This is a genomic window from Butyrivibrio sp. AD3002 (assembly GCF_000420905.1).
In the GTDB taxonomy this organism is placed as follows: Bacteria; Bacillota; Clostridia; order Lachnospirales; family Lachnospiraceae; genus Butyrivibrio.
The window spans coordinates 519042-570399 of sequence record NZ_ATVV01000001.1; the positions used below are offsets into that span (position 1 = coordinate 519042).

At 41.4% G+C, this 51358-nt stretch carries 44 protein-coding genes and 1 rRNA gene; 6 read left to right on the forward strand and 39 right to left on the reverse strand.

Annotated features, from left to right (window positions below; genetic code table 11):
- Positions 1 to 42 precede the first annotated feature (42 nt).
- The 17 genes from rplS to rpmF all read right to left on the reverse strand — a co-directional run bounded on the left by rplS (position 43) and on the right by rpmF (position 15427).
- Complete coding sequence (gene rplS, locus G596_RS0102250; protein WP_022760209.1) at positions 43 to 390, reverse strand: 50S ribosomal protein L19; 348 nt, start codon at positions 388 to 390, stop codon at positions 43 to 45.
- A 112-nt stretch (positions 391 to 502) separates the two neighbouring features.
- Positions 503 to 1279 carry a uridine phosphorylase gene (gene udp, locus G596_RS0102255; RefSeq protein ID WP_022760210.1) on the reverse strand — a complete coding sequence of 259 codons (777 nt, stop codon included), beginning with the start codon at positions 1277 to 1279 and terminating at the stop codon, positions 503 to 505.
- Positions 1280 to 1367: 88 nt separating this feature from the next.
- Entirely contained in the window at positions 1368 to 1889 is a 522-nt protein-coding gene (gene rimM / locus G596_RS0102260; RefSeq protein WP_022760211.1) for a ribosome maturation factor RimM, read from the reverse strand.
- Positions 1886 to 2665 carry a tRNA (guanosine(37)-N1)-methyltransferase TrmD gene (gene trmD, locus G596_RS0102265; RefSeq protein ID WP_022760212.1) on the reverse strand — a complete coding sequence of 260 codons (780 nt, stop codon included), beginning with the start codon at positions 2663 to 2665 and terminating at the stop codon, positions 1886 to 1888. The genes rimM and trmD overlap by 4 nt, the downstream gene beginning before the upstream one ends.
- Positions 2666 to 2724: 59 nt before the next feature.
- Complete coding sequence (locus G596_RS0102270; RefSeq protein WP_022760213.1) at positions 2725 to 2955, reverse strand: KH domain-containing protein; 231 nt, start codon at positions 2953 to 2955, stop codon at positions 2725 to 2727.
- A 25-nt stretch (positions 2956 to 2980) separates the two neighbouring features.
- The gene (gene rpsP / locus G596_RS0102275) at positions 2981 to 3223 is read right to left on the reverse strand and encodes a 30S ribosomal protein S16 (RefSeq protein ID WP_022760214.1); all 243 of its coding nucleotides are present in this window, start codon (positions 3221 to 3223) and stop codon (positions 2981 to 2983) included.
- 110 nt (positions 3224 to 3333) lie between these two features.
- Entirely contained in the window at positions 3334 to 4710 is a 1377-nt protein-coding gene (gene ffh / locus G596_RS0102280; protein ID WP_022760215.1) for a signal recognition particle protein, read from the reverse strand.
- Positions 4711 to 4713: 3 nt separating this feature from the next.
- On the reverse strand, positions 4714 to 5058 hold the full coding sequence (ylxM, locus tag G596_RS0102285; RefSeq protein WP_022760216.1) for a YlxM family DNA-binding protein: 345 nt from the start codon (positions 5056 to 5058) through the stop codon (positions 4714 to 4716).
- A gap of 109 nt (positions 5059 to 5167) precedes the next feature.
- On the reverse strand, positions 5168 to 6256 hold the full coding sequence (locus tag G596_RS23380; protein WP_022760217.1) for a glycoside hydrolase family 25 protein: 1089 nt from the start codon (positions 6254 to 6256) through the stop codon (positions 5168 to 5170).
- Positions 6257 to 6261: 5 nt separating this feature from the next.
- Positions 6262 to 7137, reverse strand: a complete 876-nt coding sequence (locus G596_RS0102295) for a YitT family protein (protein ID WP_022760218.1) — start codon at positions 7135 to 7137, stop codon at positions 6262 to 6264.
- A gap of 3 nt (positions 7138 to 7140) precedes the next feature.
- Positions 7141 to 8370: a threonine ammonia-lyase gene (gene ilvA, locus G596_RS0102300; RefSeq protein ID WP_022760219.1), complete on the reverse strand. Its 1230-nt coding sequence runs from the start codon at positions 8368 to 8370 to the stop codon at positions 7141 to 7143.
- An 11-nt stretch (positions 8371 to 8381) separates the two neighbouring features.
- The gene (ftsY, locus tag G596_RS0102305) at positions 8382 to 9296 is read right to left on the reverse strand and encodes a signal recognition particle-docking protein FtsY (RefSeq protein WP_022760220.1); all 915 of its coding nucleotides are present in this window, start codon (positions 9294 to 9296) and stop codon (positions 8382 to 8384) included.
- Positions 9296 to 12853, reverse strand: coding sequence for a chromosome segregation protein SMC (gene smc / locus G596_RS0102310; RefSeq protein ID WP_022760221.1), 3558 nt, complete (start codon positions 12851 to 12853; stop codon positions 9296 to 9298). Before smc ends, ftsY begins: the two co-directional genes overlap by 1 nt.
- A 1-nt stretch (position 12854) precedes the next feature.
- Positions 12855 to 13547 (reverse strand): ribonuclease III, encoded by a 693-nt coding sequence (gene rnc, locus G596_RS0102315; RefSeq protein WP_022760222.1) that lies wholly within the window; start codon positions 13545 to 13547, stop codon positions 12855 to 12857.
- Positions 13548 to 13640: 93 nt separating this feature from the next.
- A complete protein-coding gene (acpP, locus tag G596_RS0102320; RefSeq protein WP_022760223.1) occupies positions 13641 to 13877 on the reverse strand; it encodes an acyl carrier protein in 237 nt (78 codons plus the stop codon).
- A gap of 109 nt (positions 13878 to 13986) precedes the next feature.
- On the reverse strand, positions 13987 to 14997 hold the full coding sequence (gene plsX, locus G596_RS0102325) for a phosphate acyltransferase PlsX (protein WP_022760224.1): 1011 nt from the start codon (positions 14995 to 14997) through the stop codon (positions 13987 to 13989).
- A 247-nt stretch (positions 14998 to 15244) separates the two neighbouring features.
- Complete coding sequence (rpmF, locus tag G596_RS0102330) at positions 15245 to 15427, reverse strand: 50S ribosomal protein L32 (protein WP_022760225.1); 183 nt, start codon at positions 15425 to 15427, stop codon at positions 15245 to 15247.
- Between the two features lie 296 nt (positions 15428 to 15723).
- On the opposite strand from rpmF, the gene G596_RS0102335 reads away from it, so the two are divergent.
- Positions 15724 to 16698 (forward strand): fibronectin type III domain-containing protein, encoded by a 975-nt coding sequence (locus G596_RS0102335; RefSeq protein WP_022760226.1) that lies wholly within the window; start codon positions 15724 to 15726, stop codon positions 16696 to 16698.
- A gap of 81 nt (positions 16699 to 16779) precedes the next feature.
- Here G596_RS0102335 and G596_RS0102340 read toward each other — a convergent pair whose 3' ends face one another.
- Positions 16780 to 22938 (reverse strand): non-ribosomal peptide synthetase, encoded by a 6159-nt coding sequence (locus tag G596_RS0102340; RefSeq protein ID WP_022760227.1) that lies wholly within the window; start codon positions 22936 to 22938, stop codon positions 16780 to 16782.
- A gap of 55 nt (positions 22939 to 22993) precedes the next feature.
- Positions 22994 to 24328, reverse strand: coding sequence for an MATE family efflux transporter (locus G596_RS0102345; RefSeq protein ID WP_022760228.1), 1335 nt, complete (start codon positions 24326 to 24328; stop codon positions 22994 to 22996).
- A gap of 207 nt (positions 24329 to 24535) precedes the next feature.
- On the opposite strand from G596_RS0102345, the gene G596_RS20590 reads away from it, so the two are divergent.
- A complete protein-coding gene (locus tag G596_RS20590; RefSeq protein WP_022760229.1) occupies positions 24536 to 25564 on the forward strand; it encodes a DUF3089 domain-containing protein in 1029 nt (342 codons plus the stop codon).
- Between the two features lie 4 nt (positions 25565 to 25568).
- Here the strand turns inward: G596_RS20590 and G596_RS0102355 are convergent, their stop codons facing one another.
- The 9 genes from G596_RS0102355 to G596_RS0102395 all read right to left on the reverse strand — a co-directional run bounded on the left by G596_RS0102355 (position 25569) and on the right by G596_RS0102395 (position 33615).
- Positions 25569 to 26579, reverse strand: coding sequence for an ABC transporter permease (locus G596_RS0102355; protein WP_044927601.1), 1011 nt, complete (start codon positions 26577 to 26579; stop codon positions 25569 to 25571).
- Between the two features lie 45 nt (positions 26580 to 26624).
- Positions 26625 to 27563 carry an ABC transporter permease gene (locus G596_RS0102360; protein ID WP_022760230.1) on the reverse strand — a complete coding sequence of 313 codons (939 nt, stop codon included), beginning with the start codon at positions 27561 to 27563 and terminating at the stop codon, positions 26625 to 26627.
- Positions 27564 to 27574: 11 nt separating this feature from the next.
- Entirely contained in the window at positions 27575 to 29215 is a 1641-nt protein-coding gene (locus tag G596_RS0102365) for a peptide ABC transporter substrate-binding protein (protein ID WP_022760231.1), read from the reverse strand.
- Positions 29212 to 30132 carry an ABC transporter ATP-binding protein gene (locus G596_RS0102370; protein ID WP_022760232.1) on the reverse strand — a complete coding sequence of 307 codons (921 nt, stop codon included), beginning with the start codon at positions 30130 to 30132 and terminating at the stop codon, positions 29212 to 29214. Before G596_RS0102370 ends, G596_RS0102365 begins: the two co-directional genes overlap by 4 nt.
- Complete coding sequence (locus G596_RS0102375) at positions 30119 to 31195, reverse strand: ABC transporter ATP-binding protein (RefSeq protein ID WP_022760233.1); 1077 nt, start codon at positions 31193 to 31195, stop codon at positions 30119 to 30121. The genes G596_RS0102370 and G596_RS0102375 overlap by 14 nt, the downstream gene beginning before the upstream one ends.
- A gap of 3 nt (positions 31196 to 31198) precedes the next feature.
- On the reverse strand, positions 31199 to 31699 hold the full coding sequence (locus G596_RS0102380) for a hypothetical protein (RefSeq protein WP_022760234.1): 501 nt from the start codon (positions 31697 to 31699) through the stop codon (positions 31199 to 31201).
- 45 nt (positions 31700 to 31744) lie between these two features.
- Positions 31745 to 31954 (reverse strand): ParB/RepB/Spo0J family partition protein, encoded by a 210-nt coding sequence (locus G596_RS0102385; RefSeq protein ID WP_022760235.1) that lies wholly within the window; start codon positions 31952 to 31954, stop codon positions 31745 to 31747.
- A complete protein-coding gene (locus tag G596_RS0102390) occupies positions 31954 to 32190 on the reverse strand; it encodes a hypothetical protein (protein WP_022760236.1) in 237 nt (78 codons plus the stop codon). The genes G596_RS0102385 and G596_RS0102390 overlap by 1 nt, the downstream gene beginning before the upstream one ends.
- A gap of 231 nt (positions 32191 to 32421) precedes the next feature.
- A complete protein-coding gene (locus G596_RS0102395) occupies positions 32422 to 33615 on the reverse strand; it encodes an acetate/propionate family kinase (protein WP_022760237.1) in 1194 nt (397 codons plus the stop codon).
- 29 nt (positions 33616 to 33644) lie between these two features.
- Between G596_RS0102395 and G596_RS0102400 the strand changes: the two genes are divergently transcribed.
- Positions 33645 to 34937 carry a tRNA(Met) cytidine acetate ligase gene (locus G596_RS0102400; protein ID WP_022760238.1) on the forward strand — a complete coding sequence of 431 codons (1293 nt, stop codon included), beginning with the start codon at positions 33645 to 33647 and terminating at the stop codon, positions 34935 to 34937.
- On the opposite strand, the gene G596_RS0102405 is transcribed toward G596_RS0102400, so the two are convergent.
- Both G596_RS0102405 and G596_RS0102410 read right to left on the reverse strand, forming a co-directional pair.
- Entirely contained in the window at positions 34900 to 36207 is a 1308-nt protein-coding gene (locus G596_RS0102405; RefSeq protein WP_022760239.1) for a hypothetical protein, read from the reverse strand. The two genes, G596_RS0102400 and G596_RS0102405, sit on opposite strands and share 38 nt — an antisense overlap.
- A gap of 148 nt (positions 36208 to 36355) precedes the next feature.
- On the reverse strand, positions 36356 to 38272 hold the full coding sequence (locus G596_RS0102410) for a GGDEF domain-containing protein (RefSeq protein WP_022760240.1): 1917 nt from the start codon (positions 38270 to 38272) through the stop codon (positions 36356 to 36358).
- A 252-nt stretch (positions 38273 to 38524) separates the two neighbouring features.
- On the opposite strand from G596_RS0102410, the gene G596_RS23385 reads away from it, so the two are divergent.
- Both G596_RS23385 and G596_RS25150 read left to right on the forward strand, forming a co-directional pair.
- Entirely contained in the window at positions 38525 to 40636 is a 2112-nt protein-coding gene (locus tag G596_RS23385; protein WP_022760241.1) for a hypothetical protein, read from the forward strand.
- Positions 40637 to 40659: 23 nt separating this feature from the next.
- A complete protein-coding gene (locus G596_RS25150) occupies positions 40660 to 40836 on the forward strand; it encodes a DUF6472 family protein (RefSeq protein ID WP_022760242.1) in 177 nt (58 codons plus the stop codon).
- Between the two features lie 5 nt (positions 40837 to 40841).
- Here G596_RS25150 and G596_RS0102425 read toward each other — a convergent pair whose 3' ends face one another.
- The 7 genes from G596_RS0102425 to G596_RS0102455 form a co-directional block, all read right to left on the reverse strand.
- On the reverse strand, positions 40842 to 41714 hold the full coding sequence (locus G596_RS0102425) for a tyrosine-type recombinase/integrase (RefSeq protein ID WP_026671160.1): 873 nt from the start codon (positions 41712 to 41714) through the stop codon (positions 40842 to 40844).
- Positions 41715 to 41747: 33 nt separating this feature from the next.
- Positions 41748 to 43040, reverse strand: coding sequence for a diaminopimelate decarboxylase (locus G596_RS0102430; RefSeq protein WP_026671161.1), 1293 nt, complete (start codon positions 43038 to 43040; stop codon positions 41748 to 41750).
- A gap of 74 nt (positions 43041 to 43114) precedes the next feature.
- Positions 43115 to 43789, reverse strand: coding sequence for a uracil-DNA glycosylase (locus G596_RS0102435; protein WP_022760243.1), 675 nt, complete (start codon positions 43787 to 43789; stop codon positions 43115 to 43117).
- Between the two features lie 18 nt (positions 43790 to 43807).
- A complete protein-coding gene (hisF, locus tag G596_RS0102440; protein WP_022760244.1) occupies positions 43808 to 44566 on the reverse strand; it encodes an imidazole glycerol phosphate synthase subunit HisF in 759 nt (252 codons plus the stop codon).
- 11 nt (positions 44567 to 44577) lie between these two features.
- Positions 44578 to 45183, reverse strand: coding sequence for an imidazole glycerol phosphate synthase subunit HisH (gene hisH / locus G596_RS0102445; RefSeq protein ID WP_022760245.1), 606 nt, complete (start codon positions 45181 to 45183; stop codon positions 44578 to 44580).
- Positions 45184 to 45217: 34 nt separating this feature from the next.
- Complete coding sequence (locus G596_RS0102450) at positions 45218 to 48469, reverse strand: hypothetical protein (RefSeq protein WP_022760246.1); 3252 nt, start codon at positions 48467 to 48469, stop codon at positions 45218 to 45220.
- Between the two features lie 145 nt (positions 48470 to 48614).
- Positions 48615 to 49523 carry a chemotaxis protein gene (locus G596_RS0102455; RefSeq protein ID WP_022760247.1) on the reverse strand — a complete coding sequence of 303 codons (909 nt, stop codon included), beginning with the start codon at positions 49521 to 49523 and terminating at the stop codon, positions 48615 to 48617.
- Between the two features lie 358 nt (positions 49524 to 49881).
- On the opposite strand from G596_RS0102455, the gene G596_RS20600 reads away from it, so the two are divergent.
- Positions 49882 to 50376 carry a GGDEF domain-containing protein gene (locus tag G596_RS20600; RefSeq protein ID WP_022760248.1) on the forward strand — a complete coding sequence of 165 codons (495 nt, stop codon included), beginning with the start codon at positions 49882 to 49884 and terminating at the stop codon, positions 50374 to 50376.
- A gap of 32 nt (positions 50377 to 50408) precedes the next feature.
- Here the strand turns inward: G596_RS20600 and G596_RS0102465 are convergent, their stop codons facing one another.
- Together G596_RS0102465 and G596_RS0102470 are read right to left on the reverse strand one after the other, a co-directional pair.
- A complete protein-coding gene (locus G596_RS0102465; protein ID WP_330361213.1) occupies positions 50409 to 50927 on the reverse strand; it encodes a GNAT family N-acetyltransferase in 519 nt (172 codons plus the stop codon).
- A gap of 173 nt (positions 50928 to 51100) precedes the next feature.
- A 23S ribosomal RNA gene (locus tag G596_RS0102470) occupies positions 51101 to 51358 on the reverse strand; the annotation flags it as partial.

The following is a 51358-nucleotide window of genomic DNA, read 5'->3' on the forward strand; positions in this document are numbered from 1 at the left end:
GCAATTACTAAAAAGTAACTGCCCTTACCAAAGAAATCATTCTTAGCGAACCTTTTCCTTGACCTTTGCCTTCTTACCTGTGAGGCCCTTAAGGTAGTTAAGCTTAGCTCTTCTAACCTTACCCATTCTCACAACTTCAACCTTCTCTACAAGAGGAGAGTGAAGAGGCCATGTCTTCTCAACACCTACGCCATTTGAGATCTTACGAACTGTGAATGTTGTGCGGTTTGAACCACCCTGAATCTTCTTAACAGTTCCTTCGAAAACCTGTACTCTCTCGCGGTTTCCTTCCTTGATCTTGTTGTAAACACGTACTGTGTCACCTGTGTTGAACTCAGGAGCGTTCTCGTTAAGCTGCTCCTTCTCGATCTCTGCAATGATTGTGTTCATTTGCTTTCTCCTATACTATATAAATGGACGTTCTTAAATACATGATAAAATGCGTACCAGAGGACCGTCATTTTCGCAACTATGAAATAATACCATAATTTTGCTCGCGAAGTCAAGCTTTATCTTTGGCAATCAGCTTCTTTAGTGCCTCTATAGCTACCCGGATAGCCGCATCCGTATCATGTGCCTGAGGATTATCAAGCCCGGCCTTAGCCCTCTCCTGGTTGGCAACTGTAAGCATTACAGCACCCGTTCTTGCGCGAAGCCATTGTCCAACAATAAAAAGTGCTGCGGACTCCATCTCAGAGCCAAGACATCCACATCTTTTCCATGCTTCCCACTTGTTCTCAAGCTCATAAAATACCGGCTTTGTCTCAGGTTCATGCTGTCCGTAAAAAGCGTCCTTACACTGAACAACACCGACATGATGTCTTATGCCAAGTTTCTCGGCAGACTCCTTCAGTGCCTGTGTTACATCAAATGTAGCAACCGCAGGATATTCAATCGGCGCATATTCTTTTGACGTTCCTTCCGCTCTTATAGCGCCGTTAACGACAATAAGATCTCCGCCCATAACATCAAGCTGCATTCCACCGCAGGTTCCAACTCTTATAAAAGTATCTGCACCTATCTTGTGAAGTTCCTCTACTGCAATAGATGCTGATGCTCCTCCTATTCCGGTCGAAACAACACTTACTTTCTCTCCGTCAAGATAACCGGTATAGGTGTTATATTCACGGTTATAAGCAACCTGCTTCGCATCATCAAAATAGGCCGCAATTTTCTCACATCTTCCCGGATCACCCGGCAAAATAACATACCGACCCACATCACCTTCTTTAAGATGAATATGATATTGATATCCGGCACCTTCAGTATAATCTACCATAACCGCTTCCTCCTTATGAATTTAGCTACAATAATTATACCACCTGCACAGCTTAACCGCTAATTTCATTTCAGCACTTGCCCGATCATCAATCAAACAAACCATCCATTACGTGTATGGTCATAATCCCGTTTTCTATATCAATATTCTTAACGCATTCTTTAATTCCCGGAATCATGACTGTTTCTGCATCAGGATCATCGGTGCGCTTCATTTCATAAACATCATTGGAACCGGTCTGAATAACCTGCTGCAAAATACCGAGCTCTTTTCCATCCTCATCAACAATCTTCATTCCTTCGAGATCCGCAAGATAGTACTCACCCTCTTCCAAGGGAATGGCGTCCTCTCTGCGAACAATAAGCGGTTTCTGCCTAAGGCGTTCGACCTCATTAATGTCATTGAATTCCTTGAATTTTACGATAACGAATTTTTTGTTAAAACGAACTCTCTCTATCGTAAGCTCCTTTTTTCCGTCTCTTCCGGTATCAAGGATTACTTTTTTCAGATCAAGAAATCTCTCCGGATCCTGTGTGGTAGGAAAAACATTAACTTCACCCTTAAGTCCATGTGTCGAGGCAATTACGCCAACCTGAAAATATTCTGTCATGTCTGCTCCTTAATTTTATCAAGAATCTTGTTTCTCTTCTTTATCGCTTTGGGTGTAAACTGCTCCGGATGTTCCTCTACATATTTGTCGTAAAGTTCCGGTCTTCGCTCTTTTGTTCTTTCAAGCGACTTCTGAAAACGCCATACATCTACATTCGCGTGATTACCCGAGAGTAAAACCGGCGGAACCCTCTTATCCATCCAGATTTCCGGTCTTGAATACTGCGGATATTCAAGAAGTCCGTCATCAAAAGATTCCGTCTCTGCAGATTCATCATTGTTAAGAACTCCGGGAACAAGTCTTGCCACAGCATCAATCATTACCATGGCCGGAAGCTCACCTCCCGTGAGCACATAATCACCTATAGAAATATAATCAGTGACTATCTCCTCAAGCACACGCTCATCTATTCCTTCGTAGTGGCCACATAGAAAAATAACATCCTCCTCTGAGGAAAGTTCTCTAGCTTTTGACTGACTGAAAACCTCCCCTTGAGGCGTAACATATATAACTCTCGGATTCGAATCAGGCTTATCTTCTCTTATAGACCTCAATATATCCTGATAGCAGTCATAAATTGGCTGTGCCTGCATCAGCATTCCTGCTCCGCCGCCATATGTATAATCATCAACCTTGTTATGCTTGTTGTCTGCATAATCTCGGATGTTTATTGCCTTTGCCGTGATTATTCCCTTATCCATGGCACGTTTTAATATGCTTGTATTAAGTACATCCATAACCATTTCCGGGAATAATGTCATTATATAAAAATTCATAACTCTCCATAGAAAAATAAATACCCGGAGCTGTAATTGCAGCCCCGGGCATAGTCATATCAATCGACGATTTCAACGTCAACCTTAAGGTTCTCTCTGGTTGATGCAGCCTTAACAACAGAGCGGATTGCTTTTGCAATTCGTCCCTGTCTTCCGATTACCTTACCCATATCAGAAGGTGCAACGTGTAGCTCCAAAACAATGGTCTGGCCGTCTTTTTTCTCATTCACAACGACCTCATCAGGGTTTTCAACCAGAGCCTTTGCAATAACTTCAACCAATTCTTTCATGAATTTTCCCCTAGTTAAAAAGTGATTACTTAATACCTGCCTGCTTGAAGATCTTGCTAACAACATTTGTAGGCTGAGCACCGTTTGCAAGCCACTTCTTTGCAAGTTCCTCATTTACCTTGCATGTGCTGGGATCTGTGTTAGGATCATAAGTTCCGATCTCCTCGATGAACTTTCCGTTTACAGGGAACTTTGAATCAGAAACAACGATACGATAAAAAGGAACCTTCTTTTTACCAATTCTCTTAAGTCTAATTTTTACTGCCATTTTTAAAATCCTCCATTTAATAAATAAAAATGTTAACTATGATAAACGAATTTCTCCGCAATCATCATGTGTCTATATGAAATCCTCACAGGATACTCATAACTAATTGTTTAAAAGAACTTACCAAAGCCGCCCTTTCCAAGGCCGCCTAAACCGCCAAGTCCGCGTCTGCCCTTTTTACCCATAAGTCCGGGCATCTGCTTCATCATCTTCTGCATCTGATCAAACTGCTTTATGAAACGGTTTACATCTGCTATATCATTGCCGGACCCCTTAGCTATTCTGTATTTTCTCTGAGGGTTCATGAGCTTCGGATTTTTACGCTCGGCCGGTGTCATTGAAAGTACTATGGCTTCCATTCTGGCAAGCTGCTTTTCATCGGGAAGTTGATCATCTCCGATCTTACCCATTCCGGGAAGCATTCCCATAATTGCTCCAAGGCCGCCCATATTTCGCATCTGCTTCATGGACTCAAGGTACATCTCAAAATCGATCTTACCTTTTTTCATCTTGGAGGCCATCTCGCGCTCTTTTTCTTCATCGCGCTCACGGTTGGTCTCTACAACCTTATCGATAAGGCTGAGCACATCGCCCATTCCCAAAATTCTGCTGGCCATACGGTCGGGATAAAACTGCTCAAGATCTGAGAGTTTCTCGCCCATACCAACATAAAGAATAGGCTTGCCAGTAACCTGTCTTGCAGAAAGTGCCGCACCGCCTCTCGTGTCACCGTCCATCTTACTGAGGACGATTCCATCGATGCCGATTCTGTCATTGAACTGAACTGCTACATCTACAGCAGCCTGACCTGTCATGGCATCAACAACAAGAAGTGACTGGTGAACAGTGACTGCTTCTTTAATTGCCACCAGCTCCTGCATCATATCTTCATCGATCTGCAGTCGGCCTGCAGTATCGAGAATTACCACATTTTCATTATTTTTCTCAGCATGTTCTATTGCAGCCTTAGCAATTTCTACAGGACTGACATCCGTCCCCATGGAGAAGAAATCAACTTCCTGCTTCTTGGCATTGATTTCAAGCTGATCAATAGCCGCCGGTCTGTAAATATCACAGGCTACAAGAAGAGGCTTTTTACCTTTAAGCTTAACCTTGCCTGCTATCTTGGCTGCGGTAGTCGTCTTACCTGTACCCTGAAGACCGCACATCATTATAACAGTGATGCTCTTACCGGGCTGGAACTGGATCTCTGTGATCTCAGATCCCATAAGATCAGTCAACTCTTCGTTAACAATTTTGACAACCATCTGCGCAGGATTCAGTCCGTTTAAAACATCCTCACCGACAGCTCTCTCCTGAACCTTGTTAACAAAATACTTAACCACACGGAAGTTAACATCCGCCTCGAGAAGTGCCATCTTGACTTCCTTCATGGCAGTCTTGACATCCTCCTCCGACAGACGGCCCTTGCCGCGCAGATTCTTGAATACATTCTGCAGTTTATCGGATAAGTTTTCAAATGCCATATGTTATGACAGCTCCTCTGTAATTGATTCTATTGCCTTAAGGACAACCGCTCTAAGTTCATCATCCTTAAGTTCCTTGTCAGAAGCAGCACCCGCAAGCTCATCAAGCTGATGTCTGATCCTGTCTGTTCTTTCGATCATGTGAAGTCTTTTCTCATATCCTTCAAGAGAATTGGTGCATCTCTTTAAAAGGTCATGAACTCCCTGCTTGCTGATATCATACTCTTCAGCTATCTCCACAAGGGAAAGATCATTGTAGACCACATCCTCATATACTTTTCTCTGATGATCAGTCAGAAGCTCGCCGTAAAAGTCATACAAAAGCCCCTGTTCAACAATTCTCTCCATTGTATCTCCAAACAGATAATAAACAATACAAAAAATGCGATACTATACGCACGAAGCATATAATATCGCATATATTTTAAAGTGTCAAGTATTTTTACTTTACTTTCATTTATTCTTTACGGATAACACAAAAATCCAAGTTTACCTCTCCTTCAATACCATCAATAACGCCATTTCTTGAAAACTGCCACATCCTGTAGTCATAAGGATAGTATTGGGGGAATCCATAATAGGATACCCATACGGGATATTTTTCCAGCGATACCGGCTCAAGGAACTCTGTAAAAGTCCTTATACCGCCCATTATCATGGGAGTATATCCTTCTTCTTTTACCCTCTCGCAAAAAGCATCGGCGATTTCCGAATAAATCTGCTTTGTCAGCTTTGAGGTCCTGGCATCCGATGAATTTGTCTGTTCAAGATCAAGTGCCACAGGGTAAGTAATTTCATAATTCTTAATCTGTTTTAAGACGTATTCCGCCTCTTCCACAGCCTCATCAGCATCAATTGATTGTGAATAGAAGTAAACTCCGACCTCCAGTCCGGCCTTCTGAGCATTCCTTATATTTGTCTTAAAATAGTCATCTTCAAGAATAGTGCCCTCGACAGAACCGCGAAGTCCCACTCTTATCATTACAAAATCTATGCCTTCGGATTTAACCTTATAAAAGTCAATATCGCCCTGGGTTCTGGAAACGTCAATTCCTTTAGTAACAGACAGACTCTCATCCGTTCCTATATACTTTACAGTTCCGTCTTCAAGGAGCTGAAAATCCTCCTCTGTCAGCGGACTTAGGGGAAGTGACTCATCTATAGGAGTAAAATAATACTGCCCTGCATATTCGGTAATTATTTCATCAGGATAGAGGGTTCTTATAGCACCTATTCTGTCGCCCTCTTCGAGCTTCCCTCTGAAGGTGTCCCTGAGCCTGTCTCCTTCTTCCTTACGCGCCCTTGCATCAGCCTGATCGATAAGCTGGTTGGCTCTCGCAGTAGTGTAATACCCCTCCGTCTCAAGCGCGTCGATCTCACTCTGCGATGCATCAGCCTGTCTTCTTATCGCAGCATTGCTAAGAAGGAGTCCGATACAGGTCGACAGCGCCAAAAGACTCACAAGGCTGAGGAAAATAACCGAAATCAGATTCTTGGTATTCTTAACCATTTTGCTGTTGTTTTTGGTATTTTCAGTTTTCTTCATAAGTATTATATCCGCTCATCAAAATAGCTCTTATAGCCTTCACCGAATATCTCTGACGCACTTGTAACTATCATAAATGCATCAGGATCCTCCTCACGGACTATATCCTCCGCCATAGGAGAAAGTCTCTTTTTTATAGCACAGAGTATAACCTTCTTATTTTCACCACTGTAAGCACCCTGTCCGAAAACATGTGTTACACCGACATCCAGTTCCTTAAGAAGTCTGGATGTGATCTTATCTGTATGATCCGAAATAATATAAATAAGCTTAGCTTCATCTCGACCATAAAGAACAAAGTCGATAACATAGGATGTTATCATTACAGCAAGGAATGAATACAGAACAACTTTTATATCTCTTAAAACAACACCGGCAAAGCTCACAACAAATATATCTATCATCATGAAAAGCACACCGGTCTTGATATGAGGATACTTAATTCTAAGTATCTTTATTATAACATCCGTTCCGCCCGTAGTCGCGTGGCATTTAAATGTAATACCGATTCCTACGGCAACAAAAATACTGCCGAATATCACACCGAGAATTACATCCTTAACGATAATCCCCGACGCATATCTTGCGATAAGATCCGTAAAAATAGAATTGACTACCGTAGCGTAAACAGTCGAAATCGTAAATCTTATTCCAAATTTATAGATTGCCAGAAAAAGAATAGGAATGTTCATAAGCATGAACCATACACCCGTTCCTATAGGCACAATTCTGTTCAGAACGATAGCTGCACCGGTAAGACCACCGGGCGCAATATTATTAGGATCATTAAACAGACTGGTCCCTATTGCGTATAAGAATGCTCCGAACGTAATAAGGAGATAATCCGTACCTTTTCTGGTAATCTTTTCTACATATGCCATAAATTAAATAATTGTGCGAACAAGCTTCGGCCTGTAACCATGCTCTTCAAGGATCTTTATAATCTGTTCCTTGTGTTCGCTGCCAAATGCCTCCAAAGTAATACGCAGTTCAACAGCTGCGCTTCTGTTGATCGATACAAACTGATTGTGCTCGAGTTTGATTACATTTCCACTGGTCTTCGCTATAACCTCTGCCACTGCAGCAAGTTGTCCCGGCTTATCGGGAAGAAGAACCGAAACTGTAAATATACGATTTCTCATAATGAGTCCCTGCTGGACAACAGAGCTCATTGTAATGATATCCATATTTCCGCCTGAAAGAACACAGACAATTCTCTTATCCTTAACATCAAGCTGTTTAAGCGCTGCAACGGAAAGAAGTCCGGAATTCTCCACAACCATCTTATGGTTTTCCACCATATCAAGGAAGGATACGACAAGATCCTCATCCGGAACAGCAATTATGTCATCAATATTTTGCTGGATATAGGGGAATATCTTTTCGCCGGGTGTTTTAACCGCAGTACCGTCAGCAATTGTATTAACTGTAGGAAGAGTTGTAACTTTACCGTTTTTAAGGCTCTCCTGCATACAGTTAGCACCTGCAGGTTCAACACCGATTACCTTTATCTTGGGATTAAGGAGCTTCGCAAGGGTACCCACACCTGTTGCAAGTCCGCCACCTCCGATAGGAACAAGAATCATGTCCACAGTAGGCAGTTCTTTGATTATCTCCATAGCAATGGTTCCCTGACCTGTTGCCACATCAAGATCATCAAAAGGATGAACAAAGGTATATCCATGCTCATCTGCAAGCTTAAGTGCATGCTCGCAGGCTTCATCATATACATCACCATGAAGAATGACCTCTGCGCCGAGAGCCTTTGTTCTGTTCACTTTGATAAGAGGAGTTGAAGTAGGCATAACGATTGTAGCCTTTACTCCGTAGCTCTTTGCTGCATAAGCCACACCCTGCGCGTGGTTACCTGCTGATGCAGTGATGAGCCCCTTCTTTCTCTCATCCTCAGACATTGTAGATATTTTGTAATAAGCACCTCTAACCTTATATGCACCGGTTCTCTGGAGATTCTCAGGCTTTAAATAGACCTTACTGCCTGTGGCAGCGCTCCAATAGTCACTGTAAATAAGTTTTGTTTCAAGAGTTACCTTTTTAACATCCTCATACGCTTCCTCGAATGCGGGAAGCGTCAGGCTTTCGTTTTTCTCAGACATGTCCATTCTCCTTATGAAAATAATGCATCTACAAACTGGTCGGAATTAAATCTCTCAAGATCCTCTAGAGCTTCACCGACGCCGATATATTTAACCGGAATATTAAGCTCTGACACAATAGCAACTGCTATTCCGCCCTTTGCCGTACCATCAAGCTTAGTGAGAACTATTCCGGTAAGATCAGCAACCTCACCGAACTCTCTCGCCTGCGATATAGCATTCTGTCCGGTTGTGCCGTCAAGAACAATAAAATTTTCTCTATGTATTCCAGGAAGCTCCTTGTCAAGAATCCTGTTCATCTTGGCAAGCTCCTCCATCAGATTCTTCTTATTATGAAGTCTTCCGGCCGTATCAATCATAAGAATGTCGCAATCTCTCGACCTGAAGGCAGCAACAGCATCATAGATTACACTGGCGGGATCCGCTCCCTCTTTTCCGGAAATAAGCGGAACTTCGGCCCTGTCTGTCCACTGTCTTAATTGCTCAGTAGCACCTGCCCTGTAGGTATCGGCAGCCGCAACAAGTACTTTCTTGCCTTTCTTTCTGAAATGAGCAGCAAGTTTTCCGACAGATGTCGTCTTACCGACACCGTTTACTCCGATAACAAAAATAACTGTCTTATCTTCCTCAAACTTATAGGTATCGTCATCAGTCTTCATCTGCTCTCTGATGTTGGATACAAGGAGTGTCTTGCATGCCCAGGTATCTGTTATATGATTATCCCTGACCTGCTCGCGGAGCTTGTCCATAATCCTGCTGGTAGCATTAACTCCGATATCTCCCATAATGAGAGTCTCTTCAAGTTCCTCGTAGAAATCCTCATCCACAGTTGAAAAGTTGCTAAGGACATTATTTATTCCCTTTACAACACCTTCTTTAGTTTTTGATAGGCCATTTGAAAGCCTTGAAAAAAAGCCACCTGCCATTAATCCGTCAGCTCCTTATCAATCAAATTAACACTTACAAGTGTCGACACACCCTTCTCCTGCATGGTTATACCATAGAGTCTGTCAGCACTTTCCATTGTACCACGCCTATGGGTAATTACAATAAACTGGGTTGATTTCAGCTTATGCAGATAATGTGCAAATCTAACTACGTTATTTTCATCAAGCGCCGCCTCAATCTCATCAAGCAAGCAGAAAGGTGACGGCTTCAGATTCTGAATTGCAAACAGAAGCGCAATTGCAGCAAGTGCCTTCTCACCACCGGAAAGTTGCATCATATTAACAAGTTTCTTTCCCGGAGGCTGAGCATTGATTCTGATTCCAGCCTCAAGGATATCCTCATCCTCAACAAGTTCCAGCGTACCCTTACCGCCTCCGAACATTTCTTTAAATACCTTGTCAAACTCTGACTGTATTTTTGTAAACTCTTCCATGAACTGCTTTCTCATGGATTCATCGAGTTCGGAGATAATCTCGCGAAGCTGCTGCTCGGCTGTAACAAGATCATCATGCTGTGTCTTCATGAAGGTATATCTCTCCATGAGCACTCTGTAATCCTCAATGGCGTTAACATTAACATCACCGAGTTTTCTTATAGCATCCTTTAACGAGCCTATCTGCTTCTTCATCGCAGACATATCGTTGAGACTTTCGTCTCTCATGGAGGATGCATCGGTTAATGTTATCTCATACTCATCCCACATATAGTTGATCTGAGTCTCTATAGCTTCCTTTGCTCTCTCACATCTGGCACCAAGTCTTGTAACTTCCTTATCGAGTCCGTTCATCGTCTGATTCAATTCTTCTGTAAGTTTAAAGAAATTCTTCTGAGAAGCTGTAAGTTCTTCCTTCTTTGCACGCTTCTCTTCCATCTCCTTATTTACATCGGACTGAACATCCTTGGAACTCTCAATTGTAAGCTTTATCTCCTCGATGTCCTTCTTCCTCTGCTGGAGGATCTCGTTATTTTCTTTTATTGATGCAAAAATTTCATCGAGAGCCGCCTTCTCTGTAGCTATCTCACTGTTTATACGATCAAGATTCTGCTGTTCAAAGGTCTCCTTCTGCAAAATCTTCTCATATTCGATATCCCAGGAAGAAACATTCTCAGCTTCTTTCTCTTCGTCGGCATGCAAGGCTTCAAGCTTAGCCTGATACTGAGTAACCTTCTCGGATTCATCCTTCTCGGTTTTTTCAGAAAGTTCAAGAGCTTTCTTGTACTCCTCACGCTCACCATCAATATCGATAATCTGCTTCTCGATTGACGCGCTCTCTTCCTTCAGGTCTGAGTAATTACCCTTCTGCTGATTCTGTCTCTCCTTCTCATTCTCAACATTGATTCTGGCTGTATTCTGCTCTATGAATTTAGTCTGAAGAGAAGTTCTGGTCTCCTCAACGATAACTCTCAGCTCATTTCTGCGCTTCTTGGTATCCTCTATCTCCTTTTGGAAAAGAGCGATATCCTCCTTGCACTTCTTGATATTTTTCTCAAGTTCCTCCATCTCTCTGCGTCTTCCGAGGAGATTGGAATTATTTCTGAAGGTACCACCACTTATGGCTCCTCCGGGAACAAGAAGTTCACCCTCAAGTGTAACCATTCTGATGGTATACTTGTATTTTCTTGCGATTAAAACCGCATTGTCTACTGTATCGACAACAACAATTCTTCCAAGCATTGCCTTCGCAACACTTCTGTATCTGTCCTCTGTCTCAACAAGTTCATCCGCCATACCAAGAACACCCTTTTCGCTTAGGGCTTCCTGTGCCTTGAACTCCTGAGGTTCGCGGATACTTGTAAGTGGAAGAAAAGTTGCTCTTCCGGCCTTGGTCTTTTTCAGATAAGCAATCATATCCTTTGCGGTTTCTTCATCATCGGTTACGATATTCTGAATATTACCGCCAAGTGCTATCTCTATAGCCGTTTCATACTTGGGCTGAGTCTTTATAATATCGGCAACAACACCAATAATTCCGGGATTGTCGTCTTTTTTCTCCATTACCTTCTTAACGCTTCCGCCGTAGCCTTCATAGCGTTCGGTAAGATTGCTCAATGTTTCAAGCTTTGACTTTTCCTGCGTATAAAGGTTCTGTGCATCACGGAGCTTCGAATCCTTTGCGGAGAGTTTATCTCTTATACCCGCAAGCTCATTCTCCGAATCCTTCTGCTTCATGTTCATTTTACGGATTTCATCCGTAATCTGATCGAACTCGGCCTGAAGCTTTTTGATTATTTCTTCCTGCATGGACTCATCGGAACGCGCCTTAACAAGCTTTCCGGTAAGCTCTGCCTTCCTGATATTTATCTGTTCCTGTCTGGTATCAAGAGAACTCAGTTTACCTTTGATTGACGAACGCTCTGACAGTGTCTCGATTATCCTGCTCTTGCAGTTCTCAATCTCATTATTTATCTCGTTAATGCTCGCAACGATACCGTCAAGTTTTTTTCTTGCTTCCTGTCTGTCTGCGGAAAGGACTTCCAGTTCCTTGTCTATCTCGCCCTTTACGACAAGCACCTTATCTCTTTCCTTTTCCTTTTCGGAAATCTTAAGCTCTTCATCGGCTTTTCTTTTTTCAAAATGTTCAGCATCACTTGTAGCAGATCTGATCTGCTCATTCATAATACCGATCTGGCCTTCAAGCTTCTCGCGTTTTACAGAAGTATCCGTAATCTTTGCTCTTGCTTCTTCGATATCATGATCAATAGCTTCCAGTTCTTCCTGAATCTGCTCGTACTTAATCTTTGTATCTTCATACTTTTCCTTTGCTTCTTCAAGATTTTTGGTCGCAATCTTTAGACACTCTTCAGACTCCTCGAGATTCTTCTTCTGTGCCGCATTTTCCAAAAGGAACATGTTTACATCCAGAGTCTTCAACTCTTCTTTATGTTTTAAGTAAACCTTTGCAACCTCTGACTGTTTCTCAAGTGGCTCAACCTGTTTCTCAAGTTCTGAAAGGATATCATTCACTCGGGTCAGGTTCTGCTTTTCCTGCTCCAGCTTCTTGATAGCAGTATCCTTTCTGGACTTAAACTTAACAATACCTGCAGCCTCATCAAATAGATTACGTCTGTCCTCGGGTTTACTGGACAAAATCTGGTCAATCTGGCCCTGTCCGATAATAGAGTATCCCTCTTTACCGATACCGGTATCAAAAAACAGCTCATTAACATCCTTAAGTCTGCATGAGTTGCCGTTTATCATATATTCACTCTCTCCTGAGCGGTAAAGCCTTCTGGAGACAGTTACTTCATCATATTCAATAGGAAGCGCATGATCCGAATTATCAAGCGTTATAGCGACATAAGCGTAGCCAAGGGGTTTCCTCAGCTCCGTTCCCGCAAAGATTACATCCTGCATAGTGCCGCCACGAAGCTGCTTGATTCTCTGTTCTCCGAGAACCCATCTGACAGCATCGGCGACATTGCTTTTACCCGAACCGTTAGGTCCGACAATTCCTGATATTCCGTTGTGAAATTCCAGTTTTATCTTATTTGCAAATGACTTAAAGCCGTGAATTTCTATGCTTTTTAAATACATGTTACTCTTTTTTCAATTCCAGGATAGCCTGATATGCAGCCTTCTGCTCAGCCGCTTTCTTGGTACGTCCTGACCCCTCTCCCAATTTTTTATCGCCCACGTAGACCGCAGACTCGAATATTTTATCATGCTCGGGCCCTTTTTCGCCACAAATTTCATAGCGAAGTTCCAAACCGTTGTCTCTCTGCACCATCTCCTGAAGCACAGACTTGCTGTCATAAAAAATCTGCTTCTCTTCGGGATTGTCCAGTATAAATTTCTCAATATGAGCTTTAGCAGCTTTAATTCCGCTGTCGAGATAAATAGCACCTATAATAGCTTCCATTACATCAGAAATAATGGATTCCCTGTATCTTCCGCCGGTAGCCTCTTCGCCCTTTCCGAGAATGAGGTATTTTTCAAGGTGAATACTGCTCGCACAATATGCAAGCGCAGGCTCACAGACCATAGATGCTCTCATCTTGGTCATCTCGCCCTCTTTCTTATCCGGGTATTTCTTATAAAGATAGTGACTGGAAACAAGTTCAAGTACAGCATCTCCGAGGAACTCAAGCCTCTCGTAATCTCCCCTTTTATTTATCTTCTGCTCGTTTGCATAGGAGCTGTGTGTAAGCGCCTGTAAAAGCAGATTACTATCCTTAAAATGATATCCGATACTCTCCTGTAATTCGTTAAGTTCATTCTCGCCTATCATAATATTCTCTCCTTAAACAAACAAAGTGATATGACGCAAAGCAAACATCGCGGGCTCTGCTCCATATCACCTGATTGTTGTTATTATAGTCTGTCAGCCTTCATTTCTGGCTTTTTTCAGAAGCTCAACCGCCTCGCCTACTGTTGTGATCTTCTCTGCAAGTTCTGCATCAATTTTCACATCAAACTCGTCCTCTATGCCCATGATGATCTGGAATACATCGAGTGAATCAGCTCCTAGATCGTCAGTGAAGGTTGAGTCCATAGTGATCTCATTTACATCAACATTAAGTACGCCGGCAATTACTTCCTTAAGCTTTTCGAATTCCATAACTTTTCCATCCTTTTTACATATTATTATGCGATAAAAAACGCATATCATATCTGTGTTCTAAAACTATAATACTATTCACGGTACCTTTACAAGTACTTTTTATACATCAGGTATCTGACAAAATAGATTCCTTGATTTTCTCGGCAATATTCTGCTCCTTAAAGGTTACGCACTGCAGAATGCTGTTCTTAACCTCAACAGCCTTGGCGCTTCCATGGGTCTTAACAACAAGTCCTGTAAGTCCAAGCATGGGCGCACCGCCGTACTGATTCATATCGTAATCCTTCAAAGCATCCTTCAGCGCCGGTTTAATAAGCAGTCCTCCGATCTTTGCTCTTAAGCTGCTCATCAGTCCCTTCTTTACCACCTTGAGGAGCGCAGTTGCAACGCCTTCATACATTTTAAGTATCACATTACCGGTAAAAGCCTCACATACTATTACATCAGCAACACCGTAGGGAATATCCCTTGCCTCAACAGAGCCGATGAAGTTGATGTCCGGGCAGTTCTTAAGAAGTGGGAAGGTCTCTTTAACAAGCGCATTGCCCTTCTCCTCCTCAGCACCGATATTTACGATTCCAACTCTGGGATTTTTAATCCCACAAACATTCTCCATGTATACCGAACCCATCTTTGCAAACTGTACAAGATGAGAAGGTCTGGCATCAACATTGGCACCGCAATCAATCAGAAGAGACACTCCGTTCTCTGTAGGAATAAGCGGTGCAAGAGGTGATCTCTCAACCCCCTTAATTCTTCCTATAATAACCTGACCACCGACAAGTGTCGCACCAGTACTTCCGGCAGAAACATATGCATCACACTCACCGTGTTTTACAAGGAACATAGCCTTAACTATAGAAGAATCCTTCTTAGTTCTTATTGCCATAACCGGAGGCTCAGCCATCTCAATGACTTCCTCTGCATTTACTATCTCGACTCTGCTCTCATCATAAGTATATTTAGAGAGTTCATCCTTAATTATCTGCTCTTTTCCCACAAAAAAAATCTTAAGTCTGTCAGATTCCTCAAGAGCATCCACGGCGCCCTTAATTATCTCTCCGGGTGCATTGTCGCCACCCATGGCATCCAGCGCCACTTTTACAAGCTCAGCCATAATTCCTCCTCTATATACCACGGTTTATATCTGACTAAATCTTGTCGGATGTCCGTTTTTGTACTGTCGTACAAAATACGCACGACAACAAAAAAGGCTCCGCATAAAAAATAAGTTTAAATAATCCATAAAAATTCTACTAAATAAATATAAAAAAAGCAACGAACCGAATTATAAAAAACTTTTACATATAGCAAAAGCCCGAGACCAAAATGATCTCGGGCCAAATATGCTTAAATAATTAAAATCAATCCTCGTTAACCACAACGCTCTTCTTGTTGTAGTAGCCACATTTCTTGCAAACCTTGTGAGGCTGCATAAGCGCGCCACAGTGGCTGCACTTAACCAGTGTGGGAGCAGTCATTTTCCAGTTTGCTCTTCTCTGGTCTCTGTGACCCTTGGAAGACTTATTCTTCGGGCAGATAGACATTCGGTAACACCTCCTTACAGCGTTCATATCATGAACCATAAATGGTCATTTAGCATTTTTCAACACACTCTTGGTATTATAAGCATATAATCCGCAGTTGTCAACGATAAATTTATAATGCATTTTCACCGGCTCTTTCATCTATTTATAAATATAAAAAAATATAAACGGAAATACATCCATTATAATTAGCAATTGGCGTTAAAAGTTTAGCAATTTTTTAGAATTATTTATAAATTATTCGTGTTATAATGAATTTCATAAAATAAAATTTTTCCTATGAGGAGGAGAACTAAATGAAGAAACTATTAAAGTATTTGTCTCTCGCAATGATGCTCTCATTGCTGCTGGTTCCTGCCGTTAAGGCAAAAGCCGCTTACAGCCAGCCTGTAAAGGTTGAATCCAGAACCGCAAATTCATTTACCGTATCCTGGCAAGCACCTGCTGCAGGAACTACCTATTATTACAAATTAGGTATTGGTACAAGCGTTGAGGATGCCACCACGAAACTGGCTGCAGTTACTCCAACTACTGTTGGAACGACCAATACATGCACCATCCCGAACCTTACACCCGGCACAAAATATACAATACTGGTTCAGGCTTCTACCGACAATGTAACATTCAACGATCATGCTACTGTTGTTGCAGTAACTCTCCCTGCCGTACCGAAGAATATAAGACAGGACTATTGGAGAGCTTCTGATGAAAAGACAGTCTTTTCATGGGATTGTGACGGAAATGCAGCCGGATTCCAGCTTATTCTTAACGACGGCGTTGATAAGGTAACGAAAGAAACAACAGAGAAAACATGTACTTATAACTGCGACGATGACGCAACAAAGCTTGATGTTACAATTCGTTCTTATGTTATAGATACTAATAACAGCAAAATTTTCAGTGAATGGTCAGAGACCTACAGATGCTTCGGTCAGCCGATGCTCAAGGAAAACGATGACGGATATGCTATTAGCGTAGTAGGCAGCAAGCTTAAGCTTGAATGGGAAAAAGAACCTCGTGCTAATGGTTATGAAATTTATATCGGCTCAAAGAGAAACGGCACTTACAAGAAGGTAAAGACAATAAACGGCAAGGACAAGACAAAGGCAACCTTGTCTAAAGACAATAAGAATAAGAAGTTCAAGAAGAACAAGGATTATTATGTTTATGTTCTTTCCTTCAGAAAAGATAATGGTAAGATTACAAGATCAAGTTCAACTTATCTGTATTTCTACCACAAGGGCGAAACATATATGACCCTGAAGAAATAACAAACACTGACAACTGAATATTGAATACATAATTTCAGGGGCTGTTTCAGATTTGAAACAGCCCCTTTATTTTTTGAATATTTAAGCTTTCACCATCGACTCTAGTATCTTCACATAAAGATCGTGGAAAGTCAGAATATTTTCTTTATCAAATATCTCTTCCACATACTCGAGTTCCGCATCAAAACCGCCATCACCATACTCATTCTCAAGAAGCTCCAGCTCTAGGCGTGCACTGGCTGCAGAATACGGATCCTCCAGTTCAATGAATTCCGGTCCCAGTTCATCGAGCTCATCCGCATTAATTCCAAGCTGCAAATTAACCTCCATGGGATCGGAATTAAATGCCGAATCAAAGCCCGTGAAATAGTCGTAGGAACAATGTGCTATACCCTCTCCGATCTGCCGTTTAACTTCAAAGAGAAGGTCTGACGGATTGTCATACTTTGAAACATCAACTCCCACAGGAAGATTCTTAATAAGAAGTCCTACGGCATGCTCCGATTCAGGAGACAATCTGTCATTATATATCCAGTTGCACATTACCTTATCTTCTTTTTCATGCTCAGACAAAGCTACAAGTGCGCTTGTAATAGCCATACACGAATGAGTAACTCCCCATTTCTCCTCTGCCTTTTTGACCTGCTCAGCATCAAAATCAAGACGCACCATTCTTCCGGCAGAAGAATTCTTATTGGACTTATGATCCGGTGTAACGATTATCTTAAAGCCCTCAGCATTCTTTCCGTACTGAGCCTCAAAATATTCCCTGTCAGCATCGTAGATTCCCTTTTCACGACCAAGTGCTGCATTCTCAAGAAGTGTAAAATAGAAATCTCTTTTAAGCTCCCTTCCATAATAAGCATCTGTCACATCCTGAAGGAGCACGCCAAGTGATCCTCCATCCATAAGCAGGTGATGAACATCCAGGAAGAAGTAGCTATGCTCACCGGTTCTGAATACTCTTGTTCTAAACAAACAGGATTTCAGGATTTTTCTAAAAGGAACGACAAGCGTCTTAGCAAGTTCGTCTATATCACTCTCCTCAATATCTTCCACAGTTACTCCCGGGAATATGGAAGGATCATATCTCTGCTGAAGCTCACAATCCTCATTGTACTCAAAAACAACACACAGCCCCGGATGATTCCTGATAGCCGTGTTAACAGCATCGCATAACTTATCGGCATCGATTTCTTTACCAAATCGAACCAGTATATGCATGTTGCTCCACATCGAAGAACCGGGATTATAGAGCTGATAATCAACCATCTTAATCTGCATTGAAGACAGACCATAGGTCTTTGTTCTCGCCTTGTCGTCAATTTCCACAGGGTCTCCCATCGAACTTCTGGAATTAACAACGAGAGCTATTTCCTTAGGAGTCTTCTTCTGGAAAATGTCAGCTGCGGTAAGTCCATCTATAGCAACCTCCGAAAGGACCGCCATCGCCTTTAATGAATCTCCGCCAAGTTCAAAGAAATCATCCGCTGTACCGATAGAGCCTGCCTCAAGCGACAGCGCCTTCTCAAAGGCCTCGCATAGCTTCTTCTCAACCTCATTCTCGGGAGCAACATATTCAGCCTGAAGCTCGGAAGCATCAGGAACAGGCAGAGCTTTTCTGTCAATCTTGCCGTTGACCGTAAGCGGCATCTCATCAACCCGCCTGAATACCTGCGGAACCATGTATTCCGGAAGTTTCCCCTTAATAAACTCCTTATATGAATCAATATCGGGTCCGTTTTCTTGGGGTGAACCTGTTGCTGCTTCGCATGAATAGTAGCCTGCCAGAAATTCTTTGCCGCCGGTCTTAATTACCCTGACAGCTGCTGCCTTAATTCCTGCAAATTCGGACATGACCTTCTCTATTTCATCAAGCTCGATTCTAAAGCCGCGAAGCTTGATCTGATTATCTATTCTTCCAAATATACGAACCTTACCATTGTCTGCCCAGGAGCAGAGATCACCGCTGTGGTAAGCCTTCTGCCCGTTATGCTCAAAAAATGCAGCCGCAGTCTTCTCGGGAAGATTCACATATCCGCGTCCAACCTGATCACCTGCAATAATAAGTTCTCCTCTAAGCCCTACTGGCAGCTCATTTCCGAATTTATCAAAGATATAGAAAGCTGTATTTGCTATAGGATTACCTATTGTTACATTTGCAGGATCATCAACGACATCTGCAGAGCATCCCATTGTGCACTCGGTAGGTCCGTAAACATTCAGTATTACACTATCATCGCGAAGACTTCTGAGGTTGTCGTACAAAGGAGCAGGAAATGCCTCAGCACCTATATCAAAGAAAGTCAGATTCTTAATTGCATCTCTGGATACCGGTATTCCAAGAAGGCTTGACAGATATGTAGGTGTACAGGTTATACCGTTTACACCGTTTTCATTAACCAGCTTTGCAAAAAGCTCAGGATCATGTATCTCATCCTCAGTGGCGATAACAACAGTATTCCCATTTGTCAGCGGAACGAACTGCTCAACCACGGAAACATCAAAGGAGAATGATGCCAATGCAAGGCATACCCTACCCTCATCTGCATAGTTCATTATTTCAACAGACTTCTCATTTCTGTGACAGTAATTAAATATATTGCCATGCTCTATCATTACACCCTTAGGTCTTCCCGTGGATCCTGAGGTATAAATGCAATAAGCAAGATCATGTCTATCCGACTTATAAGGAGCAAAGGTTCCTTTCTCCGTATCCTTGTTATTGGCATCAATTATTTCTTCGAGGGTTATCACCTTATATTCATTATCACAAAGCCCTTTCCTGGCTTCTTTTATTTCCGTGGAAGTAACGAGTATAGGAATCTCAGCATCCTTCATACAAAAATCAATTCTTTCATCAGGATATTCGGGTATAAACGGAACAAAAGCTCCACCTGCCTTTAATATTCCATTTTCAAGGGCATAGACATCAATCGACCTATCAAGAAGAACTCCCACAGGCACATCTTTTCCTACTCCAAGACCTGCCAAGAACCATCCGATACTATCCGATAAAGCATCCAGTTCTTTAAAAGTAAGTGATTTCCCATTACAAACAACCGCCTTTTTATCAGGTGTCTTCTTGGCATAGGCAGCAATCTGTTCATGTACAGGCACAAATTCCATAGGGAAAGCCGTCTCATTAAATCCGGAAACCTTCTCTTTTTCAGCCTCACTCATCATCACAATGTCGCCAATATTCTCACACTCCAGAAGACCGCCCGCAACAATAAACAAATGATCGGCAAAGGTCTTGATCCACTTCTCCGAGAACTTCTCATTTCTGTATTCGATTGTCATGTTATAAAGACCATCAGTTGAAAACAGCTGAATGGACATACAGCCGGTAACCATACCAGTATGATACTGTTCCATAAAATAGGAATTGCTCTTAAGGAGCTGCTCTCCTCCGGCCTTACCCATCTTGTCAGTGAAAAGGTCGCCCTGGAATATAAGCTCGACATCCTCGTTTACCGGACAGTTTTTCAGCACTTCATCGAAGGAGTAAATATCATTACTCATATTGGCAAAAACCTGCTTGCTTACACCTGTCAGGAATTCTTTTACAGTCTTATCCTGCGTAAGATCTCCATAGACAGGTATTCTCTTTATCAGAGTTCCTATAGTATTCTCCATCTCACTTAAGGATCTGCCGTTATAAACCATGGAGAAAGAAACCTGGTCGGAATACAGGTACTTTCCAAGAAGGATTGCCATAGCACCCATGAAAAAGGCACCTTCACTTATCTGATTTTCAGAGCAGAATTTCTTAACTGTCTCCGCTTTAAGAGTACCGGGTTCATATCTGTAGTTCAGGCTGACACCGGGAGTAAGCGGATTGTTAAGATCACCTGCAAGGGGATCAATGCCATCCATTTTGGCAAAGAGCTTCTTATAATAATCAGCAGCTTTGTCATGTGCTCCGCTCTCCATGAGCATCTGCTCATATAGTCCCGCCTGCTGAACAAGGAGTCCGTCCTTTTGAAGCGGAGTACCATGAAGAGCCCTGTTAAGATCGGATATCATAAGGCTAAAGGAGGTTGCATCAGATGCAATAAGATGTGTCCTGAGAATCAGATAGCAGCACTTTTCACTCTTATAAACAGCAAAATGAAACAGCAGATTATCAAGAACCTTCACTACAGGCATATAGCCCTTTAGGAAAGTCAGCCTGTCCTCATCTTTTCCTTCAAATACAGGAACATCCACCTCTGCATCAGGAACAAATTCAGAATAAGGAAGCTCATTTTCCCTGCATCTGATCATATACTTCATCGAAGGATGGGCATCAAAAAGCTGATGAACAGCTTCGATAATCCGTTTCTCATCTATCCCCGGCTCCGCCTCCATCATATACTGCATTGTATAGGTTTCTTTATTTCCTCCGGTGATTCCCTCAAGGTATATACCAAGCTGCGTTTTCGTAAGAGGATATTCATCCCTGTCAAGTTCCGGAATGCCGACCCTTTCTCCTGAATTTTCTATGAAGTCAGCAAGTTCACCGGGAGTGGGATGTTCATTCACATCGCCATATGAAACAGAATATCCCTCTTCGGATAACTTTGATAATAGTTTGGTTACACTAAGAGATGTTCCACCGTATTCGAAGAAATCCGCATTTGTCCCAAGGCCATCCGCTCCAAGAACTGCCTCATATAAGCTGCAAAGCTTTCCTTCAAGCTCTGTCTCGGGAGCCACATAATCGCTTCTATTAACCGTAATGGGCATCTCAAGGAGCTTAACACGATCGACCTTTTTGTTTGTGTTAAGCGGCATCGCATCAAGATAGACAAAAGCAGAGGGAACCATATAAACAGGAAGTTTAACCTTCAGAAAATCCGCAAGCGTCTTCTTTGAATACTCCTCTTTTGCAGTGTAGAAGGCAGCAAGGAAATCCTCTGCTCCGTTATTTCGCATCATAACCTTGCATTGTTTAATTCCATCAAACTCACGCAGAACGCTCTCTATTTCTCCAAGCTCAATTCTCTGTCCATGGAGCTTGACCATATCATCTTTTCTTCCGACAAGATGAAATTCACCTTCGCTATCCTCAAATGCAACATCCCCTGTCCTGTAGTATCTTTCGCCGTCTATCACTGTAAATGCAGACTCATTCTTCTCTTTATTTCCCTGATATCCGACAGTAACAGCAGGCGAAGCAACAAGAAGTTCACCGTTTTCATCCACCATCAGTCGATTGTCATCCTTGTCGCTTACTACATAAGTCGTGGTCATGGGCATAGGTTTTCCTATGCTTATCTTTCTATCATCAGCAGTAATGAGCTTAGATACGGAAAGTCCGTTTAATTCTGTTGCACCAAATCCGTCAATCACATGAATCCAGGGATTGATCTTAAAGACATCCTCAAGCACTCTCTCATCCATGACTTCTCCCGCAAAAAGCAGGATATCAAGAATTGCTATAGCAGGTTTAGTTCCTTTTATCTCAAGGAAGTTCTTAATAAAAGACGGCGTTGCAAAAACACTCTGCACCTCATATTCAAGCATCTTTGAGGCCAGAGCTTCCATATCTCTGTAATCTTCTTCAGGAATAAAAAGTATGCTTCCGCCGTTATAAAGTATTGCATAGTCTAAGAGTGACAATACGAACGAAATCTGAGTTACTGCCATTGTCAGCTTCTTGAAATTATAATATTCAAACAGAGGGTAATTCCCTGTCTCAGTGTTCACCATATACGCATCCGCATAGGCAGTGTTTCTGACACCCTTAGGCACTCCTGTGGATCCGGAAGTGTAGATAATATGAGTGAGCCTGTCTCCCTTTATAGCCGGAAGTTCCTTAGGCTCGCCCTCATAGGACAATATTTCTTCGACAAACATCACCTGAACACCGGCATCCTTAAGATCTGCTTTGCTCTCAAGGATTTCCTTTGTTGTTATTAGTACACCGGCACCGGCATTTTTCAGACAATATGCAATTCTCTCCACCGGATATTCATCTGTCATAGGAATATATGCAAATCCTGCGCGTACAATTCCAAGTTCCAGCGGAAATACATAAGATTTTCTGTCAAGAAGAAGTCCTATCGGAGTCCCCTCTTCCATCCCGGCACACTTTGAAAGAATCCCATAAGCTGCCTTATCCGATAACTCATCAAGATTTCTGTATGTAAGAATTCTGTCCTTAGCAATAATCGCTGTCTGATCAGGTATAATTTGTGCATTTTCTCTGATCTTATCAGGTATAAAAACTATTCCGGAACACTCTTTTGCCATTAGCAGCACCTCTCGATCTTTACATTTTTCTGACTCGTTACGTATTTCCCACCTGTTATATAGATATGTCTTTCCTATATCTTGTTTTATTTAGAATAACCACGATTACGATAGTAATAATTTCCGCCACAAGAGCCGTGTACCAAATCGAGTTTTTACCAAATAAATAAGGAAGCAGATAAACCAGTACTATCGGCATAAAGAAGCTTCTCGCAAAAGCAATAATCGCAGACGAAAGTCCATCCGATATTCCCGTAAAAAATGATGATGAAAACATATTTACTCCGGAAAGAAGAAACGCCGCTCCGCAAACTCTGAGCGCATAAGTGGACATGTCTGCAAGAACTGAATCATATCCCACAAATATCTGAGAAATCAGAGGGCTAAAGACTGTAGATATCGCCAGCATAATACTACCCCAGATTAGAGAAAGCTTTATTCCCTCATTGCGAAGCCTTGTAAGCTCATCATAGTTTTTCTCTCCAAATCTATAACCAAAGACAGGAATCATTGCTATACCAAAGCCCATAAATACTGCATAGAATATTCCGGTCACATATTCCGTCACGGCATATGCAGAAACTCCTCTTGTTGCAAGAAGAGTAATAAGTCGCTTATTGAAAATAATAGCAACAACGGCATAAGAAACAGCGTCAACCATCTCAGAAGATCCATTGCCCAAAGCCTGTCCGATATAGTTCACGTGGATCTTAAATGAAGTGAGGTGCAGGTTATGTTTTTTATCAACAAAATAACGAACTGCCACAACCAGGCTGACGCACCAGGCAATACCCGTTGCAACCGCAGCTCCGGTCAATCCAAATCCCAGAATCCCCACAAACAGAAAATCAAGTATTATATTAGTTACAGCATTCACCACAGAAACAATCAGTCCAAGCCTTCCCTCATCGGCAGTAACCAGATACTCCTGAAAGGCATAATTCATCATCTCCGCGGGCATAAAAGCTGCCAGTATCCTTCCGTATGCAGCACAGTACGGAACAAGTTCATCAGTTGCTCCTACTAATTTCGCAATCTGCGTCATGAACACAAATGCTATTGCCGATACCAAAGTACCAAAAACCAGAAGAAAAGCACTGAGCATAGACATTGTCTTTCTTGCTTCTTCGTCCTTTCCCTCTCCGAGCAAAGCTGCAATAATAGCGCTTCCGCCTGCTCCAACCACAAGTCCCAGGGACATTAAAAGCGCCAGAGGCGGAAATATCATATTTTCAGCAGCAAAAACTTCCTCACCGAGAAAATTGGAAATAAAGTAGCCATCTACAACCTGATAGGTATTATCGACAAGCTGCATTCCAATGCAGGGAAGTGAAAACAGAATCATTTTTTTCAATGTGAATTTATCGGAAATTTTTATGGTTTCTTTCATAATAATCATCCCGTTTTTAGAGTTGACTGTAACATATTAATTTTACAACATAAAGCTCTTTTATCCCCATAAATTTATCGTTTTTATGATAAATACTTTATTAAAATTTTATAAAATCAAAGTATTTTAATCATAAATGGCTCATAATATATCCATAGTCTCACATACTTTCGCAATAAAAATTGTCATATGTCAGGAGGATGAAAAATGGTTACAACAAAGAAGTTTCTTTCTACACTTTTCTCATGTGTTCTAGCACTATCATTTATTATTTCTGCCAATATAAAAGTTACAGCAGCTGAAAATGTCAACGTCCTTCCTTTTACCAGTCCGCTTAATTACGCAGACAGCAGCAACTGGCTATATGATGGTATCGGCGATGACAAACCTGTTGACGTCTTTATAGTTGCACCGTCAGTAGATGTTAAAAGTGAGATCAATTCGGCGATTACGCCCGGATATAAAAAGAGCTTCAGAAATGCCATGAATCAACAGCAGGCCCTCTATGCATATACCGCAAAACTGTATGCACCCTATTACAGACAGGCTGCGCTGAAAGCCTATGAATATGATCCGATAACCAGAGAGAAGATACTTGCCAATGCATATATAGATGTTTCGGCATCCTTCAAATATTATCTTGAGCACAAGAATAACGGCAGACCTATAATCCTTGCTGGCTTTTCACAGGGCGCAGATATGTGCTACAGACTTCTTCAGGAATATTATGGAGGAGATAGTGAAAGGGCAACATCTCTTAGAAATAACCTTGTGGCAGTATATGCAATCGGTTGGAATATGACAGAGGATATGGTACAGAAGTACCCTCAGATAAAGCCTGCCACAGGCGAGCTTGATACAGGCGTTGTAATAAGCTATGACTGTGAAGACGGGAATGTAACAGACAGCGTCATCACTCCAAAAGGAACAAGAGCCCTCTCCATCAATCCGTTAAACTGGAGAACAGACAGCAAAGTGGCAGATAAAAAACTCAATAAAGGCAGCGTTACGCAGGATTCTTCCGGTGCGATAACCTCCTGCACAGTTGGTGCCTATGGCGCATACATAGATCCCGAAAGAGGTACTTTGATCGTCACAGGAATTGACACCAATCAGTATCCTGCAGGATTATCCATATTCCCCACCGGCTCACTTCATCTTTATGATAATTTCCTGTTCTTTGTTAATCTTCAGGATAATATACAAAAAAGAACCACTGCCTTTCTCGAAAGATAGGGACTTACTCAAACGCATCCTTTAGTCCTTCTGCCACAAGATTTGCCGATATCATCAGAAGGACAAGAAGTATCATAGGCGGAATAAGTGTATATGGGTGGACCAGGCAATTATCAAAACCTTCGGAAATAAGTCTTCCAAGGGAGCAGCTTCCAACAGGAAGTCCAAGTCCCACAAAGCTGAGGAAAGTTTCAAAAAAGATTGCCGTTGGGATGGACACCATAAGTTCAGTTACCAGGGATTCAAAAATATTGGGAAGTATTTCCCTGAACAAAATAAAGAAATCTCCCGCCCCAAGTGTTCTGGCAGCGAGAATATATTCCCTGTCCTTAAGCTTAAATACCTGAGCTCTGGCAATAATACTCATCTCCATCCAGCCAGTCAGCATAATAGCTATGATAATAGAACTGATACCGGGCTTAAATACCAGCATCAAAAGCGTTACAACCACAAGGGTGGGAATACTGCTAAGCACGTCCACTATTTGTTGCATGATTAGATCTGTCTTTCCACCTATATACCCGGATATCATTCCGTAGTTCATACCGATAACCAGTGAAATCATGCCTGCTGCCAAGGCAATAAGAAGAGACACCTGCATTCCTTTGAAGCATCTCAAAAACAGATCCCTTCCCAGCTGATCGGTTCCAAATAAATAGGCCGTGTCATCTATGGAAAGCTCTTCATATTTATTAACTGTTCTCTCTCCAGTTGTATAAGGTATTCTCTCCGAGCCGTTTAAAATTCCGGGTATCTTAGGAGCTACAAAGCTTCGATCCGGATTCTGTGCATCTATCGCTTTTCCCGAAAGAGCAGGAATAAGTATACTGGCAAGAACAAGTATAGTTAGTGTAATAAGCCCAAACATTGCTGCCTTATTCCTCTTATATCTTCTGAGCGCAGTTTTAAACCTTCCTTCACCCGAGAAGGTAGTATCTATCTCCATATCATCAGTTCTGACCGCCACTTCAAAATCTTCCGCAGTAAAACCATCCTCATATTTTTCGATTGCCATAGTTCTACCCTTTCTTAATCAAGCTACTTTTAACCGGCTCTGTTATTACTTACCGGCACCTCCGGATACTCGTATTCTGGGATCTATAAGTCCATAAACCAGATCCAGAACAAGTCTTGCAACCACATATATAACCGCATAAACAAAACTCAGTGCTATTACCACGTTGTAGTCATTAGCTGTTATTGCGGTGGTAAGAAGCGCTCCAATTCCCGGTATGGAAAAAATTCTCTCTGTAACGAGAGATCCCGTAAGAAGTGAGACCAACAGCATTGCCATCACCGTTATTACAGGAATCATTGAATTACGAAGAACATACCCAAACAATATCTCTTTCTCCGAAATCCCCTGACTCCTTGCAAAGAGCACATAGTCTGACTTAAGAACCATAGTTGCTTCATCCCTTGTGAACTTCATAACAACTCCCATAACGCCTATTGAAAGTGCAATCACAGGCATAATGGAGGTTCTTACCGGAATTCTGAAATCATATAGAAGAGGCAAAGCTTTCCATCTAAATCCGACATAATAATTCAGTAATATAGCAAAAATATATGAGGGAACAGACACTCCAAGTATACTGATTATCATGCATATTACGTCCATGGCTTTTCCTCTGTTAAATGCTGCAAGAAAGCCAAGTGCAAGCCCCGCAATGCTTCCGATAAGCATTGCCGCACCTCCTACCTGCATGGAAACCGGTAGTCTTGTGCTGATAAGCGACGCAACAGGAGTATTAACCGAAATGCTGTAGCTATCACCAAAATCCCCATGAAGCATATTTATCATATATACTCCAAATCGGTATATGACAGGTTTATCCAGCCCATAAGCTTCATATAGCACCTGCTTTTGCTCTTCGCTTAGCTTCTCATCGTTAAACGGAGATCCGGGCATCAATTCCATAAGCATGAATAGTATAAAAATTATAAGGATAAGAGATAAAACTGATATCAATATTTTTTTGATAGTATATTTAACCATTTTTCTCTCCTTTACCTATTCTTAGAAACCCACGTCGGATCCAAAGTCGAGCCGTTAAAGTCAAACACCACATCCTTAACCCCGCCGGATATCAGCCATGCATTCCCTTTTGCATATATAGGAAAATAAAGACTCTCTTCCATCAGCAAATCCTCTGCTTCATGAAGCATTTCGAATCTGCGAGCAGGATCTGTTTCAATCACTGCATCATCTAAAAGCTTGTCATATTTTTCGCTTTTAAGGTCCGCATAATCATATTTCGACGTAGATATAAATAGTGACAAGAATGTATTGGGATCTGAATAATCGGCTCCCCACCCGGCTACATATAGATCATTTTCTTTTTTATCCAGGTCATCCCAATACTGTTTGGCAGGAATAACCTTTGCATCAATACTGAGCCCCGGAAGATTATTCTCCCACTCATTAATAATCATCTCTATCACAGTTTCATCATTGGGTCTGCATATCAGCGAAAGCTCAAGTGTTTTAGCGTTTATTTCATCAAGTCCCTGCTGCCAGTATTCCAGCGCTTTCTCCTTATCATAGGCACATACATCGCTATATTCACCCGGCTCTTTCACATAGTCATTTCCGTTGGTATCAAGACTGAAGTTTTCGGGAACAAACCTTTCCAGCGGTGCAGTTCCTCTCTTTGTTATATTTCTTACAATACTTTCCCGGTTAATTGACTTTATAAGTGCACGCCTTATATTTTTATTTTTGAGTGCGCTGTTATGAGCCGGAACCGTACCCATATAAAATATGCTTCCTGAAGCATTCTCTGTAACGTTCTCGTCATCTTCTGCCAGCTCCTGTATAGAACCTGAAAGATTTATAACATCCAGTGCACCACTCTCATAGCACATCATCGCCTGCTGGCCGCTTTGTACATATCTTATTGAAATACCAGAAAGCTTTACTGCCTCAGAATCGTAATAATAGGGGTTCTTACTGTAATGAACCTGGGTATCAAATGGTTCATAGCGATCTATGTAGAATGGCCCGCTTCCTAAAATATATTCGGCCTTTGTGGCATAAAGGCTCCCGCATTTTTCAACAAAAGATCTGCTGCAGGGTGCACTACATGAAGTTGCAAGAGTGCTGATAAAATATGGGCATGGTCTTTCCAATTCTATCACCAGCGTCCTGTCATCAGGTGCAGAGACCCCAAGTTCCGACAAAGGTAGCTGTTCCTCATTAACTGCCTGTATATTCTTCACCTCGCAAATATCATGAAAGACAAAAATTGCGCTGCTTCCTGATAACGGATCTGCAATTCTTTGAAAAGCATAAACAAAATCCTCCGCTGTTATCGGTGTTCCGTCACTGTACTTTATATCGTCCCTCAGCTTTATCGTGTAGATAAGCCCATCTTCAGATGCTTCATAACCTGCTGCCAGATCCTCTTTAATTTCACCGTTTACATCTTTGAAAAGTGTTGAGATCATTGGCCTTAGGTAATCAGTGGAAGCTGAATCAAAAGCCATCTGCGCGTCCATCGTAATAGGCAAATTTGCAAATCCGATATTGAGTTCTTTCTCCGCATCTATGTCCGCACTTTCATTTGCACCCGAACAGGCCGTAGCACAGAAAACTATCAGAGCAACTGTCAGCAACGCAATATATCTTTTGCTTACATACCTACTCATATCGATAACCCCCATTTCTCAAATTCACTGTCCGTGCACCATACTTTATGTTTTTTGTTGCCATTTACGTCATGCCAAAATCCATTTTCATAGAGAATACCGGAGGTCTCATAGTCATAATGCTCATCCTTCTTAAACTGAACAATTGGATTTGGAATTGGATTGGCGGCAAGGAGATTGCGTGTATAGGGATGCGCAGGATTTTTGAAAATCTCCTCTTCCTCTCCGGTCTCGAGAAGATAGCCGCGGTGAAGAACGCCTATCCTCTGGCACAAATACCTTACCATTGACAGGTCATGGGAAATGAAAAGAAATGCAGTACCGGTTTCCCTGCATATTCGCGATATCATATTTACAATCTGGGCCTGGACAGATGCATCCAAAGCAGCTATGCATTCATCGGCCACAATAAGCTTCGGCTTCATAATAAGGGCTCTTGCTATTCCAACTCTTTGCCTTTGTCCACCGGAAAACTGTCCGGGATATCTCTCTGCTTGTTCTTTTGACAAACCTACAGTTTCAAGAACTTCACTTATCATGCCATCCCGCTCTTCCATGGAAGAATACAGTTTATGGATATCCAGTCCGGCACCAACTATATCCTTAATCTTTTTCTTAGGATTAAGTGATGACATAGGATCCTGAAATATCATCTGGATTTCAGGACATATGGAACGAAGCTCCTTGCCCTCAAAATATATTTTTCCGGATGTTGACCTGTTAAGTCCAATGACGCACTTACCTATCGTGGATTTTCCGGAACCAGATTCCCCGACAAGTCCGTATATCTCGCCTTTGTTTATTAAAAAGCTCACTTTATTTACAGCGGTAAAAGAATTCCTGCCATTTCCAAATCTCATAATCAGGTCTTCGACTTTAAGAAGTGGCTCACTCGCCCTTGTATCACTCATTGACATACGCAGCTGCCTCCATCCTCATTCTCTGAATTCTCTCTTCAAGCTCCTTTGGACGACTTACAGGTTTCGCCCTTTCATCGAGCAGCCAGGTTGCTGCGTAATGACTGTTTGATATCTTAAATAAAGGTGCTTCCTTTTTGAAATCAATATTCAGTGCATATGGGTTTCTTTTTGCAAAAGCATCCCCTACGGGTTCCTTTGTAAGAACCGGAGGTGTTCCCGGTATTGAATATAATTCCGTGTGACTGTCACCTACATCCGGTATTGCTGAGAGTAATCCCCAGGTATACGGATGTCTCGGATCGTAGAAAATGTCAACTATAGTCCCGCACTCTATAATCCTTCCGGCATACATGACATTTACGTAGTCTGATGTCTTTGCTACCACTCCAAGATCATGGGTTATATATATTACTGACAGTTCTCTTTTTTGCTGAAGACTTATGATCAGATCGAGTATCTTGTCCTGTATCGTCACATCCAGCGCAGTAGTCGGCTCATCACAAATAAGAATCTCGGGATCTGATGACAAAGCCATTGCTATGACTATCCTTTGCCTCATTCCACCTGAGAATTCATGAGGATACTGCTTCAGTCTTCTTTCAGGTTCGGTTATACCAACTTCCCTAAGCAGGGTGACAGATTTTTCAAAGACTTCATCCTTTGAAAGCTTTGCATGAGCAAGAATTGCCGCTTTAAGCTGACCACCGATTGTCATAGTGGGATTCAGGGAAGTCATAGGATCCTGAAATATCATAGCGATCCTTTTTCCGACGATATTTGTCCTTAGATAAGATGGTGATTGTTTTAGAATATCTATCTCTTTCTCACCATCCTTTAGGATAATACTTCCCTTATTGATAATGGAACCTTCAGGCAAGATACCCATTACAGCTTTCATGGTGATCGACTTGCCTGAACCCGATTCACCAACGAGTGCAACCGTTTCACCTTTTCGAAGGATAAGATCAAGCCCTCTTATGGCATGTATTTTTTCCTTCCCCATAGATATACTTATATCTAGATTACTTATCTTCAAAACTTCCTGCGCTCTGTCAATCATTCTTCATTCCCTCATATTCATCTGCCTTATTTGTTCAGCACGTTCAATTACCTTCTCTGTCCACTCTTCATCCTGTCCTTTTACCTGATAAGCGGTATAACCATATTGCCTTCCCAAGGTACAAACAATATTTTCATCATCAATATGCAGTGAAATCCTATATCTGCTTGGGAGCTTCTGAGGAAGGGTGGTCCCGTTATCTCTCTGGACTTCTCGTAAATGCCTGTCTGCATTAACAATACCGTCAAACTTTACGCCATAATGCTTAAATAATTTGCTAATGTATTTCTCAGTTCGAAATGATGATGTATATACCCATACTTCGTATCCCATTTCCTGAAGCTTATTTATAAGTTCGGGCGTACCAAGTCGTAGTCTCTCTTTATATATTTTGTTAAACGGAAATTTTAATTCAGGTTCGGTTTTGACGAAATCCGGATTTACAAAAAGCACTTCATCCAGATCAAACGAGACCCTCATTTTTGCTTCACTTTTATCCGGCATCTCCTTATTCTTCCCCTTTAGTGTCAAATCCTTCAACTATGTTCATCACCATAGCTGACCACTCATTACTCTCTTTTGCCTGTCTGAATTTTTAAGCATTTTTCTTATATCATCTTCCTGTGTAAGGTTTACAATTTCTACAGGCACATTCTGTAGACCCGCATTTCTTGCAGCTGCCCACCTATGATGCCCATTAAGGATAAGATAACCGTCCGGACTCACTTTTTCGACAACAATCGGTTCTGAAAATGGCATTAGCTCCTTTCTAAGGTTATCTCTGATCTTTTTTCATATTCAGAAATAATCCTGAAGCTCGGCCCAATACTTTCTGAGCAAAACTCATCATCGGGATTGGGATGAAGGCTTGAACACGGTAGCTCTGTTATCAATAATCTTTCCCATCTGCCAGCTTTAATAGGGAAATAAACTCCCTTGTATTTTTTTATCTCACTTTTTATAAATTCCTTGAATTGATAATTTGTTTCCGCCATAAATAGTCCTTTTCCGGATACTTGATCATGCAAATATTCCGATAATTATCCATGATACATTTCACTATCCTTCATTAATTCTACTATTTTTGACTTCATAAAAATCTTAAATAAGCATAAATACCCCCGTAAATATGCATAAAAACTCCCGGCATGTTTTATCATGCCGGGAGCTCAAAAGATAATTCTTATTCCGCTTTTTTTCGTTGTTCGTTTGTAAAAGATTATCAATTACTTACAAAGTTCATTTGTATCTCTTGCAATTGCAAGTTCCTCGTTTGTGGGAACAACAAGTACCTTAACCTTAGAATCAGATGTAGATACTTCTTTCTCTTTTCCATGAACTTCGTTGGCATCCTTGTCTATCTTTACTCCAAGGAAACCAAGTCTCTCACAAATGATATTTCTGACAAGAGGTCCGTTCTCACCGACACCTGCTGTGAAACAGATGCAATCCACGCCGTCCATAGCTGCTGCATATGAACCGATATACTTTGCTACTCTATAGCAGAAGGTGTTGATTGCACGAATACATCCCTTATCTCCATTGTTGTAACCATCCTCAAGATCTCTGAAGTCTGAGGAAACATCACCTGAAAGACCATAAACACCGGACTTCTTATTGAGGATATTCTCTGCATCGGATACGTCGCAGCCCTCTTTTTTCATAATAAATTCAACAACAGAAGGATCGATATCGCCGCTTCGCGTTCCCATGATAAGTCCTTCAAGAGGGGTAAGTCCCATTGAAGTGTCCACACACTTACCATTCTTAACTGCTGATACGGATGCGCCGTTACCGAGATGGCAAACGATGGTCTTAAGCTCACTGTAATCCTTGCCAAGCATTTCTGCTGCTCTCTTACTTACATATGAATGGCTTGTTCCGTGGAAACCATATCTGCGGATCTTGTACTTTTCGTAAAGTCCATAAGGAATTCCGTAGAGATAAGCCTCCTCGGGCATTGTCTGATGAAAAGCTGTATCAAATACGGCTACCATAGGAACACCGGGCATAGCCTTCTGACATGCTCTTATACCTATAAGATTTGCAGGATTGTGAAGAGGAGCCAGGTCAGAAACCTCTTCGATAGCTCTGATAACTTCCTCATCGATAACAACTGACTTGGTAAACTTCTCGCCGCCATGCACAATTCTGTGACCTACCGCACCTATCTCATCAAGTGATGCGATAACTCCTGTATCCTTATTTGTAAGTGCAGCTATTACAAGCTCAATAGCTTTGTTATGGTCCGGTATAGCAGTATCATTTGTAATCTTATCGCCATCACCGGGAGTAAATACAATCCTTCCGTCGATGCCGATTCTCTCACAAATGCCCTTTCCGAGTACCTGCTCTGTCTCTGAATCAATAAGCTGGAATTTAAGTGATGAACTTCCGCAATTGATAACCAGTATTTTCATTATTAAACCTCCATGATAATATATTTTTTATGAAGACTGTCGGAATCATTGCTGAATTTAATCCGTTTCACAAGGGACACGAATACCTGCTTCGGACTCTGAAAGAAGAGACCGGAGCTGATTATGCTGTAATTGTCATGAGTGGCGATTACACTCAGCGTGGTGCTCCAGCAATCCTCGATAAATATACAAGAACAAAAATGGCTCTCATGTCCGGAGCCGACCTTGTATTTGAATTGCCTATATATTATAGCACATCCAGCGCAGAATTTTTTGCCGGCGGAGCTGTTTCTGTTTTAAATAATCTTGGATGCATAGACTACCTTGGCTTCGGTTCTGAGTCAGCAGATCTTGATTCCATGAAAAAAGTGGCCCGCGTTCTTGCCGATGAGTCTGAAGAACTCAGCATACGTATAAAAGACAATCTGAAAGCAGGCATGAACTACGCTGCCGCAAGATCAAATGCTTTATCAGTTTCCGCATCTGCCGATGGGACCGATAATATAAATTTATCCCTTATCTCTACTCCCAATGACATTCTTGGAACCGAGTATATTAAGGCTCTTTTTCTGCAAAACAGCTCTATCAAACCCTATGCCATAAAAAGAGTCGGTGCATCCTATGATGATATGGGTATAAGTCCGGATGCAGAATATTTCTCATCAGCAAAAGCGATCAGAAACATTCTCGAAAACTGTGACCTCTCCTCAGAAGAATTCTCAGGAGCGCTTTCACAGTTTCCATCAGACATCAAAAATTATTTAGAAAGTTCTTACCCGGACGGAAATTTAAAAATTATTTCCGCCGATATTTTTTCCGAGCTTCTTCATTACAAGCTTATAAGCGAAAAAGACTACGGTTTTGAGAAATATCTTGATGTAAGTCCTGATCTCTCTGATAAGATAACCGGAAAAATTCCAGAGTACACCTCTTTTTCAGATTTTACGGCACTTCTTAAATCAAAGGATCTTACCTATACCAGGATAAGCAGGGCTCTTTTGCATATTCTTCTTGGAATGACCACAGAAAAAATGTCTTTGTATTCACCCGATCGAAGCGCATTTACTTCCTATGCCCGCGTTCTTGGCTTTAGAAAAAGCGCCTCTCCTTTGCTGAAAAAAATACAGGAATGCTCCCGCATTCCTGTTATTTCCACGCTCTCTGATGCCTATAAGACACTTGATGAAAACGCCTATAGCTTGCTTAGTGAGACTATAGCCGCATCAAACATTTATGATCTTGTAAGAGGCATATCACCCATCAATGAGTATGCCAAAACGCCTGTTATTCAACCTTCTTGTACTGATAAGCATAGGGACTGAATCTCTGTACATAATCACTTCCAAGCAGTTCCTTCTCATCCACCTCGAACTCCAAAGCAGCATTTGATGACAAGTCACCTTTTTCCTGCGCTTCTTTTATCTTTTTAACATACTGTATATCATAACCAATTACTTTTGCCAGATATAATAAGCCGCCAAGTTCCTGGACATCATATTCTTCATAGGCAATCCTTGCCTTTTCTTCCAATTTCTCCTGGACTTTTGTTCTTGGCGATTTTTTTAGAACTTCAACAGCCATCAGGAAATATGTCTCATCAACATCTTCAAGGCATCTAAAAAGGAAATCCATTTCATCATATTTTGCCTGTTTCCCGATCACGCTAATAAGTCTGATTCCGTTACATACGCTAAACTCATTCTGATACTTCTCAAAATCCGTATAATAAGAAAGACTTCCCTCTCCTTTTCCAATAGCCCTTACCACTCTGGCGATTTCAGCATCCGTAAGAACTCTCTCGAAGAAATCATCTCCGATTTTTCCGTCCTTATTACTGCTGCCGGCAATAGCTTTTTCCCACTGATAACGAACCATTCCCCAATCTGCCCTTGAAAGGTCTTTGCGAGGTCTGTCAAGAGCAGCCTCAAATCTAACTTCAGCTTTGCCGGGCATTGATTTATAATAGAAACCTCTGTCTTCGAAGAATTCCTCAATACCGGTACTTGCACTGCGAAGTTTGCATCTTATAGGAAGCTTTATTATTGTTCCGTCAATAGCATATATTTCATTCTTTGTCTTATTGTATCCGCAGATCAGGTCTATAGGATAATACGCACCGAAAATACATACCCACTTATCATCTTCACTGACACGAATTATTCCAGACTTCTTCCCATTCGGGCGAATAAACGGATGAAATGAATGTTTTGATAGTATGTGTTTTATCTGATATTCCCTATACATAGAGCTAAAATGAGGCATCGTTCCATAGCCGCTCACCACACTGTAATCATTCTCATCATTAACTTTTTCGTCATTACCTTTATCGTCATAGCAAACCTCACCGGATTCTTTTTCTTTTTTGTCAGCAATGAGAAAAAACCATAGTGTAAACATCGGAATCAAAAAGCATATTGATATTATTTCAACCTCTACACTATTTGTAATTTTACCTAAAAAAAGCCCAAGAATGTAAGAAGCTATACCTGCAAATGCTTCAATCCCAAATATTCTTGTTATAATCTGAACACCTATCTTAAGCCTTTCCTCATTGTTTGCGTGCTCAGCCTGTTTTAATAATTTGTCGAACATTAAAAATACTCCATTCCACATATACAGGTTCAAATTACCTGTATAGCATACAGTCCCCACGAACGAAGATTATATCAGAAAAAGAACATAATAAAAAGAGCTGCCAAAACAGCTCTTCTTACTCAAAGTCATAGTTTATAGTAACAATTCATCCCGCTGTAATCTGATCCGGGAATATCTCCGATGGCATCGGCTTAGCAAAGTAGAATCCCTGGATCATCTCGCAGCGAAGCTTTCTGATATAATCATATTGCTCCTGGGTTTCCACACCTTCAACAACGATCTGAAGGCCGAGTCTTTTAGCCATCTGAACAACCGATTCAAGAACAATAAGTCCTTTCTCACTGTTCTCAATATTCCTAAGAAAATACATATCTATCTTCACAATATCAAGGGGCATATCCTTAAACATATTGAGGTTAGAGTATCCGCTTCCAAAGTCATCCATCATGACGATGAATCCGTTTTCCCGCAGCTTCGTGAGCATGGTAATAATACTGTCGATATTATCATTGAATGCACTCTCAGTAAGCTCTATCTTAATCAGTTTATGATCGAGTCTGTATTTATCAACCGTAGCGATAATCTCTTCCACAATCCCATGGTGATCCACATCAACTCTTGAAAAGTTAACCGAAACCGGAACCACATCAACTCCCTGGTTGATCCACTCCCTCAAAATTCTGCATACTTCATCAAGAACATATAAATCCAATTCCGTTATGAATCCGTTTTTCTCCAGTATCGGAATAAAATCTGCAGGATTGATCATCTGGTTTTTTGAATCAATCCATCTTACAAGAGCTTCCGCACTAACTCTTTCTCTGGTCATAGTGTCGCATACAGGCTGAAGATATACCTTAAACTCTCTGTCCTGAATAGCTCCCCTTACCCTCTGCTCCACAGATTTTCTATGCTCGTCCTCTCTCCTGATATCATCATCATAGAACGCAACATTGGTCTTAAAATTACCGGAAACCCATTTCAAAGCATATCCCGCATGATCAAGCATCTTGTTGATATCGGTATCGTCCTCTTCAAGTCTGTAAACGCCGGCATAGAAAGATACAGCATAATCAAGGCCGGTAAGAGGGTTTCTTATTGACTCAGACAAATCCGCTTTTGCCATTGTACTGATTGATAATTCTTCATCAGTAAGAACAGCAAAAGTATCTCCGCCTATTCTGCCGCATACCGCTTTATGCTTTGCATTTTCAACGCATCTTTGTATGTTATCAGCAAGGAGCATCAGCACCCTGTCCCCGTTCTCAAGTCCTGTGCGCTCATTAAGCTCCTGCATGTGATAAACCTGAACTTTGACCATTGCATATCCATCCATTTTTTGCTTATGCATAAGTTCATCACAGGATCGAATAAATCCGGCTCTGTTGTTTAGCCCTGTAAGCTCATCAACCGTAACGTCCACAAAGCAAAAAACAACAATTGTCATGGCAACAGCAAGTGCAATGACAAGTCCTGTAAGTGACTGTTCAGGAAGGAATGTCTGATAAATCAGATTAAAAACAGTAATAATAAAAACCGTAATAAGAAGCCTTTTCCTTATGCGTCCAAGGTATCTGGAATGCCTTACAGCACAGACACCGACTGAGCTTGAACATACAAGATAATATATAGATGTCAGCCATGCTCCGGGTCCATGCTCATAAACCATAGTATTTCTATCCATGGCAAAAAAGAGATCAAAGAAAATATTACCAAACGTAGCCAGCCCTATCATCAGCGCAAGTCCGCCGTCCATGAACAGTCTGTTTATCTTTTCTCCGCACAATTCATAAAAATACTTTGTAGCACAATAAGGAATAAGGAACAGAACACAAAAATATGCCAGCAAAAGAATATATGTAACATAATAGGTCCGGGGATTTGCTATCTTAAGAAGAATAACTGTGGCAGAATCCAGAACATTATAGGCAATGGCGCACAAAATAAGAAGCTTTAGACTAAAACTAAAGTTCTTCATAAGCTTAGGACGAATCCATGCACATATTAAGCTTGTCATTAGTACCATTATACCGGCGACATCAAACTGATATGTAAACTGCATAAATAATCCTCAAAAGGAGCCTTCCTCATAAAACACAAAAGGAGAAATGATATACCCGAAAAGTACATCAACTCTCCTCCCTAGTGTTACTTTAAATATATATTTTTGAGGTCTGTTTTTCAAGATTTTTTTGGCCCGTAAACCGCGATTTTCGTTAGATTTTGAAATATCTTTACCAAACTTTAATGAATTGCTATCAGTTTTTCGTTTATAATAATGATATGATGAAATTTTTCTTCAAAGAGGGGCAATATGGGACTAATAGCATTAGCTAAAAATCAAGTATTACACAAATGCGGAGATAAAGTAGAAACTCTAGAAATTGTAGTAAAGGGTTCTGTTTGCATAGCTATAGAAGGTGAATCCGTTGAAGTCGGAATTGGCGGAATTCTTGGTGTCGGAGAGCATCCGGGTGATGAATATATCTATACCTATACAGCCAATGAAGAATCTTCTGTTTTCTCATACCCTTTTGGTTCCATTGATGATATCTATAAAATAATTAGTTCCAACCCTAAAATTTCACCAATTTTGGCTGCGCAATCCGTCAAAACTGTAGTTTTATGCCTGGATAAGTTAGAAAATGATTTTTCGCAGGCAGTACAAGACTATGAGCAACTTGACACAGACAAAGCAGAATATCCTATGCTGGCAGTTTCCGTTGGGCTTGAGGTTGAAGACTTTCCTGATCTTGATAATGTTAAGCCACCCATAAAATCACAGGCACTTACCGACTGGCAGGAAAAGTTTTACCGGACTCTTGCTGAAAACGAAGAATTACTAAAAAAGACCTGCTATGCAAGATCCTCTGATATTGCCAACGGTTTTATAATGAATGCTCTTGAGGCAATTTCATTTATAGCAGCATGCCGCGAGAAACTTACCGAATATAAAAAAGAGTTCCAGAAACATGTGGGAAAATTCCGCTCTACCATGCAGCTGATCAGAGCAAAGTCCGCCGATATGAAGCGCAATGGTGCAGACGGGGCCATTACAGATATTGATATACAGGATGCACTCAATACCATCCTTGAGTATGCAGGCGCAGACGAAAAAGCAACCGAGAACTTCCGAAGAATTATAGGCGAATTCAAGAAGACTTCCTCAAGATATGATACATCGGACGAAAGCCGTGCTCTACGTCGAAGCGTAGCCGTCGATTACTATGCAATCTACACGGCTGCATTCCTTCGCAGCCTCAGTGATCCTGCTGTTCCGTCTGAAGTAATGATGTTTCTGATGTTCGGTTTTGTTGACGAGGAACTCGCAGGTCTTGAAAATACCAGGCAGCTCTATGCTCTTATGAAAACCTACAAAACCGATCCGAACGGGTATGTTATCACCGCTTATGAGTGGCTTAAAAAAATCTACAATATGGAGCTTGAACCCTCACGAAACGAATTCGATGAGGATTACTTTACCGCGCTTCGCACCTTAAAAACAAGCGGCGATATCAACGAAGAACAGATGGAGGCCATGAAAAACGACCGAAACGAGCGTCTTAAATTTGAAATTAAGAACCTTCTTGCTCTCGGTAACAGAATGACCTACGGCAGGCCTTCCACCTTTGTGCCTGTATTTGATGCTGAAAATGTTACAAGACCTTTGGATGTAGCTTATGTAGATGCGAAAAAGATCAATGATTTTTATGACTATATCAGATCCATCGATTATTCAGTTTTTTGCAGGCAGGGAAGCTACTCCAATCCCGATATAGGTGTCACCCAGGTATTTATCGATGAAGATGTAACTCCATATATGATTCTGATGCCAAATGTCGGAAGCCGTGCCTCTCTATGGCAGGAAATCGAAGGAAAAAAGAGAAATACCCCTGCCAGATTTATCATCTCAATTTTCAACACAGAAACTTTCGAAGATGTTATGATACGTCTATGCGGTGAATTTCGCTGGGAAATGTGCAAAACAGAACAGGGCGTGCACTGGAACGATGTCACGGATCCTTCTCTCACATCCATGTTCTGTGATTACCTTCAGTTCTATAAGAAGAACCACTCTCTTTCAACCGAAATGAAAGAAAAGATAAAAACTGACTTAAAGAAAAACAGCAACAACTATAAGAACGTTTTTGTCGGGGAATATATGAATTATCTGAAATTTGAAGCAAACGCATCACCAAGGCTTAATAAAATTTCAAGAGAAATCATATTTACTTACTGCCCATTTTCAAAAGAACTTCGTGAAAAACTAATGGACAACCCTCAGTATGGTGAGCTTGTCAAAAAGCATGTCTCACATCATAATGGTCTAATGAGGCCTATTGCCAATATGATCAGAAAGATCAAAACCGAAGGCAATGAGGTTCCTCAGATTCTGTATGACCAGTATGAATTTTTACAGAAATAGCTTTTATTGAAAGGATTACATATATGCAGACACGCTGCGATGAATGTACTTACTACGAATATGACGAAGACGATGAAGCATACTACTGCGGAGTCAACATGGATGAAGACGACTATGCCAGACTTATGGGCAATTCAAAAAGTGAATGCCCCTTCTATCGGAATAATAACGAATATGAAGTAGTAAAGCATCAGATGTAGAACTTTTAATGAGTTCTGTCATAGACATCTCTTATATAATCACGATTTTCTCTGGCATATCTGTTCGTCGAAACTGGACTTACATGCCCCATCATCATCTGAACCGCCTCAATGTCAGCTCCTCTTTCAACAAGATGAGCCGCAAAGCTGTGACGCAGTGCCTCAGGAGTTATCGGAACCTTTATATCTGCCTGCTGCGCATAGCTTTTTACAAGTTTCCATACTCCCTGTCTACTCATTGCTTCTCCCTGATAATTTATGAAAAGAAGTTCTTCGTCAGTTCTGTTAATCAGATGGCGTCTCCCATCCTGCAGATATCTTGATAAAACTGCTTTCGTTCTCTTATCAAAAGGAATTATTCTTTCCGTCTTATTGTTTTTACAAAGAATATTACCAATCTGCATATCAAGCTGGGATACTTTCACTGTCACCAGCTCGGAAACCTTGATTCCGGTAGCATACATAAGCTCAAGCATCGCTGAATCTCTCTGCCCTTTTGCAGTTCTGACATCAGGCATGCCAAGGAGATCCTCCACCTGCTTTCTTGTGAGCACATTTGCTTTGGGAAGTTCTACCTTAGGTGCAACAAGGTTTTCAGACGCATCTATAGTCACTCTTTCAATTTTCACCAAATGCTTGAACAGTGCCTTTATTGAAACTATATTTCTTGCGATAGTCGAAGGAGAATAGCCTTTCTCTTTTAATCTGTCCAGATGGTCTTTAAGAACCTTTTCGGAAATCTTCGCCACATCGGTTATTCCCAGTTCGCTTACATAACTCTGAAGTTTATCCAGATCGCATTTGTAAGATTTGAGAGTGTTATTGCTCATACTCCCCGACTCTTTGCAATCATTTATAAAACTATCTATTTCAGTCATATCACATTACTCTGACCCGCAGCGTATCCTGGATCACTCAAATTCCTTAAGTATTTTATCAAGTTCGGCAAATTCAGGCAGACAATCAAATGTAGCAAAATAATCTCTCGGTGTCTGCGCTCTTCTTATAAGCTCTACGCTTCCATCCTCTTTGAGTAAAAGCTCCGAGCACCACAGTTTTCCGTTGTAGTTATAACCCATTGCAAATCCGTGGGCTCCGGCATCATGAATAAATAGATAATCTCCCATATCTATCTTGGGAAGTTTTCTGTCTATAGCAAATTTGTCGTTATTCTCGCAAAGAGATCCGGTAACATCATATACATGATCAGCCTCTGCATCCTCTTTTCCGAGAACCGTGATATGGTGATAAGCACCATACATGGCGGGTCTCATAAGATTAACCGCACAAGCATCCACTCCTATATATTCCTTGTAGATATGCTTTTCATGAATTGCTTTTGTAACAAGGGCCCCATAAGGTCCGAGCATGAATCGACCCATCTCGGTATAAATAGCAACATCACCCATTCCTGCAGGTGTAAGAATCTTTTCGTACTCTCTTCTTACGCCTTCACCGATAGCAGCTATATCATTGCCCTCCTTATCGGGTTCATAGGGAATGCCTACGCCGCCTGAAAGATTGATAAAGCTTATATCTGCACCGGTCTCTTTTTCAAGCTCCACAGCAAGTTCAAATAGACCTGCGGCCAGTGTCGGATAATATTCGTTTGTAACCGTATTACTTGCAAGAAATGCATGAATACCAAAATGTTTAACGCCTTTTTCTTTAAGCATCTTAAAGCTCTCGAAAAGCTGCTCCTTAGTCATTCCATACTTGGAATCCCCGGGATTGTCCATGATTCCGTTACTCATCCTGAATACTCCGCCCGGATTATATCTGCAGCTGATGGTCTCCGGAAGCTTGCCTCCAAGTGCTTCTTCGGCAAATTCAATATGTGTTATATCATCAAAATTTATAATACCGCCGATTTTTGCAGCATATACAAACTCCTCGGCGGGTGTGTCATTTGAAGAGAACATTATGTTTTCTCCGCAGGCACCGATTGATTTACTTAGCATAAGTTCTGTAATAGAAGAACAGTCAAAGCCGCAACCCTCACTCTGCAGAAGCTTCATAAGGACCGGATTCGGCGTAGCCTTAACGGCAAAGTACTCACGAAAGCCTTTATTCCATGAAAAAGCTTTCTTCACTGCTCTGGCGTTTTCCACTATTCCTTTTTCGTCATATAAATAAAACGGTGTTGGGTATTTCTGTACAATGTCTTCGACTTGTGCTTTGTTTACGAACGGTTTTTTCATAATATCCTCCTGTTTTTGAATTCACTTTACTACGTTATCACGAAAAAGTGTGCCTGTCTATCTAAATTTTTACAGCTTTACAGGTTTTCTATCTGCCAGTCAATGGGTTCAAGCCCATTTGCAGTTAGAAATTCATTACACTTTGAGAAATGTCTGCATCCAAAAAATCCCCTGTAAGCAGAAAGCGGACTTGGATGAGGAGCTGTCAATATGAGGTGTTTGGGATTATTAAGCATCTCCGCCTTACTCTGAGCAGGCTTACCCCAGAGCATGTAAACTATAGGCCTGTCCTGTTCATTTAAGGCACGTATGATTGCATCCGTGAACTGTTCCCAGCCCCTTCCCTTATGCGAATTGGCTGCGTGAGCCCTAACCGTAAGAACGGTGTTAAGTAAAAGCACTCCCTGATCCGCCCATTTTTTCAAATATCCGTTGTTTGGTACATAACAGCCCAAATCCTCGTGAAGCTCATTATAAATATTCACAAGTGATGGAGGAATATCCTGCCCCGGCTGTACCGAAAATGACAGTCCATGTGCCTGTCCCGGTTCGTGGTATGGATCCTGTCCCAATACAAGAACCTTAACGTTTTGCAGCGGAGTAAGATGAAGTGCATTAAAAATATCATCCGCAGGTGGATAGATCACCTTCGAATGATATTCGTCCAAAACAAATTTATATAATTTTTTATAATAGTCCTTACTGAATTCCGGCTTAAGTGCCAGTTGCCAGTCATTAGCTATCATTGGCATGTTAGTCACATCCTTTCATCAGAGTCTCACAGAGACTCCTTTCTCATGGAGATATTTCTTAACCTGTGATATTTCAAGCTCCTTGTAGTGAAAAAGAGAAGCCGCCAATGCCGCATCAGCGCCACCCCTTGTAACCGCCTCGTAAAAGTGATCGCAATTTCCTGCACCTCCTGATGCAATAACAGGAATTGATACAGAATCAGCAACAGCTCTTGTAAGCTCGAGGTCATAGCCCTCCTTGGTTCCATCTCCGTCCATACTAGTTAAGAGAATTTCCCCAGCGCCTCTCTTTTCAGCTTCTATTGCCCACTTGATGGCATCTAAACCTGTATCTATTCTTCCACCGTTTTTATATACATTGAAGCCGCCATTTTCATTTCGTTTTGCATCAATTGCCACAACAACACATTGTGATCCGAATTTCTCTGCAGACTCAGTAACAAGCTCAGGTCTGTTTATCGCAGCAGAATTAACAGCAACCTTATCAGCGCCTTCCCTAAGTACCGCTCTCATATCATCTACACTTCTTATTCCGCCGCCAACCGTAAACGGAATAAAAATCTGCTCTGCCACTTTTCTCACAAGATCTACAACTGTATTTCTGGCATCCGAAGTAGCGGTTATATCCAGGAAAACCAGTTCATCTGCTCCTGCCTCGGAATAGGCCTTTCCAACTTCAACCGGATCACCTGCATCTCGCAGCTGAACAAAATTTATACCTTTAACAACTCTTCCGTCATTTACATCCAGACATGGAATAATTCTTTTAGTAAGCATATTATATCCTCTCAAACTTTAAGGAAATTCCTGAGAATTTCCATTCCCACTTCAGCACTTTTTTCAGGATGGAACTGACAGGCAAAAACATTACCTTTTTCAACCGATGCATCAACAGTCACTCCATATTCAGTAGTCGCTGTCACTATACTCTTATCCGCAGCATCAAGATAATAGGAATGCACAAAATAGACATAAGAGTCCTCATCAATTCCTTCAAACAACTTTCCCTTATTGGGATATTTCAGATTGTTCCATCCAATCTGTGGTACCTTCAGGCCATTGTTATCGGGAATCCTTCTAATTTTCCCCGGTAAAATGGAAAGGCCTGAAACTCCTTCCGATTCCTCACTTGAATCAAAAAGAAGCTGCAAGCCCAGGCAGATTCCCATAAACGGAGTACCGCTACCGGCAATGGTGCGGATTACATCCGTAAGGTTATATTCATTTAGCTTTTTCATTGCGTCACCAAAAGCACCGACCCCGGGAAGAATCACGCGATCTGCTCTCATAATCTCTCCGGGATCTCTGGTGACACAAATATCGGTTCCCAAATACTTAAAAGCATTCTCAACGCTTTTAATATTTCCTGCATCATAATCAATTACAGCCAGCATACGACAATATCTCCAATTGTGGATTTCGACATCATCACTCTGACTTTGGCATAATCTTTTCTATGGAACCTGTAATTTCCATTATGCGCTTTGTGTAATCCTTCTTGCCCTCAATGGCATTTAGTTCCTCGATATCTTGCGCGCTTAATCCATATACAGACGTGAGTGCCGATTCGATATTAGCATACACGCTTTGAACCTCGCCTGCAACCTGAAACTCTTCTGCCTCAGTTTCTATTTCATGTTTCTTTTTCATTCCGATAAGCAGAATATCCAGCGCTTCGTCCTCCATATTCATCGCTTTAAATCTTTCATATGAATCGAAATAATAGTTAGCGCCGGCGATTACTCTTGCCTTATGATACTTAAGCGTTTGCTCCTCATTCAGTTTTTTTCCGTAAAGAAGCTTATATGCCGTTGCATAATCAGCCTTCTCAAAAGCTTTATTCGCCCTGCTCATTATAATTCTTCCCGGAAGAAGAATTGCGGGCAGACAACAAAGCACACCTATGCTAAAAGCAAACAACATGGAAATTGCAACCTTCTTGGGAGCAAGTGCCTTTTCAGGCGCACCGTCGTCCGGTTTGGGCTTCTTTTCCTTCTTCGGTTTCGGAGGTTTCTCTTTCTTGGGCTTCTTTTCCTTCGGCGGCTTTTCCTTCTTTGGCTTCTTTTCTTTTTTCTTCTTTTCCTTCTTTGGCTTTTTTCCGTCTTCAGCTGCCAGTTCATCAAGTACCTGTTGATTCTCATCAGTCAGACTGGCAAGTTCGTCTTCCTCTGATTTAGGATTGAGATCCTCATCAGTTTGCGTTAAAACTTTGAAAAGTGCAGCAAATATTAGGAAAATAAGCGGCGGCCTTTTCTTCTTTTTCTTTCCGCTCTCTTCGCCCTCAGCCGGTTCTTCTCCGCCCATCCTAAGGGCAATCTCATCATAATCTCCGCCATTATCATTGACTTCATCGGGATCCGGAATATCATCCGAAAAGCCTATCTCATCAAAGGCTTCCTCGCCCATGGATTCCAGAATATCATCAGGATTTACCTCTTCTCCGGCATCCATACCACCATCAGACAAAGCTTCATCGCTGCCCATATCATCAAGGCTTATCTCATCGGCGCCACCGCCTTCCTTTTCGTCGATATGAGCAGTGTTTTCCATATCCTCAACGTCATCACTGGCAAGGCTGTTCATTATTGCATCGAGATCGGGCATCTCAACGTCCGCAGGCTCGCTTCCTTCACCTGCCTGATCTCCACCAAGATCTTCCAGCATACTGTCGAGATCCATATCCGCTCCGATGTCTTCATCCTCAGCAGCTTCGTCTCCGACATCTTTTAATAAATCATCGAGCTCTGCGCTCATGGACTCAAAATTGACATCTGAATCATCGGCCTCTGCATCGCCCTCTTCGCTCTCGCTCATAGCATCTGCAAAGTCTGCAACTGCATCCTCCAGAGCAGCCTCATCTATCTCTGATGTTTCGCTTGCAGCTTCCTCTGAAATATCCATGTCCTCCAGAGAAATATCCTCCAAAGCTTCTGCATCTTCCATGGCTGCTTCGGATTCTTCCGTAGCTTCAACGGACTCACCTATATCATCCAAGGATATTTCATCCATTGCTGCAGACTCTCCAGCAGCCTCCTCAGGTTCGCCTACATCATCCAGTGATATTTCATCCATTGCTGCGGTATCCTCTGTAGATTCTTCAGGCTCACCAATATCATCAGGCGATATCTCTTCTGCAATCGCACCATCTTCAGTTGATTCCATGCTTTCCGCTAATTCATTTTCTTCCATGCTAATTACATCTGATGCACCGTCCCCTTCTCCTGGCATATCAGAATTCAATGAAAGCTCTGCTTCTGTCATTTCATCTGAGGGCTCGGTCATCATTTCTCCCTCTGGAATATTTATATCATCAAGCGTAAGCTCTGACTCCTCTAAAAGACTTTCCTCCCCGCCTTCGTTTACTATAGCCTCAAGTGATGCCGCATCTTCACTTAGATCCGCCATCATATCATCCAATGATACTTCACCCTCGCCGCTGTCAGAGGATACTTCACTGTTACCATCAAGCATACCTTCAATATCAAGCATCTCCTCAGATATTGCGTCTTCAGATTCAACAGCAGGTATCTCCAGTTCCTCAAGGCTATTATCTTCAGTCGTATTCTCTGCGCTGCTACCTAAAACCTCCTCCGGTGTCGAATGCATCATCTCATCCAAAATATCTTCAGTGGACTGATTCGCATCCGTTATCTCGCTTCCTTCCTCCAAAAACTCATCTGCAATAGGAATCTCAGGTGCCACCTCCAACAGTGCATCAGCTGAATCCTCCGGCACCTCCATAGCAACCTCACCCATGAGGTCATCTACAGGACCAATAGTCTCCTCTTGTGCTGGCGCTGTTTCTGCTATGTCTGCCGGTTCTGCTTCAGCCAGCCCTTCTGCAGGCAGTTCTGTATCTGCTGATATGTCCATTTCTGCCATCATCTCTTCTATGTCTTCGGAAGACACATCTTCTTCAGATGATTGAGCCGCTGCCTGCTCAGCTTCTTCTGCCTTTTCCATCTCAACCATCAGCTTCTCGATATCTTCCGTTGTCATATCTTGTGATGGAGCTGTTTCTTCTACACTAGGTGCTTCCTCTACATTAGGTATTTCCTCCTGTACCGGTAGTTCTTCTGTTGGTACTGCTTCCTCAGCCACAGTCTCTTCGACTTCTGTCATTATGCCCATCTCAGCCATCACCTTGTCTATATCTTCCATAGGCATTTCTTCTGATGATGGTATTTCTTCAACAGCAGGTATATCCTCAAGAATCGGAATATCTCCTGCTGGCGCAGGCTCTTCTAAACCTGGTACTTCATCTATTTCAGGTACTTCATCAGTTTCTGCAGGTACTTCATCGAGTTCAGGTATTTCCTCCGCCAAGGCTTCAGCTCTTGCAATAGCTTCGTCCAATGCAAGCTCATCCGCATCTTTTTCATAGCCTTCCGGGACTTCATCCCCAACCTTATATTTATGTAAAGTCTCATCTGCAGGCGCACTGATAGCATCCAGAACCTCTGTCATTCCTGAATCCAAAAGCTCTCCGCCATCCAGTTTTTCAAGCATCTGTCCAATTTCATTTAAATCATCATTCTCGGAGGAATAACCTATAGCCTCGTTTAAATCAGCATCATCGGAATGGTGTTGATTGGTTTTAGTCTTAGCTATTCCCGAACCGGAATTATTTGTCAATGAATGTAAAAGATTGTCCAAATACTCTTCATTTTTTGAATTCATGTTACTTACTCCCCAAGAAACCAGACTTCTAAAAGTCTATAAAGCCCTCACCAAAATTATAAAACTCCCTTCATTGTAGCAGTCATTGAAAATTGATTTTCATAACTGAAGCAATAAAGGGAGTTATCATTCACATCATATATCTTTATTTGGCATCGCCATCAGCATGAACAAGTTCATCAATTACAGCTACCAAATTACCGATTTCCGGCTTCGAGAGCTGTCTGTCGGCTCCAAGTGACTCTCCTTTTCTTCTCATTTCCTCGTTTACAAGAGATGAGAAAATAATAAGCGGAATCTGCTTCGTGTCATCGTCACTCTTTACGAGCTTAGTCAAGCGGTGTCCATCCATGATCGGCATCTCAATATCGGTAATAATACATTTAACCTTATCAAGCTGACCTCTGTCCTTGCAGCCTTTGACATAATCCCATGCCAGTTTTCCATTTTCGAAATGACGTACATTGTCATATCCGGCTTTCTTAAGGGAATCAACAATCAACTTGTTAAGCAGCTGTGAATCCTCGGCCAAAACAATCGGAATTTCGTTTCTTTGTCTTGTTCCGATATCTGTGAGCTGAGCCACATTAAGACCGGTATTAGGATTGATGTCAGATACGATTTTCTCGAAATCAAGGATAATAATCAGTCGTTCTTCAAGTTTGATGATACCGGTGGAAATACTCTCCTCAGCCTTTGAAATTGTGGCATTGGGCTTAATGATATCTGCCCAGGATACTCTGTGAATACCTACAACAGCGTCAACATGGAACGCAATGTCCAGCTTATTGAAGTTCGTAATTATAAAAAGTCCGCCGGGCTTAGATGCACCTCTCTGAAGACAATTACGTAAATCGATTGCAGTTATCATAGTATCGCGGGGCATAAATATTCCTTCAATACTTGGGTGAGCATTCGGAACAGGCGTCACTTCCTGATATACAATAATTTCCTTAATCTTTGCAACGTTTATTCCATAGCAATGATCATCAATTCTAAACTCTAAGACCTCAAGTTCGTTTGTACCATTTTCAAGCAAGATTTTTGATTCCATATTTTCACCTCACGCTTTGAAAAAAGAAACTGCAATCACTTAATAAACAAACTAAAAACCGATTGAATATATATTTAATATCCTAATTCAGTATAGCATATACTTTTTGAAAATAAATAGAAAAAACAAAAAAGAAAGCCGAGTTGACTGTCTTTTAAGAATCTGTTTATAAGTATTTTAGAAACTTAAGAAGTTGTCTAGTTTTTAGCTCTTTTGTTAATGTTAAAATCTAATAAACATATTATTTTTCGTTTACTAATTTGCCTTTATGTAATTCCGTTTGGAGGAATTTTATGCCTTCTTGCCAATTCCTTCTGTTTTATCGCCAATCCGATCTTTGTTTTCTGCTGGTGCCTTAATGTGGACTATAAATCAAAACGAGTTTTCGTACCTAGATACACTTACCGGCCTTTATAACCGTGCCTATCTGTTTTATAAAGCTGAAACTTTTAATAGATATTCAAATATCGGTGGAATCATGATTGATGTGGATTATTTTAAATTCATAAATGATACTTACGGTCATTCTGCCGGTGATAAAGCACTTATTGACGTTGCAAAAATACTGATCAGGAGTAAGCCCGAAGATTCTCTGCTGATCAGGTATGCCGGTGATGAATTCATGCTCATAGTCTATGAAACAACACCTGAGAGATTAAATAAAATCATGGCATCCATAAATGAACATATTGCCACTTATCTAAAAAAACATAGTCGACCATATACTCTGTCTCTATCACTCGGCAGCAGTATGTATGATCAGGAAAACGAAACTCTCGACAGCTTTTTCAAAAAAATGGACAATGCCATGTATGAGGCAAAGGAGAAGAATCACAAAAAAGACAGAGCTTAAGTGCCCTGTCTTTTTTACGCTTGGTTCAAAACTTACATATTGTGAGAACCAATCAGTTTTTCCATCCATATCATGTTATACCATTTATCAAACTTATAACCACATTTATGAAATCTTCCGACTGTCTCAAATCCAAGATGCGAATGAAATTCTTCACTGTTTCTATTTAAGTACTGATCAATTTCAATAGGATCACCTATGCATGCATATAGGTTTTCGATTCCCATTTCAGTAAGTCTAGCTTCAAGAGTCTCATATAAAGCTCTGCCATATCCCTTCTTCTTTGAATCTTTATCGAGATAAATAGTCAGTTCACAGGATTTAGCATAAGCAGCTCTATCTTTAAATGTATTTGCATAAGCATATCCATATATTTCTCCATCTTCTTCAATAACAAGATAAGGATATTTTTTTGTAATATTTTGTATACGTCCAGAAAATTCCTCTATTGATGGAATATCATATTCGAAAGTAATTGCTGTATTTTCTACATAATATCCATATATTTCCAACAAGCGTTTTGCATCTTCTATTTTTACATCTCTTACCATATACATATTTTATATTCACTCCCTTAATCACAAAACTCGTTACAGTATATCAGATTATATTTTTATATACAAAAAAAGATAGTCATAATGACTATCTTACAAAATATCTATGCCTTCAAAACCGAACACTGAATACTCATCTTAAATCCATTTCTCTCTGTTCTATATCCTTTTTGGACAAGCCCTCGACCTATTAGTACACATCAGCTGAACATGTTACCATGCTTACACCTTGTGCCTATCTACCTCATAGTCTCTAAGGGGTCTTACTGCCGAAGCAGGGATATCTCATCTTGAGGGGGGCTTCACGCTTAGATGCCTTCAGCGTTTATCCCTTCCGGACTTGGCTACCCAGCCTTATGCATCTGGCGATGCAGCTGATACACCAGCGGTCCGTCCATCCCGGTCCTCTCGTACTAAGGACAGCTCCT

Excerpts from the sequence above, each read along its gene's own strand:
- G596_RS20590 (WP_022760229.1), top strand. The coding sequence starts at position 24,536 with ATGGTTACAACAAAGAAGTTTCTTTCTACACTTTTCTCATGTGTTCTA.
- G596_RS23385 (WP_022760241.1), top strand. The coding sequence starts at position 38,525 with ATGGGACTAATAGCATTAGCTAAAAATCAAGTATTACACAAATGCGGA.
- udp (WP_022760210.1), bottom strand. The coding sequence starts at position 1,279 with ATGGTAGATTATACTGAAGGTGCCGGATATCAATATCATATTCATCTT.
- ilvA (WP_022760219.1), bottom strand. The coding sequence starts at position 8,370 with ATGTCTGAGAAAAACGAAAGCCTGACGCTTCCCGCATTCGAGGAAGCG.
- G596_RS0102435 (WP_022760243.1), bottom strand. The coding sequence starts at position 43,789 with ATGCCAATGATAGCTAATGACTGGCAACTGGCACTTAAGCCGGAATTC.
- acpP (WP_022760223.1), bottom strand. The coding sequence starts at position 13,877 with ATGGAATTCGAAAAGCTTAAGGAAGTAATTGCCGGCGTACTTAATGTT.
- rplS (WP_022760209.1), bottom strand. The coding sequence starts at position 390 with ATGAACACAATCATTGCAGAGATCGAGAAGGAGCAGCTTAACGAGAAC.
- G596_RS0102385 (WP_022760235.1), bottom strand. The coding sequence starts at position 31,954 with ATGCCATTTTCAGAACCGATTGTTGTCGAAAAAGTGAGTCCGGACGGT.
- ftsY (WP_022760220.1), bottom strand. The coding sequence starts at position 9,296 with ATGGCAGGTGGCTTTTTTTCAAGGCTTTCAAATGGCCTATCAAAAACT.
- G596_RS0102335 (WP_022760226.1), top strand. The coding sequence starts at position 15,724 with ATGAAGAAACTATTAAAGTATTTGTCTCTCGCAATGATGCTCTCATTG.
- G596_RS0102375 (WP_022760233.1), bottom strand. The coding sequence starts at position 31,195 with ATGATTGACAGAGCGCAGGAAGTTTTGAAGATAAGTAATCTAGATATA.
- G596_RS25150 (WP_022760242.1), top strand. The coding sequence starts at position 40,660 with ATGCAGACACGCTGCGATGAATGTACTTACTACGAATATGACGAAGAC.
- G596_RS0102465 (WP_330361213.1), bottom strand. The coding sequence starts at position 50,927 with ATGGTAAGAGATGTAAAAATAGAAGATGCAAAACGCTTGTTGGAAATA.
- ffh (WP_022760215.1), bottom strand. The coding sequence starts at position 4,710 with ATGGCATTTGAAAACTTATCCGATAAACTGCAGAATGTATTCAAGAAT.
- trmD (WP_022760212.1), bottom strand. The coding sequence starts at position 2,665 with ATGAATTTTTATATAATGACATTATTCCCGGAAATGGTTATGGATGTA.
- hisF (WP_022760244.1), bottom strand. The coding sequence starts at position 44,566 with ATGCTTACTAAAAGAATTATTCCATGTCTGGATGTAAATGACGGAAGA.
- G596_RS0102380 (WP_022760234.1), bottom strand. The coding sequence starts at position 31,699 with ATGCCGGATAAAAGTGAAGCAAAAATGAGGGTCTCGTTTGATCTGGAT.
- G596_RS0102360 (WP_022760230.1), bottom strand. The coding sequence starts at position 27,563 with ATGGTTAAATATACTATCAAAAAAATATTGATATCAGTTTTATCTCTT.
- hisH (WP_022760245.1), bottom strand. The coding sequence starts at position 45,183 with ATGCTGGCTGTAATTGATTATGATGCAGGAAATATTAAAAGCGTTGAG.
- G596_RS0102390 (WP_022760236.1), bottom strand. The coding sequence starts at position 32,190 with ATGGCGGAAACAAATTATCAATTCAAGGAATTTATAAAAAGTGAGATA.
- G596_RS0102425 (WP_026671160.1), bottom strand. The coding sequence starts at position 41,714 with ATGACTGAAATAGATAGTTTTATAAATGATTGCAAAGAGTCGGGGAGT.
- rpmF (WP_022760225.1), bottom strand. The coding sequence starts at position 15,427 with ATGTCTATCTGCCCGAAGAATAAGTCTTCCAAGGGTCACAGAGACCAG.
- G596_RS20600 (WP_022760248.1), top strand. The coding sequence starts at position 49,882 with ATGTGGACTATAAATCAAAACGAGTTTTCGTACCTAGATACACTTACC.
- G596_RS0102400 (WP_022760238.1), top strand. The coding sequence starts at position 33,645 with ATGAAGACTGTCGGAATCATTGCTGAATTTAATCCGTTTCACAAGGGA.
- G596_RS0102405 (WP_022760239.1), bottom strand. The coding sequence starts at position 36,207 with ATGTTCGACAAATTATTAAAACAGGCTGAGCACGCAAACAATGAGGAA.
- rnc (WP_022760222.1), bottom strand. The coding sequence starts at position 13,547 with ATGATAGGCGAGAATGAACTTAACGAATTACAGGAGAGTATCGGATAT.
- G596_RS0102395 (WP_022760237.1), bottom strand. The coding sequence starts at position 33,615 with ATGAAAATACTGGTTATCAATTGCGGAAGTTCATCACTTAAATTCCAG.
- ylxM (WP_022760216.1), bottom strand. The coding sequence starts at position 5,058 with ATGGAGAGAATTGTTGAACAGGGGCTTTTGTATGACTTTTACGGCGAG.
- rimM (WP_022760211.1), bottom strand. The coding sequence starts at position 1,889 with ATGACAGAATATTTTCAGGTTGGCGTAATTGCCTCGACACATGGACTT.
- G596_RS0102340 (WP_022760227.1), bottom strand. The coding sequence starts at position 22,938 with ATGGCAAAAGAGTGTTCCGGAATAGTTTTTATACCTGATAAGATCAGA.
- G596_RS23380 (WP_022760217.1), bottom strand. The coding sequence starts at position 6,256 with ATGAAGAAAACTGAAAATACCAAAAACAACAGCAAAATGGTTAAGAAT.
- G596_RS0102270 (WP_022760213.1), bottom strand. The coding sequence starts at position 2,955 with ATGAAAGAATTGGTTGAAGTTATTGCAAAGGCTCTGGTTGAAAACCCT.
- G596_RS0102345 (WP_022760228.1), bottom strand. The coding sequence starts at position 24,328 with ATGAAAGAAACCATAAAAATTTCCGATAAATTCACATTGAAAAAAATG.
- G596_RS0102450 (WP_022760246.1), bottom strand. The coding sequence starts at position 48,469 with ATGAATTCAAAAAATGAAGAGTATTTGGACAATCTTTTACATTCATTG.
- G596_RS0102410 (WP_022760240.1), bottom strand. The coding sequence starts at position 38,272 with ATGCAGTTTACATATCAGTTTGATGTCGCCGGTATAATGGTACTAATG.
- G596_RS0102455 (WP_022760247.1), bottom strand. The coding sequence starts at position 49,523 with ATGGAATCAAAAATCTTGCTTGAAAATGGTACAAACGAACTTGAGGTC.
- G596_RS0102365 (WP_022760231.1), bottom strand. The coding sequence starts at position 29,215 with ATGAGTAGGTATGTAAGCAAAAGATATATTGCGTTGCTGACAGTTGCT.
- plsX (WP_022760224.1), bottom strand. The coding sequence starts at position 14,997 with ATGGCTGAGCTTGTAAAAGTGGCGCTGGATGCCATGGGTGGCGACAAT.
- G596_RS0102370 (WP_022760232.1), bottom strand. The coding sequence starts at position 30,132 with ATGTCAATGAGTGATACAAGGGCGAGTGAGCCACTTCTTAAAGTCGAA.
- G596_RS0102355 (WP_044927601.1), bottom strand. The coding sequence starts at position 26,579 with ATGGCAATCGAAAAATATGAGGATGGTTTTACTGCGGAAGATTTTGAA.
- rpsP (WP_022760214.1), bottom strand. The coding sequence starts at position 3,223 with ATGGCAGTAAAAATTAGACTTAAGAGAATTGGTAAAAAGAAGGTTCCT.
- smc (WP_022760221.1), bottom strand. The coding sequence starts at position 12,853 with ATGTATTTAAAAAGCATAGAAATTCACGGCTTTAAGTCATTTGCAAAT.
- G596_RS0102295 (WP_022760218.1), bottom strand. The coding sequence starts at position 7,137 with ATGGCATATGTAGAAAAGATTACCAGAAAAGGTACGGATTATCTCCTT.